The 57,671-nt window shown below is 39.7% G+C and carries 47 protein-coding genes (2 of these 47 running past the window's edge); 24 read left to right on the forward strand and 23 right to left on the reverse strand.

Annotated elements, in window-relative coordinates:
• Nucleotides 1-993, forward strand: partial view of an OmpP1/FadL family transporter gene (locus tag IAG46_RS06480; RefSeq protein WP_190809485.1) — the 3' portion only. Its footprint begins 507 nt before the window's first position; only the last 993 of its 1,500 coding nucleotides appear in the window; the start codon falls outside the window, past its left edge; the stop codon is at nt 991-993.
• 51 nt (nt 994-1,044) lie between these two features.
• Here IAG46_RS06480 and IAG46_RS06485 read toward each other — a convergent pair whose 3' ends face one another.
• Together IAG46_RS06485 and IAG46_RS06490 are read right to left on the reverse strand one after the other, a co-directional pair.
• Nucleotides 1,045-2,493, reverse strand: a complete 1,449-nt coding sequence (locus tag IAG46_RS06485; RefSeq protein WP_190809486.1) for a T9SS type B sorting domain-containing protein — start codon at nt 2,491-2,493, stop codon at nt 1,045-1,047.
• 111 nt (nt 2,494-2,604) lie between these two features.
• A complete protein-coding gene (locus IAG46_RS06490; RefSeq protein ID WP_190809487.1) occupies nt 2,605-4,407 on the reverse strand; it encodes a T9SS type B sorting domain-containing protein in 1,803 nt (600 codons plus the stop codon).
• A gap of 133 nt (nt 4,408-4,540) precedes the next feature.
• Between IAG46_RS06490 and folE the strand changes: the two genes are divergently transcribed.
• The 11 genes from folE to IAG46_RS06545 all read left to right on the forward strand — a co-directional run bounded on the left by folE (nt 4,541) and on the right by IAG46_RS06545 (nt 13,495).
• Entirely contained in the window at nt 4,541-5,221 is a 681-nt protein-coding gene (folE, locus tag IAG46_RS06495; protein ID WP_190809488.1) for a GTP cyclohydrolase I FolE, read from the forward strand.
• 14 nt (nt 5,222-5,235) lie between these two features.
• Entirely contained in the window at nt 5,236-6,720 is a 1,485-nt protein-coding gene (cysS, locus tag IAG46_RS06500; RefSeq protein WP_190809489.1) for a cysteine--tRNA ligase, read from the forward strand.
• Nucleotides 6,721-6,746: 26 nt separating this feature from the next.
• Nucleotides 6,747-6,974: a membrane protein insertion efficiency factor YidD gene (gene yidD / locus IAG46_RS06505; RefSeq protein ID WP_190809490.1), complete on the forward strand. Its 228-nt coding sequence runs from the start codon at nt 6,747-6,749 to the stop codon at nt 6,972-6,974.
• Between the two features lie 112 nt (nt 6,975-7,086).
• Nucleotides 7,087-8,022 (forward strand): prolipoprotein diacylglyceryl transferase, encoded by a 936-nt coding sequence (lgt, locus tag IAG46_RS06510; protein ID WP_190809491.1) that lies wholly within the window; start codon nt 7,087-7,089, stop codon nt 8,020-8,022.
• A gap of 10 nt (nt 8,023-8,032) precedes the next feature.
• Nucleotides 8,033-8,545: a DUF192 domain-containing protein gene (locus IAG46_RS06515; RefSeq protein WP_223826596.1), complete on the forward strand. Its 513-nt coding sequence runs from the start codon at nt 8,033-8,035 to the stop codon at nt 8,543-8,545.
• The gene (locus tag IAG46_RS06520) at nt 8,545-9,069 is read left to right on the forward strand and encodes a GNAT family N-acetyltransferase (RefSeq protein ID WP_190809492.1); all 525 of its coding nucleotides are present in this window, start codon (nt 8,545-8,547) and stop codon (nt 9,067-9,069) included. The genes IAG46_RS06515 and IAG46_RS06520 overlap by 1 nt, the downstream gene beginning before the upstream one ends.
• Before the next feature lie 33 nt (nt 9,070-9,102).
• Entirely contained in the window at nt 9,103-10,362 is a 1,260-nt protein-coding gene (locus IAG46_RS06525; RefSeq protein WP_190809493.1) for an ABC transporter ATP-binding protein, read from the forward strand.
• Nucleotides 10,349-10,861, forward strand: a complete 513-nt coding sequence (locus IAG46_RS06530) for a GNAT family N-acetyltransferase (protein ID WP_190809494.1) — start codon at nt 10,349-10,351, stop codon at nt 10,859-10,861. Before IAG46_RS06525 ends, IAG46_RS06530 begins: the two co-directional genes overlap by 14 nt.
• A 62-nt stretch (nt 10,862-10,923) precedes the next feature.
• On the forward strand, nt 10,924-12,393 hold the full coding sequence (locus tag IAG46_RS06535) for a pyridoxal-dependent decarboxylase (protein WP_190809495.1): 1,470 nt from the start codon (nt 10,924-10,926) through the stop codon (nt 12,391-12,393).
• Nucleotides 12,393-12,719: a hypothetical protein gene (locus IAG46_RS06540; protein ID WP_190809496.1), complete on the forward strand. Its 327-nt coding sequence runs from the start codon at nt 12,393-12,395 to the stop codon at nt 12,717-12,719. Before IAG46_RS06535 ends, IAG46_RS06540 begins: the two co-directional genes overlap by 1 nt.
• A gap of 11 nt (nt 12,720-12,730) precedes the next feature.
• Nucleotides 12,731-13,495 (forward strand): HEAT repeat domain-containing protein, encoded by a 765-nt coding sequence (locus tag IAG46_RS06545; protein WP_190809497.1) that lies wholly within the window; start codon nt 12,731-12,733, stop codon nt 13,493-13,495.
• Between the two features lie 48 nt (nt 13,496-13,543).
• Here IAG46_RS06545 and secDF read toward each other — a convergent pair whose 3' ends face one another.
• Both secDF and mdh read right to left on the reverse strand, forming a co-directional pair.
• Nucleotides 13,544-16,507, reverse strand: coding sequence for a protein translocase subunit SecDF (gene secDF / locus IAG46_RS06550; protein ID WP_190809498.1), 2,964 nt, complete (start codon nt 16,505-16,507; stop codon nt 13,544-13,546).
• Between the two features lie 140 nt (nt 16,508-16,647).
• The gene (gene mdh / locus IAG46_RS06555) at nt 16,648-17,574 is read right to left on the reverse strand and encodes a malate dehydrogenase (RefSeq protein ID WP_190809499.1); all 927 of its coding nucleotides are present in this window, start codon (nt 17,572-17,574) and stop codon (nt 16,648-16,650) included.
• A 247-nt stretch (nt 17,575-17,821) separates the two neighbouring features.
• Here mdh and IAG46_RS06560 point away from each other — a divergent pair, with 247 nt between their 5' ends.
• Nucleotides 17,822-18,196 carry a hypothetical protein gene (locus IAG46_RS06560; RefSeq protein ID WP_223826597.1) on the forward strand — a complete coding sequence of 125 codons (375 nt, stop codon included), beginning with the start codon at nt 17,822-17,824 and terminating at the stop codon, nt 18,194-18,196.
• Nucleotides 18,197-18,276: 80 nt separating this feature from the next.
• Here the strand turns inward: IAG46_RS06560 and IAG46_RS06565 are convergent, their stop codons facing one another.
• On the reverse strand, nt 18,277-19,287 hold the full coding sequence (locus IAG46_RS06565) for a DUF6588 family protein (protein ID WP_190809500.1): 1,011 nt from the start codon (nt 19,285-19,287) through the stop codon (nt 18,277-18,279).
• 250 nt (nt 19,288-19,537) lie between these two features.
• Here IAG46_RS06565 and IAG46_RS06570 point away from each other — a divergent pair, with 250 nt between their 5' ends.
• Nucleotides 19,538-22,114, forward strand: a complete 2,577-nt coding sequence (locus tag IAG46_RS06570; protein ID WP_190809501.1) for an alpha/beta fold hydrolase — start codon at nt 19,538-19,540, stop codon at nt 22,112-22,114.
• Between the two features lie 71 nt (nt 22,115-22,185).
• Here IAG46_RS06570 and gyrB read toward each other — a convergent pair whose 3' ends face one another.
• Complete coding sequence (gene gyrB / locus IAG46_RS06575) at nt 22,186-24,126, reverse strand: DNA topoisomerase (ATP-hydrolyzing) subunit B (RefSeq protein WP_190809502.1); 1,941 nt, start codon at nt 24,124-24,126, stop codon at nt 22,186-22,188.
• 252 nt (nt 24,127-24,378) lie between these two features.
• Nucleotides 24,379-26,049 carry an asparagine synthase B gene (gene asnB / locus IAG46_RS06580; RefSeq protein WP_190809503.1) on the reverse strand — a complete coding sequence of 557 codons (1,671 nt, stop codon included), beginning with the start codon at nt 26,047-26,049 and terminating at the stop codon, nt 24,379-24,381.
• Between the two features lie 241 nt (nt 26,050-26,290).
• On the opposite strand from asnB, the gene IAG46_RS06585 reads away from it, so the two are divergent.
• The gene (locus IAG46_RS06585) at nt 26,291-26,821 is read left to right on the forward strand and encodes a DUF2911 domain-containing protein (protein ID WP_190809504.1); all 531 of its coding nucleotides are present in this window, start codon (nt 26,291-26,293) and stop codon (nt 26,819-26,821) included.
• A gap of 44 nt (nt 26,822-26,865) precedes the next feature.
• On the opposite strand, the gene IAG46_RS06590 is transcribed toward IAG46_RS06585, so the two are convergent.
• Together IAG46_RS06590 and IAG46_RS06595 are read right to left on the reverse strand one after the other, a co-directional pair.
• Complete coding sequence (locus IAG46_RS06590) at nt 26,866-28,488, reverse strand: amidohydrolase (protein ID WP_190809505.1); 1,623 nt, start codon at nt 28,486-28,488, stop codon at nt 26,866-26,868.
• A gap of 48 nt (nt 28,489-28,536) precedes the next feature.
• On the reverse strand, nt 28,537-29,616 hold the full coding sequence (locus IAG46_RS06595; protein ID WP_190809506.1) for an OmpA family protein: 1,080 nt from the start codon (nt 29,614-29,616) through the stop codon (nt 28,537-28,539).
• A gap of 164 nt (nt 29,617-29,780) precedes the next feature.
• Here IAG46_RS06595 and IAG46_RS06600 point away from each other — a divergent pair, with 164 nt between their 5' ends.
• Nucleotides 29,781-30,104: a carboxypeptidase-like regulatory domain-containing protein gene (locus IAG46_RS06600; RefSeq protein WP_190809507.1), complete on the forward strand. Its 324-nt coding sequence runs from the start codon at nt 29,781-29,783 to the stop codon at nt 30,102-30,104.
• A 54-nt stretch (nt 30,105-30,158) separates the two neighbouring features.
• Here IAG46_RS06600 and IAG46_RS06605 read toward each other — a convergent pair whose 3' ends face one another.
• The 11 genes from IAG46_RS06605 to IAG46_RS06655 form a co-directional block, all read right to left on the reverse strand.
• Nucleotides 30,159-31,250, reverse strand: a complete 1,092-nt coding sequence (locus tag IAG46_RS06605) for an OmpA family protein (protein WP_190809508.1) — start codon at nt 31,248-31,250, stop codon at nt 30,159-30,161.
• Between the two features lie 226 nt (nt 31,251-31,476).
• Nucleotides 31,477-32,355, reverse strand: coding sequence for a hypothetical protein (locus IAG46_RS06610; protein WP_190809509.1), 879 nt, complete (start codon nt 32,353-32,355; stop codon nt 31,477-31,479).
• A gap of 31 nt (nt 32,356-32,386) precedes the next feature.
• Nucleotides 32,387-34,102, reverse strand: a complete 1,716-nt coding sequence (locus tag IAG46_RS06615; RefSeq protein WP_190809510.1) for a SusD/RagB family nutrient-binding outer membrane lipoprotein — start codon at nt 34,100-34,102, stop codon at nt 32,387-32,389.
• Nucleotides 34,103-34,121: 19 nt separating this feature from the next.
• Nucleotides 34,122-37,376: a SusC/RagA family TonB-linked outer membrane protein gene (locus IAG46_RS06620; protein ID WP_190809511.1), complete on the reverse strand. Its 3,255-nt coding sequence runs from the start codon at nt 37,374-37,376 to the stop codon at nt 34,122-34,124.
• 599 nt (nt 37,377-37,975) lie between these two features.
• Nucleotides 37,976-38,749, reverse strand: a complete 774-nt coding sequence (locus tag IAG46_RS06625; protein WP_190809512.1) for an AraC family transcriptional regulator — start codon at nt 38,747-38,749, stop codon at nt 37,976-37,978.
• Between the two features lie 420 nt (nt 38,750-39,169).
• Complete coding sequence (locus tag IAG46_RS06630; RefSeq protein WP_190809513.1) at nt 39,170-40,582, reverse strand: alpha/beta fold hydrolase; 1,413 nt, start codon at nt 40,580-40,582, stop codon at nt 39,170-39,172.
• A 15-nt stretch (nt 40,583-40,597) separates the two neighbouring features.
• On the reverse strand, nt 40,598-42,370 hold the full coding sequence (locus IAG46_RS06635; RefSeq protein ID WP_190809514.1) for an alpha/beta hydrolase: 1,773 nt from the start codon (nt 42,368-42,370) through the stop codon (nt 40,598-40,600).
• A 10-nt stretch (nt 42,371-42,380) separates the two neighbouring features.
• Complete coding sequence (locus tag IAG46_RS06640; RefSeq protein WP_190809515.1) at nt 42,381-43,622, reverse strand: VCBS repeat-containing protein; 1,242 nt, start codon at nt 43,620-43,622, stop codon at nt 42,381-42,383.
• A gap of 63 nt (nt 43,623-43,685) precedes the next feature.
• Nucleotides 43,686-44,486: an AraC family transcriptional regulator gene (locus IAG46_RS06645; protein WP_190809516.1), complete on the reverse strand. Its 801-nt coding sequence runs from the start codon at nt 44,484-44,486 to the stop codon at nt 43,686-43,688.
• A gap of 78 nt (nt 44,487-44,564) precedes the next feature.
• The gene (locus IAG46_RS06650; protein WP_190809517.1) at nt 44,565-46,316 is read right to left on the reverse strand and encodes a TonB-dependent receptor; all 1,752 of its coding nucleotides are present in this window, start codon (nt 46,314-46,316) and stop codon (nt 44,565-44,567) included.
• A gap of 15 nt (nt 46,317-46,331) precedes the next feature.
• On the reverse strand, nt 46,332-49,352 hold the full coding sequence (locus IAG46_RS06655; protein WP_190809518.1) for a tetratricopeptide repeat protein: 3,021 nt from the start codon (nt 49,350-49,352) through the stop codon (nt 46,332-46,334).
• A 134-nt stretch (nt 49,353-49,486) separates the two neighbouring features.
• Here IAG46_RS06655 and IAG46_RS06660 point away from each other — a divergent pair, with 134 nt between their 5' ends.
• The 3 genes from IAG46_RS06660 to ppgK all read left to right on the forward strand — a co-directional run bounded on the left by IAG46_RS06660 (nt 49,487) and on the right by ppgK (nt 51,456).
• Complete coding sequence (locus IAG46_RS06660) at nt 49,487-50,170, forward strand: cell division ATP-binding protein FtsE (RefSeq protein WP_190809519.1); 684 nt, start codon at nt 49,487-49,489, stop codon at nt 50,168-50,170.
• 2 nt (nt 50,171-50,172) lie between these two features.
• Nucleotides 50,173-50,604, forward strand: a complete 432-nt coding sequence (locus tag IAG46_RS06665) for a hypothetical protein (RefSeq protein ID WP_190809520.1) — start codon at nt 50,173-50,175, stop codon at nt 50,602-50,604.
• An 84-nt stretch (nt 50,605-50,688) separates the two neighbouring features.
• Complete coding sequence (ppgK, locus tag IAG46_RS06670; protein WP_190809521.1) at nt 50,689-51,456, forward strand: polyphosphate--glucose phosphotransferase; 768 nt, start codon at nt 50,689-50,691, stop codon at nt 51,454-51,456.
• Here the strand turns inward: ppgK and typA are convergent.
• Together typA and IAG46_RS06680 are read right to left on the reverse strand one after the other, a co-directional pair.
• Nucleotides 51,453-53,252: a translational GTPase TypA gene (gene typA / locus IAG46_RS06675; protein WP_190809522.1), complete on the reverse strand. Its 1,800-nt coding sequence runs from the start codon at nt 53,250-53,252 to the stop codon at nt 51,453-51,455. The genes ppgK and typA overlap by 4 nt on opposite strands.
• Nucleotides 53,253-53,348: 96 nt before the next feature.
• Nucleotides 53,349-53,906, reverse strand: a complete 558-nt coding sequence (locus tag IAG46_RS06680; protein WP_190809523.1) for a DUF3575 domain-containing protein — start codon at nt 53,904-53,906, stop codon at nt 53,349-53,351.
• Between the two features lie 71 nt (nt 53,907-53,977).
• On the opposite strand from IAG46_RS06680, the gene kdsA reads away from it, so the two are divergent.
• Nucleotides 53,978-54,796, forward strand: coding sequence for a 3-deoxy-8-phosphooctulonate synthase (gene kdsA, locus IAG46_RS06685; RefSeq protein WP_190809524.1), 819 nt, complete (start codon nt 53,978-53,980; stop codon nt 54,794-54,796).
• Between the two features lies 1 nt (nt 54,797).
• On the opposite strand, the gene IAG46_RS06690 is transcribed toward kdsA, so the two are convergent.
• Complete coding sequence (locus IAG46_RS06690; protein ID WP_190809525.1) at nt 54,798-55,163, reverse strand: DUF1801 domain-containing protein; 366 nt, start codon at nt 55,161-55,163, stop codon at nt 54,798-54,800.
• 20 nt (nt 55,164-55,183) lie between these two features.
• Between IAG46_RS06690 and IAG46_RS06695 the strand changes: the two genes are divergently transcribed.
• The 4 genes from IAG46_RS06695 to creD all read left to right on the forward strand — a co-directional run.
• A complete protein-coding gene (locus IAG46_RS06695) occupies nt 55,184-56,167 on the forward strand; it encodes a transglutaminase domain-containing protein (protein WP_190809526.1) in 984 nt (327 codons plus the stop codon).
• Between the two features lie 85 nt (nt 56,168-56,252).
• Complete coding sequence (locus tag IAG46_RS06700; RefSeq protein ID WP_190809527.1) at nt 56,253-56,858, forward strand: hypothetical protein; 606 nt, start codon at nt 56,253-56,255, stop codon at nt 56,856-56,858.
• Nucleotide 56,859: 1 nt separating this feature from the next.
• Nucleotides 56,860-57,156: a transcriptional regulator gene (locus IAG46_RS06705; RefSeq protein WP_190809528.1), complete on the forward strand. Its 297-nt coding sequence runs from the start codon at nt 56,860-56,862 to the stop codon at nt 57,154-57,156.
• A gap of 50 nt (nt 57,157-57,206) precedes the next feature.
• Nucleotides 57,207-57,671 carry the start of a cell envelope integrity protein CreD gene (gene creD, locus IAG46_RS06710; RefSeq protein ID WP_190809529.1) on the forward strand. It continues 885 nt past the right edge of the window, so 465 of the gene's 1,350 nt are visible here — the first part of the coding sequence; the start codon lies at nt 57,207-57,209; its stop codon lies beyond the right edge, outside the window.

A 57,671-nucleotide genomic window follows, 5' to 3' on the forward strand; every position in this document is an offset into this window, starting at 1 on the left:
GATGCCTATCTAAATATTGGCTCTGACCTTGGTTTTGGAGCTCAACAAGCATTTTTAGGTTTTCAAGCAGGAATTATCGAGCCAACAGATGATGTTGATGCCAACACCGCTTATTTTTCCAATGCCGAATACACCAGTGTAAACCAAAGATATATTCAAAGCACTTCAGGATACAACAGCAAGTTCACTGTGAACGTAGCCGGACAATATCAAGAAAATCTTTATTTAGGAGCTTCGCTTAACTTCCATTCTGTGTTATATGATAGGTTGACCCTATTGGATGAAGACGGTTACGATGTGAGTTCACCTGTGCAATCCACAACATTTGATAATTTTTTACACACTGAGGGGTATGGATTTTCATTCAGTTTAGGTGGAATAGCCAAATTGAACGACAATATTCGGGTTGGTGGTAGCTATCAATCCCCAACTTGGTATGAATTGACCGATGATGTGTCTCAACGAATTAATTCAACCTTGGCAGTATCGGATATTAATTTTATCAACTTTAGCATTGTAAATCTCTTTGAGGAATACCGCATAAAGGTTCCGGCCAAACTTACTGGTAGTGTAGCTGTTGTTTTTGGCAAAGATGGATTGTTGAGCTTTGATTATGGCCATCAAGATATGTCAGAAGCTGAATTACGCCCTACAACCGACCCTAATTTCACTTCAGAAAACGATTTTATAGCCAGTCAATTGGGCGTTGTGAATACGTACAGATTAGGTGGAGAACTTCGTATTGAAGAAGTAAGTTTGAGAGGTGGCTACAGATATGAGCAAAGTCCTTATGAAAATGGAGATATTATCGGTGACCTTAACGGATATTCTGGAGGTATCGGATATAATTTTGGAGGAAGCAGATTGGATTTGGCTTTCAGCAGAACAGAACAAGATGTAAATACCTTGTTGTTCGATTCAGGTATAAACAGTACTGCAATGATAAACCATATCAATACCAATATTACCTTAGGATATACCTTAAAATTTTAAGCTTAGATAATTTAGTGTGAAAGGGCCGGATTTATTCCGGTCTTTTTTTTATTATCGAACCAAAGAAAAGTGACGTCTTACAGATCGCGCTACAAAAACCCCATTGTCATCCCGTTCATAATCCAATCGGAACCAATAATCGGAAGAAGGTAACGCTCTTCCATTGAATGTACCATCCCAACCAAGGGTAGAGCCGTCCAATTGTTTTAACATCTTACCATAACGATCAAAAATGAAAACTGCAGGATTGGAGAGTGTCTCTATGCCCAACACATTCCAATTGTCGTGTACACCATCTCCGTTGGGAGTAAAGAACTTAGGATATCCAACCACAAGAAATTCGATGGGCTCAGTAGTCCCACAACCATTTTTATCATTAATAATTACAGTGTTGATTCCTGGGGGTACATCAAAAAATTGGGGGTCGTCTTGAAATTCCCCACCGTTTATGGCATATTCATAATCTCCATCGCCCAGTACTTCAATCTCAATGTTGTAGGGATCGGTTTGATCACTATTGACCAAATCATCTATGACAGTTACTTGATCTAATTGGGGAATACCGAAAAATGTAATCAGGATATCATCTGTAATTGTAGTAGCAAAAGTAGTTTCAATAGTCACCCGATATCTACCAGAATTTGGGCTAGTTACCGTTAATTCAGTTTGAGCCGGACCACTTGCCAATACGGTTTCATAGGTTCCATCGTCATCCGCATCCAATTCCCAGGTAATATTTGCAATGTTAGGACCTGCCGGTGAATTCAAAGCACTCAAAACAATATCCGGATCACCTTCGCATGCGATAATATCAAGACCCAAAAATTCATCCCGAAGCGTACAATCCAAAGCAGTATTCTGATCTGCATCGACGGAGGTACCGGTAAATGTCAAGGTAAAAGGTTCTGGGTCACCGTTGAAGTTGGTATTGTAATTATTTATAAACAAATAGTAGATCTCGCCTGCGATCACATCTATATATTCATCATAGGTGTTCTGACTACCTACTACAAATGGTGCCCCTACTCGGCCATCCACGGGATTAACGCCAATACCAGTAAAATTGGTGTCGTTCACTTCATAATTACAGCGAATGGGTTGTGCTGATCCATTGCCCACTAGGGTGCAAAAATTTTGTCCCGCTGTTTGGTCAAAGGGTCCATAAAGTGCAAAATCCAATTCAGAAGTGACTATTCCGGCTGGAATGACGGGTTGAGCTTCAATATCAAAACCGATCTGCCCATCTGTTCCCGCTCTAAAAACATACCAAGAAGTGTTGTTTTCAATATTTGCAGAGGCTACGCTTCCCTTTTCCAGGCAACCTGATTGCGTGATTACCATTGGATCAAAATCATCAATATCTCCACTTCCATCCGTGGCTGATATAATAGGTGCATCTGCACAAACTGGAATTGCTGTCCTACAATCCGCAGAATTTTGGGCGCTTGTTGCAAAAGGTATCAGAAACAAACAACATATAGCGCAAAATAGAGCTCTCATAGAATTTGGGGCTAAAGGTTATTCTGTGATAACTTTTATAACTCCCAAAAGACTCCTTTTAGTATTTTTTAACCGAAAAATTATACAGTTAATCGATAAAATACACTTTCACTATCGTCTCAATGAAAAATGGTTCTGAATGTATTTAGCAAAAACCCGGTTGCCACCGTTGTCCAAATAGGATAATTTGAACCAGTAATCCGTGGATGGCAATGGTTTGCCTTTGAAGCTTCCGTCCCACCCTGGACTGAATTCGGTTAATTGTGCAATTAGTTTTCCATAACGGTCATAAATAGTGACAATTGGTGAGTTCAAAGCCGAAAGTCCATCTATTTGCCAAGATTCATTGAGTACATCGCCATTGGGTGAAAAAATAGGTAAAAATCCGACCACAACAATATTCTCCGTTACCTCTCCACATCCAAATAAATCTCGCATGGTTATGGTATGCATTCCTCCAGCAACATCTTCAAATACATTGCTTGATTGATAGGCACCGTTATCGATTCGATATTCAAAATTACCTTGTGAATCTGTGAGAACGGTAACCTTGCTATTCGCTTGGAAATCCTCAACTTCCACATCGGTAATCATGGGAAGTTCAGACATATTCACTTGAACTGTTCTACTTGCTTCACAATTTAACCCACCAATGGAATTTGTTACGGTCAACGTATATTCACCAGCCTGTGTAACGTTAATGCTCGGGGTAAGTTCCCCTGAACTCCAAGCATAAGAATATGCAGGGTTGGGTGCGGTTTCACCTATGATGATACCGCTCGAATTTTCACACAGAGTTGTCTCATCAGCAAAAGTTAACTCAGGAGACACAACAGCATTGATGCTAAAACTTTCCGAAGCATCATAACAATCTGGATTCGTCAATGAGTAAATCCTTATAAAAATATTTTCTTGACCTGGATTCTTTAAAAATTGTTTCGATATGGGGTTTAATCCAGTCATCGCATCCGTTTGGGTGTGATGATAACTTACCATGAACTCGTCAGGGTTCTGCGCCCCCAATGCTTCGCTATCTTTTGTTTCCAAATCGAAAATCATTCCCGAAGTATGGCAGAACAGCTCATCAGAAACAACATTGGTGATTGGTATGGGATTAAAAACCGCCTGTACGTCGCTGATAATATTTCCTGTTGGCGTAATTACAACCACTCGGTATTGGGCAGAAGTTGTCACGTTCATCGTGGGATTAGTTTCTGCAGGAATCAGTTGAAAACCACTTCCCGTATCACTATACCACTCGTAAGCTGTAGCTCCCACCGTTGTTGCATCCAAATTCACCGTATCTCCTTCACAAGCTGCAATAGGTGCGCCCAAAAGATTGTTTATAATGGAACAGTCCAATGCATCTGTTGGGTTGGTCGTAAAAATATCACCTGTAAACTGGATTGAAAAACCAGAATTTACGTTGCTGAAATTATTGATGAACAGATAGTAATCCTCTCCCGCATTTACTTGAAGCCAATCTTCAAAATGTACGGAGTTCGCGTTCCCGGTTGGATCCTCACCCACTCCGATAAATGAGATGTTGTCGCTATTATCAAAGAAATTACAGCGAACAGGATCTCCCAAAGTATTACAATCGCTAGTCCTGTATAGTGCAAAATCCCAATCTTCACTGCTATCATGGCCAATATTGAAGCCTAATTCACCAGCAGCCATGGTTCGAAATCGATACCAGACCGAATTGGATTCTATAGAACCTGAAGTTGTCTGCTCCAAACACCCACTTGATGAGGCACCGTTGAAGTCATCCACGCCATATCCATTAGAACCACCATTGACCGGTGTGTTGTTACAAATAGGGATAGCACCACCACAATCGGGTGATACCTGTGAAAGGGCCACCTGGCTATAAAAAGCCATTATTAGGGTTGCTGCGACTAATCTCACCATAAACTATTGTAGGTTTGGGCATTATAAAAGTAAATCAGCCATTTCCTTAACAATAATTTATGTTGTCAAAGTATACATACCAGATGTTAAATAGTACATTAATGTATATCTTTGCTTCCTTGAAGAAACAGCAATGAAACTAGAGCAGGCTTTGGAAGAACAGTATGAGGAAAGAGGTGACGACCACGTTGGCTCTTCAACGGAAACCCCTATTAGGGATGATGCTTTTGTATTGAGCGATGAAGAAAAGATAGAAAGAATACAAAGTAGCGTTCGCGAAATTATGCTTACGCTAGGTCTTGATTTGGATGATGACAGTTTGAACGGAACTCCTAAAAGAGTTGCCAAAATGTTCGTCAATGAGATTTTTGGTGGCTTGCACCCAAAACGCAAACCAAAACCCTCAACATTCCAGAATAAATACAAATACGGCGAAATGCTGGTTGAAAAGAACATTACCGTTTATTCGACCTGTGAACATCATTTATTGCCTATCGTTGGCAAAGCACATATCGCCTATATCTCAGGAGGAACAGTGATTGGTCTCTCCAAAATGAACCGAATTGTGGATTACTACGCTAAACGCCCACAAGTCCAGGAACGATTGAACATACAGATTGTAAAAGAACTTCAAAAAGCTTTAGGCACTGAAGATGTAGCTTGTGTAATTGATGCAAAACACCTTTGTGTAAACTCCAGGGGAATCCGAGATGTAGATAGTAGCACTGTTACCGCCGAATATGGAGGCAAATTCAAGGATGAAGCTGTTAGAAGGGAATTTTTGGACTACATCAACCTAGATACTGAGTTTTAATCCTAAGCTTTTCAATGCAACTTTACAAAAACCACACCCTAAGAGTACACAATTCACTTACAGGAAAAAAAGAGGTTTTCAAACCCATAAATGAAGGCCATATTGGTATGTATGTCTGCGGACCTACGGTATATAGCAATGTGCACCTTGGAAATTGCCGTACGTTCATGTCTTTTGATATGATTTTCCGCTATTTCAAACATTTAGGGTTTAAAGTACGCTATGTTCGAAATATCACAGACGCTGGGCATTTGGAAAATGATGCGGATGAGGGCGAGGACAAAATCGCCAAAAAGGCCAAATTGGAACAAATTGAGCCCATGGAAGTAGTACAGCGGTATACCGTTGATTTTCATGAAACACTGCAAAAGTTCAATTTTTTACCCCCAAGCATTGAACCCACGGCTACGGGTCATATCATTGAACAAATTGAGATTATCAAAGAAATCATTGAAAATGGCTATGCTTATGAAGTAAATGGTTCGGTTTACTTTGACGTTCCCAAGTTCAATGAGAGTAATGACTATGGCAAACTCAGTGGAAGAAAACTTGAGGATATGATTGCCAACACCCGTGAGTTGACTGCACAGGGTGATAAAAAAAGTCCGCAAGATTTTGCCCTTTGGAAAAAAGCAGAGCCTCAACATATAATGAGATGGCCCTCACCTTGGGGAGATGGTTTCCCAGGATGGCATTTAGAGTGCACCGCCATGAGTACCAAATATTTAGGTGAAACTTTTGACATTCACGGAGGTGGAATGGATTTAAAATTTCCGCATCACGAATGTGAAATTGCACAATCCGAAGCGAGTACTGGAAAATCTCCTGTCAAATACTGGTTGCATACCAATATGTTGACCTTGAATGGAAAAAAAATGTCCAAATCCACAGGAAATAACATCTATCCTTCGGAAATGTTCACTGGCGAGAACGACATCATGAGCAAGGCATATTCCCCTGCCGTAGTTCGATTTTTTATGATGCAGGCGCACTATACCAGTATTTTGGATCTTAGTGATGATGCACTTCAGGCATCGGAAAAAGGATACTATCGATTAATGGATGCTCTGGAATGCGTTGATTCGCTAAAAACAGGAGCAACTTCAGATTTTGACTATAAAGCATGGCAGCAAAAGTGTTATGATGCCATGAATGATGATTTTAATACGCCCATCCTAATTGCACATCTTTTTGAGGCCGTAAAGCGCATCAACCTGATTAAGGAAGGAAAAGAAAGCATCATCAAAGAAGATAAATCCTTGTTACAGACTACGCTAAACAATTTTGTCCATGACATTTTGGGTGTGGAAAATCAAAAGACGACTAAAGATGATACCAGTGCGCTAAGCGGAGTAATGGAATTGTTGATTGAGTTGCGTAACGAGGCCCGAGCAAACAAGGATTTTGCAACCTCAGATAAAATTAGAGATGAACTTACCGCTTTGGGCATCCAACTTAAAGACGGCAAGGAAGGAACAACTTTCAGCACTAATCAGTAATCACAAAACCATACAGAACTAGGAGAATGACATTTAAGAAAATCCTTATTGCTCCCTTTGTTCTCTTGGTCAAACTGTACCAGCTTTTAATTTCACCGCTAACACCTGCAACCTGTCGTTATTCCCCAACCTGTTCCGCTTATACCTTAGAAGCATTAGAAAAGCATGGGCTTTTTAAAGGAGGGTGGCTATCCATAAAACGGATTTTTAGCTGTCATCCCTGGGGCGGTAAAGGGTATGATCCGGTTCCCTAAATAAGAACAGTAATTAAGTTCAAACACAAAGTTTACGCTTCAATATCTAAAATTATTATAATCCAACCATCTTACCGCTCAAAGTAATTATCTTAGACCAAAATTTTACTGGATGTACTTCTTAGGCTTTAATTGGAATCCCGACGGCACCTTGCTAAAACTGGGTTTTATTCAACTTAAATATTACAACCTTTTGTGGATTGCCGCTTTTTTGGTTGGCTGGGTTATCATAAAACGCATCTTTTTGAATGAAAAAAAGACCATCCAGCAAGTGGATTCGCTTTTCATTTATGGCCTTGTCTCTATTATGTTAGGAGCTCGGTTGGGACACGTGATATTTTACCAACCTGAGCTTTTCAGTCAAGACCCTTTATCCATTTTGCTGCCCATTAGGACAGTTCCAGAGTTTGAATTCACAGGATTTGCTGGTTTGGCTAGTCATGGCGCCACCATTGCCGCAATAGTCGGTGTCTGGCTGTATTGCAGAAAATGGAAGGACATTAAAATGTTATGGCTTCTTGATAAAATGGTAATTCCATCTGCCATTGGTGCCAGTTTTGTGCGTTTAGGTAATTTTTTCAATTCCGAAATCAATGGAAAAGAAGTTAAGGAGTCTTTTGCGTTTGCGGTTCGATTTATTCGAGATTCGGATGACATGCCCGCATCTAAAGCTATAGCACTGACAAAAGAAAAATCGGTGAGCGCTGCCTATAAAGCTATCGAAAACAAACCGGAATTTGCATCCATATTGGAATCCATCCCCTATCGTCATCCGGCCCAATTGTACGAGGCCATATGTTACTTTTTCGTGTTTATTCTATTGTACAAATTGTACTGGAAAACAGATAAAAAGAACAAAACCGGTTATCTCTTTGGCCTATTTATGGTTTGTTTGTGGACCGTACGTTTCGTTGTGGAATATTTCAAAAAGAGTCAAGGTGGTTTCGAAGAATCATTAGGATTTCTTTCAACAGGACAATGGCTTAGTATTCCCATGATCTTCGTTGGACTCTACTTTATGTTCAGGCCTTCACCCCAAAAACAATAAACAATTGTCAATGCTCAAATATCAATCGAAAATGCTTATGTCCATGAGGGTTTTGGTGCTTTTCTTTTCAAGCTTTTTTATCGTTTCAAGTTGTAAAACAGAATCTAAAAAGGAAATAAAAACAGAAAACATAGCCTTCACTAAAGAAGGCGAACTGATGGTTTCATCAGCTGAAAATAATTCGAAGTTGGCCCAATTCGATATTGAGATTGCAGAAACCGAATATGAGACACAAACTGGTTTGATGTATCGTGACACCATGGAAGAAAATCAGGGAATGCTGTTCATTTTTGATGATGTGGCAATGCATTCATTTTATATGAAGAACACCCATTTTGCGCTGGACATCATCTATATTGATGAAAACTTAAAGATTGCCAGTTTCCAAAAAAACGCAAAACCGTTTGACGAGACGGGATTGTCTTCAGGAATTCCAATAAAATATGTACTGGAAATCAATGCAGGGCTATCGGATAAAATGGGATTAACGGTCGGTGATAGTATTTCCTATAACAAACTGTAATGCCCAATTACCTTTTAGAAAACCAAACCACCGAACGATTACATTTCCGAAAAATCCTTACTTCGGATTTTGATGCCTGGCTTCCGTTTTATCTCGACCCAAAATCCACACAATTCTGGGATGGACTTCCATCAGATCCAGTTAAAGCTTGCACAGATCAGTTTGAACGTATTTTTGAAAGATATGAAGAAGGGTCTGGCGGTATGAACGCACTTATTCTAAAAGAAACAGGGCAATTGGTGGGAATCTGTGGTCTTTTGGTGCAAACAGTGGATGAAATTGAAGAATTGGAAATCGGTTACTCCGTTCTACCAAAATTCTGGCAGCAGGGTTTCGCCATTGAAGCCGCACAAAAATGCAGAACCTTTGCTTTTGACAACAATTTTGCCCCTTCTTTGATTTCCATAATTCATGTAGACAACATCCCTTCCCAAAAAGTGGCCAAAAAAAATGGTATGCATTTGGACAAAACAACCAATTACAAAGACAATCCTGTTCATATTTTTAGGGTAAATCAAGGATAATCTTAAATTTGAAATCCACAGCACTATATCTGGATGAACCCAACCAAAAACTACGCAATACTGATCGATAACAAATCCCAAGTCAAAAGTTTGGTTTCCGATGTATTGAATGGTTTTCCTATATCCGCATTTGAAAATTTAGAAGGTAAAAAGGGGTTGCTTTTTTCCAGGTCCGAGATTGAACGTTTTATGGATGAGGAAGAACGACATGACACCAAAATAATTACAAAAGCATCTTCCCAGTCCTTAAAATCCATGAGCAGCGGTGAGCAGAAAAAGGCATTGCTAAGATATCTTCTAGAACAAAAGCCTGAATTTTTGGTATTGGTTAATCCCTATGACAATCTGGATGTTGCCACTCAAGCCTATCTAAAAGAAAAGTTGATCTCTACTTCAAGTTCAATCCCTTTGATTCAAATAGTGAGTAGGTTGGATGACATTCTTCCTATCACTACCGATTTTTTTAAACTGGCGCAAAGTGAACTTTGCTCCTACTCCAGTGCCAGCGTATTTTGGGAAGAAAACACCAAAAAAATCAACCAGTTTACTGAAATCATTCCCCCGCCCATAGTGCCAATTACAGTTGATGGTACTGAACTGGTCAATTTCAATAATGTTTCAGTGAGTTTCGATGGGCGCCAAGTACTGGATGAAATCACTTGGACCATTAAAAAAGGAGAGTTTTGGCAACTTATTGGCCCCAATGGCAGTGGCAAAACCACTATGTTATCCATGATTACCGGTGACAGTCATAAAGGCTACGGGCAAAACCTTACCTTGTTTGGGCAAAAGAAAGGAAGTGGCGAAAGTGTTTGGGATTTGAAGGAAAAAATAGGGTATTTCACTCCCGCAATGACCGACAAATTCAATGGCTATCACACTTTGGAAAATATGGTGATTTCCGGAATTTATGATTCTGTCGGTCTTTATAACAAAGCGTCCGATCAGGCGCGGCTCTTGGCGCATTCCTGGGTAAAGCTTTTGCATTTGGAAGAGAAAAGAAACAAACAGTTTCTAAATCTTACCGCTGGTGAAAAACGGTTGGTCATGACCGCCAGGGCTATGATCAAACATCCACCTCTCCTCATTTTAGATGAGCCTACCGCTGGCCTGGACGATGAAAATGCGGCACTATTTGTTTCCTTGGTCAATAAAATTGCGCAGGAAAGCGACACCGCCATTGTTTTTGTATCACACAGAAAAGAAATTGGATTGGAACCCCATTTTAATTACATTTTGGAGATGAACCAGACGGGGTCCACCGGCAAAGCACAGCTACATGGAGATAATTAAGGCCTCCCATTCCAACGCGGTCATTGTCGCTCTGTTGGCAAGGATAACCTTCACAGAAACTTTTGGACATTATTTCCGGGACAAAACCGATTTGGAAAACTATTTGAGTCTCACCTTCAACGTGCAAAAACTAAAAAATAGCCTGACCAAACCCAACAATGTGTATTGGCTGGCATTTATCGATGGTCTTCCCGTGGGATATGCAAAACTTAAATTAAAATCCCCTTCCCCACTTATCAAAGAGCAAGATGTCTGTCAACTTCAAAAGATTTATGTGCTAAAAGATTTTCTATCCAAAAAAGTTGGGTTGACACTACAAAACGTTCTTCTTGAAGAAGCTAAAAGCAAAGCTTCAAAAATCTGGCTTTCCGTACTCAAAGAAAATTTGCGCGCCATTCGATTTTATGAAAAAAATGGATTTAAGAAAATAGGCGACCACGATTTTCAAATTGGAAAGGAGCATTTTGAGTTTCAGGCTATGTCCAAATCCCTGCTATAGCATAAAATTGCAAATACACTTATCTTTATATTTCCCTACCCAAAAAGGTTAACGATAATATTATGGACAGTAATTCCCTAGATTTTTCACTAAACGATTACAAAGCGCTTTTGGATAAAAGCAATGAGCTAGTCTTGCGCCAATTTGAAAATATCCATGAACGAAAAGGATACCATGACCATCCTCAATCTGCAGTGGAACAATGGTTTAACGAAGAACTGCCTGAACATGGCATGGATGCTTCAAAATTATTGGATGAAATTGAAGAAAAAGTACTGAACACTGCAACGGGTAATCTAGGGCCACATATGTACGCTTATGTAATGTCAGGTGGCAATCAAATTTCCATCATCGCCGAAAAATTGGCCACTACCATCAATCAAAATCAGACCAAATGGCATTTGGGGCCAGCTATGAATGAAATCGAGAAGCGGGTTATTAAATGGACAGCACAAATGCTCGGATTTACACCTGAAGCGGGGGGTGTATTGGTCAGTGGAGGGTCTGCCGCCAACCTAACTGGGATTACAGTTGGCAGGAACATTTTCTTTGAGAAAGAAGGCATTCGCGAAAAAGGTCTTTTTGGGCAAAAACCTTTTGTTGTTTATGCCTCCGAAGAAGTTCACAATTGTGTAGACAAAAGTGTGGAGTTGCTGGGTATTGGCAGTGATTATTTAAGAAAAATAAAAACTAACGATGTTTTCCAAATAGATTTGGAGTCTTTGGAGCAAGAAATAAAGCAAGATATATTCAACGGACTGAGGCCATTTTGCATCATTGGAAATGCCGGCACTGTAAATACCGGAGCCATCGATGATTTAGATGCACTGGCGAATTTGGCTGAAAAATATGAGTTATGGTATCATGTTGATGGTGCCTATGGAGCTTTGGCTGCGGTGTTGGATGATTTAAAGTCAGAATACAAAGGAATGGAACGAGCAGATTCCATCGCTCTCGATTTTCATAAATGGTTATACCAACCTTTTGAAGCTGGTTGCACTTTGGTAAGAAATTGGGATAATCTTCGCAGAACGTATTACAAAAAAGCCGCATATCTGGATACGGAACTGGCCAACGATGGACATCGATTGGAGTTTAATGAGCATTATTTTCAGTTATCACGAAATGCCAAAGCATTCAAGGTCTGGATGAGTATAAAGGCCTACGGCATGCAACAGTTTAAAACCATGATCCAAAAAGATATTGATCTTACCCAATATCTGAACGAACAGGTTCGAAAGTCAGAGGATTTTGAATTGGTAGCCGATTCAAAGTTGGCCGTTTCCTGTTTTAGATACGTGGGCATGATGACCAACAAACAAGAAGTCGTAGAGTTCAATCATAAACTTATGCCTGAACTTGAGAAAGATGGACGTGTATTTATTATGGGCACCACACTTAAAGGTGACTATGCCATTCGTGCTTGTTTGATCAACCATAGAAAGACTTCAGAAACCATTGACTATTTATTGGATGCAATTCGCGATGTAGCCAAGAAAGTAGAAACCAAAACATTGAAACTCGAGCACTAATGGACAGGAAGGTTATTATAAAAATATATGACAAATTGGTGGCCAATAACCCCAATTTTGAGCGTAAGGGAAAGACCATGCCCTACACTTCGGCAAACGGCTATATGTTTTCCCTGATCAACAAAGATGATGAGTTGGGCGTTCGACTTTCAAAGGAGACTACCGCAGAGTTTGATAAAGCCTTCGGCGCAAAACCTTTTAAATCCCACGGAGCAACAATGCGAGAATATGTGTTGATTCCTGAATCCTTGTTTACAGATCTGGAAACGCTAGGAACCTATCTTCAAAAGGGGTTTGAGTATGTGATGTCTTTACCTCCAAAGTAATCCAATTCCGAATGGGTTTTTACAATTTATCAAAGGAAGATAGGAATAAACTGGTTCGGCTAATTGAGTTGAACATACTACATAATCTTCAAAAAGGACAACAAGAAAATATTTTCAAATATTTTGCCGACGAGGATACCTACATCAGGAAAGCAGGCTATTTAGCCATCGGTAGAATCTACAAAACGAATGCGGTTCCAATATCAACTATTATTTCCCAACTTGGAAGACTTCTTGTCTCGGAGCATGAAAAAGTTAGACAAACTGCCGTCAATGCAGCGGGTGAATTGGGAAAAACAGATTTTGACGCTGTGGTCCATTTTTTTGACACCGGGTTATTTGATGAACATCATTCCGTTAGAAATGCAGTTATCGGGTCTATTAAAAAGATGGGAGAGAAAAATCCAAAACCGGTGTTGACCTGGGCCAAGAAATATTTACACCATCCTGACAAAGAGGTGAGGCGGGAAATTTGCCATGGAATTGAACTCAGAGGTCGGAAGTATCCTCAAGATATCCTCCCATTGCTTAAAGAACTGGAGCATGACCCAACTGCCCGGGTAAAAAATACTTTGATTCATGTGTTAGGTCAAATTGCATACAAAAAAGAATGCTTAGCAACTGTGGTTGAAGCCTTGAACAAATGGGGAAACAAAGAATTGGTAGAAAAAGCGTTGCATGAAATTGTGGATGTACACGAACGCTACAAAAATTTTGCAGCACTTACGCAATCGCAAGCGATAGCATATATTGACAACAACTATAAGGGAAAATAAAAAGGCCACTCTAAAGAGTGGCCTTTTTATATATAAATCTTATTGATATTATTCTATGGAAGAAGTAATCTTCTTTTTTAATGCATCGAACATAATTGGAGTTGCGATGAAGACCGAAGAATACGTACCAACCAATACCCCTACGATCATTGCGAACATAAACCCTCTCAAACTTTCTCCACCAAAAACAAAGATGGCCAAAAGTACGATCAATGTGGTCAAGGAGGTGTTCAATGTACGACTCAAAGTGCTATTCAAGGCTTGATTGATATTTTTACCATTTTTCCAGCCTTTTAGGTTTACAATTTCACGAATACGGTCGAAGACAACCACGGTATCGTTCAAAGAATAACCAATTACCGTTAATATTGCTGCAATAAACGCTTGATCAATTTCCATGTTGAAAGGCATAAAACTACCTGTCAAAGAGAAGATGCCCAATACGATCATCACATCGTGGAATACAGCTATTACTGCTCCCAGTGAAAACTGCCATCTTCTAAATCGTAATAAGATGTATAGAAAAACAACTGCCAATGAACCAATAATGGCCAAAAACGCATTATTCTTAATATCATCCGCAATGGTCGGTCCGACTTTTACGGATTGTAATATTCCGATTGATTTTTCGGAAGCACCTACTGTAAAGTCCTCAAAAGAAGTACCATCTGGCAAGTACTTTTGAAGCGACGTATATAGTTTATCCTGAATTTCGTTATCTACTTCAATACCTTCAACATCTACCTTGTATGGAGTAGTTACTTTTATCTGATTGGCCTCGCCAAATGTTTTTACATTGGTTCCGCTACCAAAGACCGTATTTAATTCAGATGCGATTTCTGAAGGGTTGACGGCTTTTTCAAATCGGATTTGATACGAACGTCCTCCAACAAAGTCAACACCTTGTTGCAAACCAGTGGTCATCAATGAGAAAATACCAACTCCAACCAAAATAAAGGAAACGATATAAGCTATCTTACGTTTGCCCAAGAAGTTGATGCTCATGTTGGTGAACAAATTCTTTGTGAGTCCGGTTGAGAAATCCAGACTTCTTCCTTTTTTGGAAACGTACCAGTCTACCAACAAGCGTGTGATAAAGATTGCAGTAAACAAGGAGGTAACAATACCTATTAAAAGGGTGGTTGCAAATCCTTTAATTGGTCCAGAACCAAAAATGAAAAGGATAATCGCCGTAAGTCCGGTTGTAATATTCGCATCCAAAATGGAAGACAATGCATTGCTGAAACCATCGGCAACAGCTTGTGCTTTTCCTTTACCACGAGCCAATTCTTCCTTAATACGTTCAAATATCAGTACGTTCGCATCTACCGACATACCAATGGTCAATACGATACCAGCAATACCAGGTAATGTCAATACCGCTCCAAGACTTGTCAACACTCCAAAAATCAAAAGGATGTTTAATACCAAGGCGATATCTGCAAAGATTCCGGCTTTTCCATAGTAGAACACCATCCAAACCAAAACAAATCCCATGGCGATCAAAAACGACATAAAACCACTATCGATAGCTTCTTGACCCAATGATGGGCCAACAACTTCTGACTGAATGATCTCTGCAGAAGCAGGAAGTTTACCAGCTCTCAATACATTGGCAATATCTTTGGTTTCATTTACGGTAAAAGTTCCTGTAATCTCAGAACGTCCACCAGAAATAGGTCCGGATGAAACGCCTGGGGCCGTATATACTTTGTTATCCAAAACAATGGCAATACCAGTTTGGTTGTTGAAAGCATCACCTGTCAATTTTTCCCATTCTTTGGCGCCTCTGGTATTCATAGTCATGCTTACCGCCGGCTTGTTATACTGGTCAAAAGTGTCTTGTGCATCGGAAACAACATCTCCACTGATTCGTGGCGTGTTGTCCCTAGTGGATTTTAAAGCAAAGAGTTCAACAACTTCAGAGTCTTTGGCAGGTCTTTCCCATAAGAACTTGGTGAACTGAACATCGTTTGGCAACAGTCTTTTGATTTCACGCATTCTCAAATAGCCGCCAATTTCTGCGGTATCTGATACCAATGCCCTTGCAATGGCATGACTACCGGGATTGGCAGGAATCAATTTGCTCAATAAAGGATTAACCTGAGGGGTCAAATCCAGCGAATCTTGTGCAACATCAGAAAGCAAAGAATCTATTTCAGACTCTGGCTTTGATATTTCTTCCACTTCCTCAACAGGTTCTAAAATCTCTTTTAACCTTTCATTGGCGCTTACAAAAAAGGCGCCTAATCCTTGGTTGTTTTGGGAATAGGTTTCCCAGAACTCCAATTGGGCAGTACTTGACAAAAGCTCTTGTGCTCTTGCAATATCCCTTGCTCCTGGCAATTCAACTAAAATACGTCCTGAATTTCCTTCTCTTTGGATGTTTGGCTGGGTTACCCCAAAACCATCAATACGCTCACGGAGTACTTCAAATGCGGAAACGATGGACTCATCAATTTTTCTTCGGATGATAGGTTTTACCTCATCATCGGTCATTTGAAAATTGACCACATCGCTTAATCCTTTGTTCGCAAATATATCGGGAGAAGCTAATTTAGTATCTCCTTTTATATTATCAAAAGCTTCAAAGAATAGCTCTATGTATGTGTTATCGCTATTTTTGGATGCGTCGTCAGCATCGGATAGTGCTTTATTGAATACCGGATTTTTAGTATTGTTCGCCAAACCTTTCAAGATGTCCTTGACAGAAATCTGAAGAGTAACGTTAATACCACCTTTAAGGTCCAATCCCTTGTTCAACTCTTTTTTCTTCGCATCATCATAGCTGGTATACCCTAGAACAGGATTGGTACCAATGGAATCCAAATATGATGCTTCTAAAGCCTCGCGCTTTGCCACATAATCTTCTTCAGCTTCTGTAATTTGGCTAATAGCATAGGTTTCAGCATCTTTTTCCAACTTGCTTGCTATGAAAGTATAGGAAAGTTGATAAATGCTCACCAGACCAAAAAGAAGCGCAAAAAGCTTTATAAGTCCTTTATTTTGCATTGATTATTAAATTTTTAGAAGTTTTTATAAACAGCGTGCAAATATATCATTTCCGACAAGATTTGCCAATAGAAATTGATGGAATTGCAAATGGGCAGTCGCCTGCCCATTGATTTTAAATTCTTATTCAGCCTTAAAGATTAGAGCTGAAGTAATCCATTGGTTTTCTTAACACCTTCTGCACTTTCTTGCATTTTGGCTTTTTCGGCATCACTTAAATCGATTTCAACAATCTTTTCGATACCATTTCTTCCTAAAAGAACGGGAACACCTATACAAATATCATCAAGACCATATTCACCTTCCAAGAAAGTGGAGCAAGGGAACATTTTCTTTTGGTCACAAGCAATGGCTTGAACCAATCCAGAAACGGCAGCTCCTGGGGCATACCAAGCGCTGGTTCCCAAAAGTCCAGTTAATGTGGCACCTCCTACTTTGGTTTCTTGAACTACCCAATCCATTTTATCTTTTGAAAGAAATTCAGATACCTTGACACTGTTTCTGGTAGCATGATTTATCAACGGAACCATCCCTTTATCACTATGGCCTCCGATTACCATTCCATCAACATCAGAAATTGGTGCTTCAAGTGCTTCTGCCAATCGGTATTTAAAACGGGCACTATCTAAAGCGCCGCCCATACCTATAATTCTATGTTTTGGCAAACCTGTAGTCTTATGTACCAAATAGGTCATCGTGTCCATTGGGTTACTTACCACAATCAAAATAGCATTTGGCGAATGTTCCAATAGACTGGATGATACTGTTTTTACTATACCAGCGTTGATCCCAATAAGTTCTTCACGGGTCATACCAGGTTTACGTGGAATACCAGAAGTAATTACGGCAATATCGCTACCTGCAGTCTTAGAGTAATCGCTTGTACTTCCAGTAATTTTGGTGTCAAATCCATTTAAGGAAGCGGTTTGCATCAAATCCATTGCCTTACCTTCGGCATATCCTTCTTTTATATCCAACAAAACAACTTCTGACGCAAAATTTTTCATTGCAATATACTCAGCACAGCTAGCTCCCACTGCTCCTGCTCCAACTACGGTAACTTTCATTTTTATCTGTTTTTATTTTAATCGGTCAAAAATAAGGCATTTAGGTCAGAAAAAAACTGACTTTTACCCATTTTAGGCTATAGGTTTTTTCTGATACACTTATAGGTAAAATAGTTCGTATGTTAACAAAGGTTGCAGTTCAACGAAGAATTCAGCGAATTGCATGCCATACGTCGAATTTGTGACAATACTTCAGGATGAATCTTCGTTCTAATTATCCCAAATTTATGATTAACCTACTTAGACTATGAAAAAGCTATTTTCATTGTTGTCCATTATTTGCATTATTGCAATAAGCAACTGTAGCAGCATTCCTGAAAACAACGATCCCATTTTAGGCACCTGGGTTAAAAATTCCTCTATCGCGGATGAGAGCGTCAATAGAAGCTCAACCACCAGAGAAGAATGGATATTTAACGATGTATATTTAGGAAGGTATCAAACCTATACCAATTCAAACCTTACGTATTATACCGATTTTAGATGGTCCGAAGAAAATGGCAGATATTCCATTACATTCGGAGACGAACAAGTTACTGATGTAATCGTAAGTTTAAAAGAAAGCAATGACCCTGAGGTCCTAGCCCTGGAAAACGGTTCAGTCTTCGCCACCAGGGAATAATCGTGGAAGACGTACATATATGAAAATAGTAGGCCCCAACTTTCGTTGGGGCCTACTTTATTTAGGTTGGTTATTATTTCTTATCTAAACCCGAAGTTTACACCAAAGGTAAATGTGCTAAATTCAGCTATGTTGTAGTCCGCATTGATTCTGAAGAAACCAAGCTTTAGTTTCGTACCAACATTTGCGGAAACTCCACTGACCTTATTACTGATCATAAATGGGTCGTTGTAAACAATAGCGGTTCCGGCGGTAGCTACTTCATATCTACCTAGAATATCGGTATCAGCTTTTCCGGTGATGTAATTCAATCCACCATAAAAATTGATCACAGGTAAACGCGTAGATACTACAGCAGCAAAGTTCCAAGAACTGAACTTGGCATCAATTCGCTGGTTTTCTCCAGAAATAACCCCTGTACTTGTAAAATCATACTCTCCACTAAGGTTGGTGTATCCGATTACCGCGGATATTGCTACGGGAAGTAATTTATCGGCAGGAAGGTGCTTGGTAAAATCGTGCTGTATTCCAAAACCGTAAAGTCCTATGGATACATCATCTGTATTGATTTTAGGCAAAAACCTTGCTTTGACCTCTGTTCCTTTAATTAAACCCACACTCGCCTGAATATATCCTGAAGGGACAAAATTCAAATCCTCTGAGGATAAACCCGAAGGCAATTCAAAAGTGGTACTTACTTGTTGACCTTCAATTGTAGCATTTATGGCTACATCCACTCCTTCAATATCACCCAAAGCCGTAGCTACTTCTTTAGAGCTGCTGCCATCTACAAACGTAAGGTTTTCATAATCGGCGGTATTTAGGGTAAAAGCCTTTTTATCGGATTTATTTTTGAAACCTGTTATGTTTCCTACAATAGAAATTTCAAATCCGGCCAAGGGTTTGGCATCGGCAGAGTTATACCATCCATTTGAAATACTGTAAATACCTGCCTCCGTAACTGGAGCAAGCCAATTAGTGGTAAATTGTTCCGCATCATTTAGGCCCGCAGCCAAAAGATCATTCAAATTGGATTGTGCCATTCCAAACGAAAAACTGCACATCGCAAGTAAAAGGCTTATTCTTCTCATTTTGTAAAATTTTTCTTAAAACTATAAAACTCCCTATGCCGTAACCAGTTTTTGTTGTGAAATGCTGTTATATATGCATTTAGCCAACTTTCTTTGTGGGCAATTCGCTTGTAAACCATATAATTATAGGTGTTGTTTATAACGCTTTGTTTGCACATCTTCGTTATCCGTCGATTCTAGGCTATGGGTAAGCTATTCTTTTTGCCCTAAAAGAGGTAAAATATTTACTTTCACTTTAAATCATCAATTCATGCGTCAATCCCATATTTATCAGTTTCTCGTAGTGCTAATTACTTTTATTGGAACTCTCAACACCTCAGCCCAAAAACGTCAAGGAAATATTGTCGAATATTTTGGTAAGGAGAAGGTTGATAAGGTAAGCGAAGGGAAGGTAGTTCATGTGTTCAAAGATGCCTTATACCTGACCTCCAAGAGAAGTGCCCTAAATTCCATTTCGTTTCCCACAGATAGGGTTTTCAAGGACTTTTTGATGAGTGATAAAACAGTTTCTGAAGGAGAAATTGGTAGTATTGATGACGCTGGCAAAACACATCGTTGGACTAAAATCCAGGTAGATAGCACCAATACCTTTAATGATTCCAAACTCAGGGGTTCCTATGTATACCTCAGTTATCGCTCATCAACTGCCAAAACCGTTCTTTTTGAAGCTTCGGGACATACCCAGGCCATAATAAATGGATATCCCCATGAAGGCGATTATTACGATTTTGGTTATAGTTTGATCCCTATCAAACTAAAAAAAGGGATTAACATTTTCGTACTCAAATCCGGGAGGTTTCCCAGGGTACGTGCGCGTCTAATTCAACCCAAAGCTCCTGTGCTCTTTACAACTAGGGATATGACACTGCCTGATTTACTTGTTGAGGAAAATATTGGCTACAAAGGAGCTATTCGGGTAATCAACGCATCTGAAAATTGGGTTAAAGACCACAAAATTCAGCTTACCCATAAGGGAAAAGAATCAATTACCGTAATTCCTTCCATACCCCCAATGAGTGTTAGAAAAGTGGCTTTTGAGATCCCTTCGATTCCAGGGAACTCGGAAACTTCCGAATCAAAACTGCATTTGACCTTGCAAAATAGCTCAAATTCTACCCTAGACACCCAAGGGGTTGACATTCAGATAAAATCCAAATACAGCAAGCACAAACGTACTTTTATTAGTCAAATAGATAATAGCGTGCAATATTTTAGTGTTGCTCCTTCATCTACCAAGGATTTGGAAAAGGGAGCGCTGTTTTTATCTGTGCACGGAGCATCGGTAGAAGCGGTTAACCAAGCCAACGCCTATAAACAAAAGGACTGGGGACATGTTGTTGCGCCTACCAACCGAAGACCGTTTGGTTTTGCATGGGAAGATTGGGGCCGATTGGATGCTTTAGAGGTATTGGCTGAAGGGAAAAGAATCTATCAACCAAACCCTCAAAAAATTTATTTGACCGGACATTCCATGGGCGGACACGGCACTTGGTATTTGGGAGCAACCTACCCGGATAAATTTGCGGCTATCGCCCCTTGTGCAGGCTACCCAGACCTTTTGGGGTATAGAGATAGTTTTGTTAAACGTGCGCTTAAGGCAAGTAAAGAGGAGCTAAAGCGATGGGGCATTACTCCTGAACGTTTAAAAGAAATGCAAAGGAAGCCTCAATTGACCGACATGGACCACATGATTTTACGAGCTGGGAATCCAAGTCGTACCTTAAAGTTGAAACGCAATTACCTACAACACGGTATTTATGTGCTTCATGGCGAAAAAGACAATGTGGTACCGACTTTTATTGCTCGGGAGATGCGAGAAGTATTGGGCAAATTTCATTCCGACTTTACCTATTATGAATATCCGGGAGGAACCCATTGGTATGGCGACCACAGTATGGATTGGCCTCCGATTTTTGAGCTTTTTAAGAACAGGACTATCAAAACAGATTCTGTAATCAATACAATGGAATTTTACACGGCTTCCCCTGGGGTTTCGGCCAAATCACATTTTATTACCATACATCAGCAGAAAAAGCCCTTCGAAATCAGTTCGGTTGACTTTTCAAAAGAGACTAATGCATCCATTACAACCGATAATGTGTCTGTAATTGGATTGGATTTGGAAGCTATGCATCTCAAATCAGACACTTTAAAAATTGATGGGACTCCATTAAAAATACCATCCAAAAAAACTGCCTATTACAAAAAGACAGGAGATACATGGCAACCAACAGTCAAGCCTTCTTCAAATGAAAAAGGACCTCATCGCAATGGTGGTTTTAAAGATGCATTCAACAACCAAATGGTCTTTGTTTATGCCACCGGAGGGAACAGCACTGAAAATGACTGGTATTACAACAAGGCCCGTTTGGATGCAGAAACTTTTTATTATCGAGCCAACGGTTCCGTAGAAATGGTTCCAGATGTCGAATTCAATCCCAAAAAATATCAGGACAGGAATATTGTGGTCTACGGAAACAAAAGCAACAATGCTGCATGGAAAATGCTTTTAAATGATTTTCCTATCCAAGTCGAGGATAATCGTGTAACATTGGCCCAAAAAGAGGTAAATGGAAATCAATGGGGATTGTATTTTATCGCTCCCAGAAAGGATAGCGAAACAACAAGCATTGGTGTGGTTACCGCTACGGGAATTAATGGAATGAAAGCCATTTATAGTAATCATTATCTATTGAATGGCACTTCTTATCCAGATTTATTGCTTTTTAGCAATGACATTATGGAATACGGCACGGACGCCGTTAAATGTGCTGGATTCTTTGGAAACGACTGGTCTATTGAAAACGGTGATTTTCAATGGAGATAAGAACTTTTAGCTTTTAGAAACAAAAAATCCCAGGTAAGCCTGGGATTTTTACTGTAAATATTACTAACCTTTTATGCATCAATATTGGCATAAACGGCATTTTTCTCAATAAACTCTCTTCTTGGTGGTACTTCGTCACCCATAAGCATAGAGAAAATACGATCAGATTCCGTAGCATTATCAATGGTAACCTGTCTTAAGGTTCTGAATTCTGGGTTCATGGTAGTATCCCACAATTGCTCGGCATTCATTTCACCAAGACCTTTATAGCGCTGGATTCCTGCACCACCTTTCATGGATTCTACAATTTCATCCCGTTCTTCATCGTTCCATGCATATCTTTTCTTTGATCCCTTTTTCACCAAATATAATGGCGGAGTTGCAATATATACGTGACCTCCTTCAATGAGTTCGCGCATGTATCTAAAGAAGAAGGTAAGAATCAAGGTTTCAATATGGCTACCATCCACATCCGCATCACACATAATCACAACTTTATGGTATCGCAGTTTTTCAAGATTCAAAGCTTTGCTATCTTCTTCGGTTCCGATAGTAACCCCAAGTGCGGTATAAATGTTCTTGATTTCTTCATTTTCAAAAACTTTATGTTGCATGGCCTTTTCGACATTCAATATCTTACCACGTAGCGGTAATATTGCCTGAAATTTTCTATCTCTTCCCTGTTTGGCTGTTCCTCCTGCGGAGTCACCCTCTACCAAGAACACTTCGCAATTAGCCGGGTCCTGATCTGAACAGTCTGATAATTTTCCTGGAAGACCTCCAATACTCATTACCGTTTTACGTTGGACCATTTCTCTAGCTTTCGCAGCTGCATGTCTTGCTGTAGCCGCCAAAACCACTTTTTGGACTATTACTTTTGCATCGTCTGGATGTTCTTCCAGATAATCGGTCAGCATTTCTGAAACTGCCTGACTTACCGCACTAGTCACCTCTCTATTACCTAGTTTAGTTTTAGTCTGACCCTCAAACTGAGGTTCTGCAACCTTAACCGAAACAATTGCTGTTAATCCTTCCCTAAAATCATCACCAGCAACCTCAAATTTTAGTTTATCAAGCATTCCAGAACTATCTGCATACTTTTTTAAAGTAGAAGTCAATCCTCTTCTAAAACCTGACAAATGGGTTCCTCCTTCGTGAGTGTTGATATTGTTCACGTAAGAGTGAAGGTTTTCTGTAAATCCTGTATTGTAGACCATAGCCACTTCTACAGGAATTCCATTTTTTTCGCCCTCCATTGCAATTACACTTTGGATAAGCGGTTCACGATTGCTATCTAAAAACTTGATAAATTCTTTTAATCCTTCTTCGGAATGAAAAGTTTCTGAAATGAACTCACCCTTTTCATCTTTATTTCTTTTATCGGTCAGTGAAATAGTAACTCCCTTATTCAAATAGGAAAGTTCACGCATTCTATTGGCCAAGGTATCGTAACTGTATTCGATGGTTTGGGTAAATATGGTATCATCGGGCATAAAAGTGACCTCTGTGCCCGTTTCCTTGCTCTCTCCAATACTTTTTACAGGATAAAGGGTTTTACCTCTTTCATACTCTTGTTCCCATATTTTTCCTTCCCTAAAGACTGTAGCTTTTAAATGTACGGACAAGGCGTTAACCACAGAGACACCAACACCATGAAGACCCCCAGAAACTTTATAGGAATCCTTATCAAACTTACCACCGGCTCCAATTTTCGTCATGACCACCTCCAAGGCGGAAACTCCTTCTTTTTTATGAAGGTCGATTGGGATTCCCCTACCGTTATCTTTTGTAGTTATGGAATTATCTTCGTTGATGATAACTTCAATAGTATCACAGTAACCTCCCATTGCTTCATCAATGGAATTGTCCACCACCTCATACACCAAATGATGGAGTCCGCGGGTACCAACATCTCCAATATACATGGATGGTCGCATACGTACGTGTTCCATTCCCTCAAGAGCCTGGATACTATCTGCTGAATATTGATTTTTTTTAGCCTCTTCGCTCATATATTCTCTTTATTTGCCTTGAAATTTTCAAATCCTACAAATATAAGGAATACCCAATGAAATTAGGTGCTTGAGGGTATTTGAACACCTTAAGTTATCAACAAGTAAATGTGGAAAAACATTCACCTTTTTTTAGTCCAAAAAAGTGATGTTTTGAATAGAAAAAGCCTCTTTGGTAAGAGGCTTTTCCGACTAACTCAAATAAAACAAAACTGCAAGTATCTCTACTGCATGCGGTATATAACGGTTTGGTTATTTCACATATGCATCTTCATGAACATTGGCCACGGCCCGTCCTGAAGGATCATTCATGTTTTTGAATGCTTCGTCCCACTCTAAGGCAATTTTAGTGCTACAGGCTACTGAAGGCTCTTGTGGAACACTCATAGCTGCCGCATCTGAAGGAAAATGCCCTTCAAAAATGGAACGGTAATAATATTCTTCTTTGGTATTTGGTGTCTGAATTGGAAATTTAAAGTGTGCATTGGCCAATTGCTCATCGCTCACCTCGATTTCCACCAATGCTTTCAAGGTATCTATCCAACTATACCCAACACCGTCTGAGAACTGCTCTTTTTGCCTCCAAGCAACACTTTCGGGCAAATAATCTTCAAACGCTTTACGCACCACCCATTTTTCCATGCGTTCTCCATTGATCATTTTATCTTTTGGATTGATGCGCATCGCAACATCCATAAATTCTTTGTCCAGAAACGGTACACGGCCTTCAATGCCCCATGCTGCTAAGGATTTGTTGGCGCGAAGGCAATCGTACATATGCAATTTGTCCAATTTTCTTACGGTTTCTTCATGAAAGTCTTTTGGACTTGGTGCTTTATGGAAATATAGGTACCCTCCAAACAACTCATCGGCTCCTTCACCGGACAATACCATTTTAATGCCCATGGATTTAATCACTCTTGCCATCAAATACATCGGTGTGGAAGCTCTAATCGTAGTAACATCATAGGTTTCCAAGTTGTATATGACATCTTTTATCGCATCCAAACCTTCTTGTATAGTAAATTTTATTTCGTGGTGAATAGTCCCTATGTGAGCGGCCACTTTTTGGGCAGCAGCCAGGTCCGGAGACCCTTCCAAGCCTACAGAAAAGGAATGTAATTGCGGCCACCAAGCCTCCTTGGTGTCACCCGATTCAATTCGCATTTGGGAATATTTTTTTGCAACGGCCGAAGTGACCGAAGAATCCAATCCACCAGATAATAGCACTCCGTATGGAACATCGGACATCAACTGGCGGTGAACGGCGGCTTCAAGGGCATCCTTTATTTCTTGGATACTGGTCTCGTTCTCCTTTACGGCTTCGTACTCCATCCAATCTCTTTTATACCACTTTTTGAACTCCCCATCGGAGCTAAGCAAGTAGTGTCCCGGAGGAAACAGCTCTATTTTAGAACATACCCCTTCCAAAGCTTTGAGTTCGGAAGCCACATAAAAGGTTCCGTTTTTATCCCAACCAATATAAAGCGGAATGATTCCCATGTGATCTCTGGCAATGAAATATTCATCTTTCACGCTGTCGTAAATGGCAAAACCAAAAATTCCGTTCAGATCATCAACAAAGTTGACACCTTTTTCTTGGTATAAAGCCAAAATAACTTCGCAATCAGATTGTGTCTGGAAGGCATATTTTCCCTCAAATTGCTTTCTTAACTCTCTATGGTTGTAGATTTCACCGTTGGCTGCCAAAACAAGTTTTCTATCTTCGCTGAACAAGGGTTGTTTTCCAGATGCTGGATCAACAATTGCCAATCTTTCATGGGCCATGATAGCCTTATCATCTGAATATATTCCACTCCAGTCCGGACCACGGTGTCTTACTTTTTTTGACATTTCCAAAAGTTGAGGTCTCAACTTCTCCGCACTTTCCTTTATATCAAACGCGCATACAATTCCGCACATATCTTTATTTTTATAACAATTTCAATACAAATATTGTTTTATAATTTCATTTATTAAACATACATAGCATTATTGGTTATCATATGAAACTATTTATAATGAAAAAGAACATTACTGAAATAAAAATTGATCTAGAGAACAGATTATCGAACACATTGAAAGGTTTGTTAAATTTTAACGTCTCTTTATTAATAGATCATTTAAATACACCCTAGTTTTGGGCTCAACTAAAATCATCATCATGAAAAAAATATTCTTACTTACTTTTTTAACCTTAGGATTGGCATTTTCTACGGAAGCAACAGCTCAAAAATTCAGTGGTTTGGACAAGAGTCCTGCTGATATTGCGACATTCCCAGCAAGCTATCGGGTTTCTGACAAGTCTGCCCGTGTAATTTATAGCAGACCTCAACTAAAGGGTCGTAGTTTATCAGAACTTGCCCCAGCGGGTAAGGTTTGGAGAACTGGTGCCAATGAAGCGGCTGAAATTACCTTTTACAAGGATGCCACCGTGGGTGGAAAATCAGTTAAAGCAGGTACCTATTCCTTGTTTACCATTCCTGGAGAGAGTGAATGGACCGTAATACTGAACAACAATCTGAACCAATGGGGAGCTTATTCTTATGATAGCGCTGCTGATGTGGCAAGGGTTACTGCAAAAGCCAGTACTGATGGCGATTCTTTGGAAGCATTTTCCATTACTTTTGCCGACGATGGCGACATGGTTATGGGTTGGGGAACCACTAGGGTTTCGTTATCCATCTCTTTTTAATAAAAAGTTTGACAACTGATAAAAAGGGCCTTAAAGGCCCTTTTTTATTTTACTTGTTTTCCATTCATAAAAACCTGTTCTGCTTGCAAGTTTGGAATATCGTCAACTGGGACAGTCATTATATCATCACTTAAAATGATGAAATCTGCCAACTTCCCAGCTTCAATACTTCCTTTTTCATTTTCCTCAAAATTGGAGTAGGCAGCCCAAATGGTCATTCCTTTTAAGGTTTCTTCACGGGATAGGGCATCTTGCATTTGAAAACCGTCTTCGGGGAATTTTTCCAAATCCTGCCTGGCCACAGCAGCATAGAAGGTTAGAAAAGGACTTACACGCTCGACTGGAAAATCAGTACCTAAAGCCACCATTCCAGCTTTGTTCAGCAGTTTTTTAAACGCATAGGCTCCTTTAACGCGGTCAGCGCCTAGCCGATCTTCGGCCCAATACATATCGCTAGTGGCATGGGTGGGTTGTATCGATGGGATTATCCCGTTTTTGAAATAATCAAAGTCCTGCTCAGAAATTACTTGGGCATGTTCAACCTTCCATCTCCTATCTTTTTTACCTTCCAAAGCTTTTTTATAGGCTCTGAGCACAACAATATTGGCAGAATCACCAATGGCATGGGTATTCATCTGGTAATCTGAAGCAGCAATCCGCTCAGCTAACGCCTCAATTTGATCAACTGGTGTTACCATGGCTCCATAATGTCCATCCTTATCGGAATATGGAGCTCTTAAAGCCGCTCCCCTAGATCCCAAAGCACCATCACCATAGACTTTTACCGAACGCACATTTAGCTTATCTGTTTTTACAATGCCCTTATCCAAGAAATAATCCAGATTCTGTTTGGTGTTGCTCACCATTGCATATACTCGAATGGATAAATCGCCTGTTTGTTGGAGGCTATCGATTAATTCAATGGTTGATTTTTGCAATCCGGCGTCGTTTACCGTGGTCAATCCGTATTGGAAACACAGCTTTTCTGCATCTTTAAGCGCCCTTATTTGGGTAGCTCTATTTGGCTTGGGAATAACCGCATCGACCATTCTCATGGGATTATCCACCAAAATCCCGGTTGGCTTCCCATTTATCTTATGGATTTCACCACCATCAATTGATGTTTCGGAAGTAATTCCTGCTAAATCCAGCGCTTTTTGATTAGCCAAGTAGGCGTGGCCATCCACTCTTCGAAGCGCTACCGGAATATTGGGAAATAATTCATCCAATCTATTTTTGGTTGGAAATTCTTTGACCTCCCAATCGTTTTGGTCCCATCCTCTGCCCAATATAAAATTGGAAGGTTGTTTTTTCTGAAATTCGACAACTCGCTCCAACACTTCTTCAAAACTTTCGGTCCCCACCAAATCCACAACTTGCTGATTCATCCCCAACCCATAAAAATGACAATGGGCATCAATCAAGCCAGGGACAATGGTCTTTCCGTCCGCGTCAATTTGATTTTCAGAAGTAAAACGTTTGTTTATCGCCTCTTTTTCACCTACTGCTATAAATTTTCCATCTTTAACGGCCAAGGAGTTGGCTATAGCGAACTCATCGTCAACTGTGTAGATATTAGCATTATGAACGATTAAATCGACATTCTCGGCAGAATCGCAAGCAACCAATAGGAATATCAATGAAATACAAGGAAGAAGCTTTTTCATTTTTTTGAGTTTCCCCAAAAATAGAAAATGCTATGAAGAAACTTAAGTTTATTTATTGTTTGGTTCGGTCATTACAAACTCAACTCGGCCATCTTCAAAATTCTTGGTATGAATTTTACCATTTCGAAGGGGTTTGGTATCTCCAACACCTTCCCAAACAATGCGTTTGTCGTCTATCCCCAATTTCTTTAAATGAAGTGCAACGGCCCTAGCTCGTAGTGATGATATAAACTTGCTATATTCTGGGCTTCCTGTATCTGAGTGCCCAGTAATTTTCATCTGTACCTCGGCATTTTCCTTAAGGAATTTGAATATTTTATTAATACTGGCCATTGCTTTGGCATCCAAGTTGTATCCTTTTGGTTCGAACGGATTACGTTCAAGAACATAGATTTTATCCTTGTCGTAGTTTACCCTTGGCAGCTCTTCAAGATTAAAATTATCCACATAATAATAAGAGAAATCACTGGACAAAGCTGGTTCTTCGTTTTTCAACAACTGGGTGTTGGCATTGGATCTAAAATTGCCCAATATGATATGACTTTCAAAACCCTTTGCATCAAATTCAGCTGTAAGTGTAACCCAACCCTCTGTTTCTGACATAGAGTTATCAGCTTTCAATTCTACTTCATAAAATTGAATATTCTCCTGTAAGTCCAATCTAGAACTGGACAAAACTGAACTATTAGGAACCTTAACCTTGTTATTTGTGAGTATGATTGACATATTTTTCAGGGCCAATGTAGAGGTTTCGGCCAGACTCACTTGTAGCGAAATTTTATAAGGATGCTTTTCTCTAAGTGTCTTGGCAGTATTTAATTGAACATACTCCCTATAATTGTTCAAAGCATAAAAGTAAAGACCTGCATAACCAGAACCTTCTGTAGCTTTTTGCTCTCCCTTAAAATTAGATGGAACACCAAAATCTTCCGAACCACATTGGTTATAGTAATCGCCCGAGCTTGATGTAGGTAATGAAACATCATCGAGTAAAACATCTAAACCAACAATGTTGGAGGGACAGGAATTGTAGTTTTCAAACCCTGCATTTAAAATCAAGTTTTGAGCAGGTAGTGCTGTACACACCAATAGACTGAAGCTGAATAAAAATAAAATACGGAAACCCATTTTTAACTTTGTTTGTAGGTTCCCGTACTTGGTTATTAACGCATGTTTTGGATTTATATTGCAAGATTCGCTGTTTGGCAGCTTTAATAACTCGCTCCCTGGATTACTGTTTTTTCATACTAAATTTGGATAAAAAGCGTTACTATAGTCCAAATCTTGCTATAATGCGCATAGTAACCATTATGCTCATATTGTCCTTTGTTCCCTATTTTGGTATTAGTCAAAATACCATTTCGGGAAAGATTGTCGATGAACTCGGACTTCCGGTTTATTTGGCAACTATTGAAATACATAACACCGAGGATATCACCCATACAGATTTTGACGGCTTCTTTTCTCTTAAAAGTGAAAAAGGGTTTCATTGGAAAATAGAAATTAAATCCAAAGGCTATAAAACCGAATCTTTCTTTGTATTAAGTGGAGGGAGCACAGGGGAAATTGTTCTGGAATATGATGCAGAAATGAAAAAATTATTGGAGGGACAATAGTGTTACTTTCCAAAAATTGAATGAGAATTTTTCTTGTGGCATTTAGATAGTCACCTATTCATCATCCACGAACTCGGTCATTACAAACTCTACTCGACGATTTTTTCTTCTAGCCTTATCGGTCAGAGTACTGTCCAACGGTATTTTGTTCCCAAAACCATCTGAAGTAATCCTGTCTCTTTTAAGCCCTAACCTTATTAGATAGCTTGCAACGCTCTTTGCCCTTTGTTTAGAAAGCACATCATTGTATTTCTCAGAACCAAGGTCATCAGTATGCCCATTGATGGCAACTTTTAGATTCGGGTGCTTCTTTAGATGCTCATATACATCTTTTAAGCTTTGTTTTGCTTTTGGCTGTAGTTCAAAACGATCAAAATCAAAGTTTACATGATTCAACACATAATTTTGATTTGGCTTATACTCAGGCCCTAAATAGATAAGCGAGATATCATCGATATAATAATAGGAGTAACCGTCACCTTTGGTCTTTCCATTGCCAAAACCCAAATAATGGGTGCCTCCGTTGCTTTTGAAATTTCCTAGAATAAGCGTTTTTTCGAACCCCCTAGCCACAAAGTCCAAGCTAAGCTGTATCCATTCCTTCTTCTCGTTATAAAATCCAGATGCTGAAAACTGTTTGGCATGGGAAACTTTTATGCTCTGAGAGGTTAAAATGGCATTAGAAAGTTGCCTTTTGGTATGAACAGAAAGTTGTTTTTCCGAAAATACTGCACCAAAATCCATAACCGCACCATCTGACTTTTCGGATAGGCTCAACACAAGGCTCAAACGATATCTATGGCCCTTTTGCAGGGTTTCCGAAAGTTGTGTTTGTATGTATTCGCGATAATCCTTGGGTGCAAAAAGGTATAATCCGGCGTAGGCCTGGCCTTCATAGGCTTCTTGTTTTCCTTTAAAATTCATAGGAATACCCAGTTTGGTCTTGCTGCAACGATTAAAGTAGTCCGTTGTGCCAAGGGTCGGTGCGTTCCAGAATTCAACATCCCCATTTAAATTGCTCATTTTTACAGGGCAATCCACGTAATCTTCAAAGCCACCATTTTGAACAAGGTTTTGTGCATTCGCAAGTTTAAGAGCGAGTGCAAAAAAAAGTGAGGTTGATATGTAAATGAATCGTAATCGCATGATTTCCAATCCAATTGGGACAGTCGTTCTGATATAAAATATTAGAGTGACATTCCATATTTAACGATTTTCTGAACATATTATTGCGTTTTTACTTACAAAGTAGCGCCTCATATAAATTCGAAGTGCTGGTTCAAAATCGAATGCTATCAGATTTCATAGCTTATAAAAAAATAAGGAGCCACCATAAATGGTGGCTCCTTCCTCGCTATTCAAAAAAGGGATACTACAAATTATCCAAACAGTAATCGAGTAATTCAACCCCCACTGGTGGGCTTGGCTCTAGATCTATAACCTCATTTCCATTGGCCGATGTTATTTGTGCGGTTACTTCCTCATCAAAATCACCTGCGGAAAAAATTATAGATATCACCGATGTTCCGGCTGGAACATCAAAGGTGAAACTGGCTGCTGCACCATCATTGAAGGTAAAGGTTGTGGTTTCGCCATCAATGGTAACCGCTAAGCTGGCATTGTTCCATCCATCTCCAAAGGAGTCTTGCATTTCAATGGACCATTCCCCAGCTGTGGGCACAGTAGGTGGACAAACAATGTTCGCCCTGTAGTTATACGGCGACGAAAAGAAAGACCCTCCACTTACATTACCTGTTGCATCAACATCGGTAAAGGATCTACCATCGGTCAAGTTTACCACCAATCGAATATTAATTTGATCGCCCCCACTCACGGAATCCGAATCGTTGGGAACTCCCAGTGCATTTAACGCTTCTCCATATCCAATAGAAAAAGTTGTCCTGGGAAGGCCATTTGGACCGGAAGTAAAAGTAGAACCCTCTATGGTCGTCAATTTGGTTTCTACTGCCGTGGTTGTTCCGTTTTGTTCCGTGTTATCCACAAAATTGAGAAACACTTCTATATCGGATAGTAAGGTACCGTCGGTGATATCTTGATATTCCGCCGTGATTGTCCACTGTGACTCCGAATTGAAAATATCAAAGGAATTTGGGTCAATCGTTATAGTTCGAATTACCGCTCCTCTTGTGGTATCTACCACAACTTGATTGGAGATCTTATCATCCTCGCTGCACGAAGAAATCACAAGTACACCCATAAGGAACATCATGTGCTTTTTAAAACTTTTCATAAACTTCAATTTTACGTTCATTGGATTTTTGTTAATTCGCCACAGGAGCGCTCGCATTATTATCCCAAAAAACTGTTTGTGTTTGATCTGGTTTTTGAGAAATGTTGGAGTTGTTGTTTACGGCATTGGATGGATAGTACATAGACCTAACAAATACACCTGGGTCTGGTTCCAAATTTGGTTTTAAGGTGGTAGGATAACCCGTTCTTCTGTAAAAGTTATAGGGTTCAACTCCATTGCCAAAATGAGCAATCCAGTATTGTTCGGCTATTATGTTCCATTGCCCAGCAACGTCCGCGGCATCGAAATTGTTGGAAACACTAGCTCTATAGCCTGCAACATCTGCAGGGGTTGGTACGAATGAAATGTCTGCGCCAGCTTCCCTTCCGTTTAAAAAGTTCTGCACTTTTGCCACTGACTTATCCAAACCTGCCAACATAAAATTCCTGGCACCAAGCATATCTCCACCCATCATGGCGACCTCTGCTCGCATGAAATCAACTCCAAATGCGGTCAACAGATTGGTAATTCCATTTCCACCTGAACCGGCGGTGGCGTTTATTCCTGAAAAGGCATTGTCATCAAACTTTCCACCAGCGGGATATGTTCCATATATGGCTCGCAACAATCCATCAGGCGGAATACCATCGGCATCGCCATGATCTCTGCCCCAATAACCATTATCCAACCAGCAGAAGGAAAATCCACCGTTAATGTAATGCTGTGGTGGTGCTTCGAGTGAGCAGTTCAACAATTCCTCATCTGGATCAATCTCTGCTCCTGGAACAAACTGGGTCTGTCTATAGAAGTAATACCTGATTCTAGGGTCTCCGGTAACACTCATTGTGTTCATCAACCAATTGGACATATATTCTGCTCCTCCACCTGCGGTGTAATTCAATCCATATCTTGGATGTCTTGTATCGGGCTGAGAAGCACTGGCTGCCGGCCAATTGTACTGAAAATCGTCAGCAGTATCTTGAATATAGTTTCCACTGGAAACAATTGTATTGAAACTTGCAATGGCATTGGGGTCAACCAATCTTCGCTGCAAGTAAATCTTCATTTTTAGCGTATTGCATGCTCTAATCCATTTATCATAATCATTGTTATAGAAGAAATCTACGGGTTCGGTGGTCGCTTCAGAATTGAAATTGGCGATTGCACTATCCAATAATAAAAGCATTGCATCATAGATTTCGGCACCCGAATCCAATTTTGCGTTAAAATTACCCTCGGTACCTTGAAATATCTCGGAATAAGGGACATCTCCAAAGAAATCTACCATACTGACCATGAGATATGCTTCCACGAATTGTGCTATTGCAATATGATGGGTTTGACCTGCCTCCTCGGATAAAGGCTCTGCGGTTCTTATATCAGCCATAATGCCTCTATAAGCATTATCCCATTCATCTGTCATATCGCTAGCTTGGTAAACACTGGCATAGTTTCTACCACTCATATTTACTATTCTGGTAAGCTCCATTCCCAATTCATTGAAACCATCACCAGTAGTATTTCCGCCACCAACAAAATTGTCGTTGACATCAAAATCTGCCGTACCCTCATATTGCCTTACGAAATCTTCCTGAATCGAACTCAGGAAAAAATCAACACTGGCCTGGTCAGGCGTCAAAAAATTTGGGTCAGCGGTGATATCAAGTTCTGTCGTTTCACATGAGTGAAGCGCGAACAAGGCTATGGCCAAAATAACACCGGCAAAATATCTGTTTATTGTTTTCATTTTTTTCATAGTTATTTGCTTAGAAAGATGCTTTTAAACTGAATCCATATCTTCTAGAGCTGGGCCCGTTGATAAAATCAAACCCAAAACCGTTTCCGACCCCAGTACCAGAAGTATTTGGGTCGAAATTGGCCCCCTTAGGTGTATTTACAGCTCTAAACCATAGGTTTTGACCTGAAACTGTAAAGCTTAGCGCACCGAATGGAGTATTGTCCAAAAACTTTTTTGGCACCGTATAAGACAGCGATGCTTCTTGCAGTCTAATTGTAGTCGCATCATACACTTGTAATTCGCTAGGTCCACCAAGTTGATTGCTAAACCAAAAAGTTGAGTTATTTATCTGCAAATTGTTGGGGTTTCCATTGCTATCAACTCCAGGAAGAATATAAGTATCTTCTCTATTGATGGTCTCAGGAATTAAACCTCTTCCCACTAAAGTGGATATTGTAGATGAATAAATATCTCCTCCCTGGGTATAGTTCCATTGAAAGCCGAGGGTGAAGTTTTTGTAGGAGACACTATTTCTAAGGTTGGCCACCCAATCTGGGTTTGGATCACCTATGATTCCATTGGTGGGGTCGGTCACATGAAGTCCATCCGCACCAACTACAAAATTTCCATTATCATCCCGCAGAATTCTTGTTCCAAAAAACACCCCTAATGGCTGATCTTGTATGGCTGCGTTCCCAAGGTTTGAGAAACCCGAATACACCACTTGATCTGTATCCAGCCCCAAATCCGTAACGGTTGTCTCATAAGCGGTAAAGTTTAGGTTAGAATTCCAACTAAACCCTCCTTCCTCTTTTTCTCTGAACCACTTCACTCCGAGATCGACTTCAACACCTTCTGATTCTATCTCTCCTATATTGGTGGCTGTAATGGTAAAACCACTGGTAGGATCCAAGGGTCTATCCAGTATAAGATCGTTCGTGTTTCTCTTGTATACGGATGCGTCTAGGGTAATCCTGTTATTCCACCATCTGGATTCAAATCCTACTTCAATCTCTTCCAAAGTCTCCGGCTTTAAATCAGGATTTCCTAACCGAACACCAGTGGTGTTGGTAACAAGGTTGGTTCCTGACCCATCTTGCGCATCTTGCGTGTCTAAAAACAATGTACTCGCAATGGGAAAAGCAGAAGATTCGAAATTTGCAGAGACACCTATTCCTCCCCTTAATTTTAAGTAATTAAGTACGTTCTCTGATTTTAACCCATCAATAGCCGTTGTTGGAATAAAGGAAACACTGGCGCTGGGATAGAATTGTGAACGATTGTCCTTGGCAAAATTTGATACCCAATCATTTCTTCCGGCCAAGGTGAGATAAATCATATTGTCATAATCAAAATCGGCCTGGGCATAAAAACCAACCAAATTTCTCTCTGAGAACAGTTGAATTTCATTTTGGTTCAAGAAATTGAAATGTCTTAAGATTCCAAAAACCTGTTGACCATCACTGGATACCCCATTTTGATCAAAAATTTCTCTTCTTGAAGTTGCTCCAATGTTAAAGGTTGAACCTATTTTCTCAGTGATATCATAATCGCCATTGAGCACAATATTATGGTCCCAGATGGTATTGGTGTTGTTCCAAGTTTCGTAGACCCCACTTGCCAATCTAATGTCTCCACTATTACTGTTGATTCCACCTTTATTTTGGAAGTTGGCGTTGTTTTCACTGTAAATATCCAATCCAGCCCTATAAATCAGATTTAGGTTATCATTGATGTCATATTGCAATGATGCTTGTCCAAATACACGGTTGGTCTCCTGTTGGGTTTCCGCGTTGGCCACAGTCCAAAGCGGGTGTTGTATTGTATTATCTTGTCTATAATAAACACTACCACCAGTAATAGGATTTTCAAAAGGCAATCCTTGTATATCGATGCTTCGAGGTGTAAACCATAAATCGCCAAAAATCGAAGACCCGGTTCCCGTTGCTCCATTACCCTGGCTCAATGCTACCGGAGGGGACACAAACTTGGTTCTTGCAAAATTTAAGGTTGCGCTTGCCGTGAACCCGTTGCTCAATTGAGCTCGCCCACCAACGGATAAATTGTTACGGGTTACACTATTGTTTGGTGTAAATCCATTATCCTTTAGGTGTCCGTAATTGGCATTATAGGTTATTTTTCCATTTTCTGATGCACCTCTGATGTTAACTGAGGTATTGGTAACGGTACCTGTTTTAAAGAAATTTTTTACGCTATCATATGGCCTCCAATCGTAACGAACACCTTGAAATTCGGGAAACGCTTGTGGGATTCCTGTTGCTGGATTGGCAGTTGAAAAAGGGTGCGCCAAGGTTCCTTGATCATCTATGGCCGCTTGATTGCCCCAACCTGCAGCTCCTTCTCTTGAAAAACTTGGTCCCCAGTTGCTAAAAAACCATCCGAAGGATTGATCAAACCCATTTCCAAATTCGTTTTGATAATCTGGTAAGGAAGCTATTTCGTTGAAGAAAATGGAAGAGTTTATGGTAATTTCCGTTTTCTTTGGCCCTATGCTTCCAGATGCCCCAGCTTTTGTGGTGATCAATATTACACCATTTCTACCCTGCGACCCATAAAGCGTAGCAGCTGCGAGTCCTTTTAGGACATTCACGCTTTCAATATTGTTCGGGTCAAGGTCTAAAAACCTACTGGATCCATTGTTTCCGTTCACAAAATCGTTTCGGTCACCTCCTCTTCCTTGTGAATTGGTGTCAGTACTAAAAGGCACCCCATCAACAATGAAAAGTGCTTGGTTACTAGAGCTAAAAGTGGTTTGCCCCCTAATAATCACGTTTGTACCTGACCCTGACAATCCACTTTGGTTTGTAATTTGAACCCCAGAGGCTTTTCCTTGTAACACCCTAGCTACATCACCTTCCGGTCTCTGTTCAATATCCTCGCTACCTACTTCGGTAACTGCATATCCCAAGGCTTGTTTTTCCCTTTTAATACCAAGAGCCGTAACCACAACCTCTTCCAGGGCCTGGGCGTCTTCTTGCATTTGAACGCTAATGGTATTTAAAGCACCCACGTTTCTTCTTGCTTCTCTTTGTCCGATATAGCTAAACACCAATACCTGTCCAACGCTGGCATTAATGGAATAGTTACCTTCAAAATCGGTTTGGGTTCCCGTGGAGGTTCCATCAACTACAATATTGACCCCTGGCAGAGGTATCCCGGTTTGGTCCGTGACCGTACCGGTAATTGTTTTTTCTTGGGACCGGACAGATGCCAAACAAAATAGCACCAGAACCAATGCACCAAACATTTTTTTTACTTTCATAGATAAAAAGTTTTGTTAGTAAATAATGAGTTAGTGCAACTGAGAAAGGAGGACGGGAAAGAATCGAAGGCTAATTCAAATATTCCAAAATGAGAACAAAACCTAATGGTCATCTCTTTTTTTGGTAAGACCTCTCACCGTCCCACCTTTACAATTGCGGAGTAAAAAAACCCATTAAACCTTGTAGAAATGTCCTGATTTCCGAGTCCGGACTATTTTTTTGCGCATTGAGTGCCCAACGCCGCCCAAATCGAAAATTTAAGATGACCTTTTCGTCTTCGGAAAAGTGCATATCATAACAAAAAATGTATATTAAAACCTCTTAATCTGGGAAAACAAAGCTCTTTTTAGGGGAAGAATCGAGTGTTGGAATCATTGAAGAGGGTTTCATTGCTAGAATGTTATTATTGACCTTGGATTGCAAACCATCCTTTATTCCTGGTCAGAAAACGAGACTATTTAAACCCGCGAAGTATTATCTTTTAAATAGGGTAACGAATTAAGTAGTTATAATGGACTTGACTTCCAAATATGGAAAGAGTTAACATCCTTCCTAAAACAAAGTTTGGGAGCAACAGTATTCCTATAAAAACTGAGACCTAATTATAAGCGGTTACTGCGCTTGTAGTACTAATGTACTTTTTGGGCGTAAGCCCGGTTTCTTTTTTGAATAATTCGTAGAATGCTGATTTGGAATTAAATCCACTTGAATACATTACCTCCAGTACGGTTAGATTGGCTTGTTCCACCTCTTCGAGCAATTTTTTGGCATGTTCTATCCGATAGTGGTTAATGAGCTCAAAAAAAGTTTTGTTGAATCCACGACTAATAATTTCGGAGAGTTTTTTACCATGGAGTCCCATTTCACTTGCTAAAGCGTCGATTCGTAATTCAGGATTTAGGTACACCTGATCGTTTACCAATTTGTTCAACAATTTCTTTTTATACGCGGATACATCCTTTTCTGAAAAAGAGGAGTTTTTGTATTTGGAAAATCGATAACCAAAATAGTTGAGCCCTACTATATAAAATGTAATGATCAAAAAGCCAACCGGGACATAGTCAATGTCAAATGGAATTTTGTCAAGTACCTGTGGAAACCTGTAAATCAAGTCGGTGACGAACAGAATCAGTAGTGCCCAAAATAGGAACCTATCTATTTTGGTTTTAATGTGTTTTACGGACAGCACCAAATAATAGGGAATCAACAATTGATAGGAAATCCCGTCCACAAGTTTAAAGGTCTTGAAAAAATGCAGCCATCCGTTCCATTCTTCAACTCTTATATACCGTTCAACGTATAAAGCTATGAACAAAACTATAGCCAGTCCTGGAATCAGGATGTGGGATATTTTTTTTATTCTATCTGCCATAGAAAACAATAAAAAAGCGCCTACAACCAACAAGATTGGTCTTTGCAGGTGCAAAAATTTGATGGTACTTGGCAAATAATTCTCCCAATAGAATATGTTCCAAAAACAAATAATGGTTGTCATTGAAATAATCAGAAGTGCCCTGGACCTACTTTTCCTGTCTTTGTTTTTGAAGAAAAGCAGAAAACCTAAAAAAACTCCCTGGAAACTCATGCATAAAAGTGCAATGTTAAAGGTCTCCACCATACTGTACCATTTAGGTAACCACTAGGGTCATTACAACCAGTTTTGATATATAGTAAAAGGCGGCGAACTAATCTTTTTCATAGCTAAAAAGAAAATCACCAAAAATTCCTTAATTCAATTTTGGATCAAGGTAAAAAGGTTATGTCTCAAAAATTGAGAAAATCTTGCGAATTTTTAACCTTCTGGTGAATCCAATGCGCGTTGTTTTTCCATCCATTCCATGGTTTTTTTAGCAATATTTACATGGTAATTTTCCCGAATGTATCTCACATATTCGTTTGACAATATTAAACGCGCACCTTCCTTTTTAGATTTCACCCTGGCAAAAACATGGTCCGCCTCCGGTATTTCCATAAATGTACCTGCCCCTTCTTTGATCTCATTTACCGTTGCTACAATATCCTTAGCAGGTTCAACGCTTATACCTTGATGGTCTGATGATCCATACATTGCCAAAACATTGGTATTGACCTTGGCCCATGTCTTGGCATTGTTAATCTTGTTTAGGCCGCTAAAGAAACTGTAATGTCTTCCAAAAAAATAATCGCCCTCATTATAATTGAATGCATTTAGTTCTTGCTCTAACAAAATTTTATTTGCCGGATCTTTACGGATTTCCTCAGGAGATTTTTCCTCAATAAGCCATTGATAAAGCAACGGAATTGAGTTGCGCACCATGGCATCTATCTGCTCTTTGGTTTCAACACCAAAATGAACAGGCACCGTTCTGAAATTATCCAGAAAATATTCGAACCAAGTTTTATATACGGGTGCATACACAATTACACCTTTTGGGGTATAATCTTGGGCCAAAAGCGGAGCGGTAACACTGCCCATGGAATGGCCAAAAAGGAAAAGCTCGGATTTATTGACAAATGGCAATGCAATAAAATCCTTGTAGGCAGCCTTATGAATGGCTAGCTCCTCAGCATAGTTTAAATCCCTGCAATGTTTTTCTCCCTCACTATCCCCCATACTAGGTCTTTCAACCCGGTAAACGGTATAACCTGCCTTTGCGAAATCATCTATTAGCAACTTTAAGGGTTCGGTAGGGACAGCCCAAAAATCTTGAGAGCCACAATAAATGCCCTGAAGAAAAAATATGGCTGGAGAGGTTTCCACATGTAAAGGTTTATGAATAATGGTTCTCAATAATCCGAAATCAGTTTGAATACTCCTGTAAAGTACCTCGACGCCTTCCGAAGCCAACTCTTTGGGTTTGCCCAAAGCTTTGCCTTTTACCTTTTTTGCTCTGCCGTTTCTTACAATATTGATTTTTATAGGGTTTCCTTCCCGAAGTTCCCTTGCAATTGAAAACACTTGTGATCTATTCATTATTTCCGTGTCATTTATGGATGTGATCACGTCACCCTCAACCAGTTTTAGCGCATCGGAAGTGGAGTTGGGAATTACCCGGGATATTAAAACTCCTTTGGACAATGATAAATTGTTGATTTCAGCAATAGAATCATTCAAAGTAACCACGCCAATTCCCAAAGACGCTTTTCTGGGCAATTCTTGACCGATTCCTAACTGATAAGCAAAAAATATAAGGAGCAATGGGGTTATTTTCTGTAATGCTTTCATAGTTGAAAATTGTATTTAAGATTTTAAAGAAAGGAAGGCTTCAATTGCAGCAAAATAGTCCTTTGGCGCATCCAACCACCCGTAGTGCGCGCAATTTTTCAAAAGCTTTAAAGTTGAATTGGGAAAAATTGTATGTGCGTATTCAGCATATTTGGGATGCACAATATCATTGTCCCCATGAAGTATTAATACGGGTTTGGTGAAAAGTTTCATTTTGCTAGATAGATCATAGGGGTTTTTTCTTAAATCCGCCCATATCAAACCATTTATGTCCGAATAAAACTGTGATCTAAATGCGAGACCTTTAAAAACTGCATTTTTGTTTTCCTTATTAAAAAGATAGCCAGGAGCTAGTGCTTTATGACGTTGTTTGGTTTGTAAATCCACATTCTTGATGTTTGAAGCATCGGCTAACAAATCTTGATCATAGTCGCTTAATCCAGCGTTGAGTCTTTGATTGACATCGTCCAAAAAGTCCAGGTTCATTCCTCCGGAATGGGACAAAATCATGCATTTTACATTTTGTGGATATTTGGCCGCATAAGCCATCGCATACATTCCACCAAACGATTGACCAAATAGGCTTATTTGATCATACCCCAGATGTTTTCGTAGATCTTCCATGTCCTCCACCATCAAATCCAAGGTCATGGTTTCTTTGTTGATTTTTGGCATTTTGGAAAATCCGGTACCACGCTGATCAAATAGGATGACTTGATGGTTCTTGGAAAATTTTTTGGCCAACCCTTTGAAATTATGGCTCGAAAATCCAGGTCCGCCATTCAACACAAACAGCGGTTCTCCTTCTCCAAAGAGCTGATATGCCAACTTAACATCTTGTTTCTTTAAAAAGGAATGATCAACCTTATTTTTATTAATATAATTGACAATCAATTTACGATTGGAACTTGTTTCTGACTTTGAAAGATCGTCCAACAATTCACTATGATCCATATCACGGACATGATAAAACTCCATGCGGTCATAATCCGATTTTATAGCAGCTTCCTCCAATAATTTAGTATAGTCATAAGTGCCACGTTCAGAAATTACCAGCATAGGAATCCACTGATTTTCGATATATGTGGTTGGAGATGCTTTTTGGAAATCGTCGACCGTTTTACCAAAAACGGCTTGTACATGTTTTTCGGCCATATCCTTTCCGTTATAGCGAAGGTGACTTTCATGATAGGCAGCTATATCATATGCTCCGGCTATGGGAATAGCCCCCCTAATGTTCCTAACGGACCTCCCTTCATTGGAAAGATAGGTTGGATCCATGGCCAAAAGTGCAGCTAAATGTCCACCAGCCGAATATCCGCTCACAAAAATTGAGTTTTGATCATATCCATATTTTGTAGCATGATCGTACACCCAAGCAAAGGCACGAGCAACATCCTTTATGTGTTCTGGGTGTTGAACCCCATCGTTAAAACGTGGATCTTTCCAAATTCCGGGGCTTAAACGGTAACTTATTGCCGCCACGGCCACCCCTTCGCTAGCAAATTTCCGGGCTAGATCGGTTTCAAATTTTCTTCCTCCAAATGCCCATGCCCCTCCATGAATCCACAATAGCATCGGTGGATTCTCAATCCCTTCGGGAACAAATAGATTTAGTTTATGTTTTATGGAATCAGCCTCTTTCCCCGAGTAATAGGATACATCGAAATATTCCCTTACAACAGACTTTTCTTCTTCTTTTTGAAAACCAGAGCAGCTGCCATGAAAGAAAAAACCAATAACAAGAGCCAACAACATTATTGGCATTCCTTTTAATTGTATCCTCATAAAATTTTAATCATTTGTTTCTGTACAGTAAAATATCTGGCCCCCTAAAGTTGCTGATGTACACATCCTTGCGTCCATCTTCATTAAAATCCCCAAAAAGAAAATCGAAGGTAAAGCAGTCCATTTCAGGAAAAAAAACACTGGTTTGGTCATGGAAAATGCCATTCCCATCATTTATTAATACCATTAGTTGTTGTCCATTTCTACCATTCCCGTTGATTAAATCAACATATCCATCATCATCAATATCATAGAATTTGGCACCGACGGTTAGAAAGTCGCTTTTTGGCAATGCAGTTGAAGTAATTTCAGTAAAAAAACCCTTGCCATCATTTAACAACAGTCTATTTTGAGGGTTTCCAAATCCTCTAAAATTGACATTGGCAAAGAAAATATCCAAATCGCCATCATTATCAATATCTGCCAATTCAACTTCCCTGGTTTGATCATTGACCCATGGCAATCTTTTTTCCGATTCGTCCTTGAAAAACCCCTTACCATAATTGATCAAGATTCGATTATAATCCTCGTTGGCTTCAATAATGTCCAAATCACCATCTCCATCGATATCCTTTAACCCAAGATCTTGGGTAATGGCTTTGTTTTCGGGTAATCGCAAGGCTGTTTCATCCATAAAATGCCCTTGGTTATAGTTCACCAACACGTAATTTTGCCCCTGGTTACCTATAAAAAGGTCGACATAGCCATCTTTGTTAATATCCGCAGTTTCCACAACATTGGAAATACCATCGACGGGCAATGCACTGCTATTGTCCTCAAAATATCCCCCTCCCTTGTTTGTGAAATACTCATTTTTCCGATCATCTTCGCACACAAAAATGAAATCAATATCCCCATCTTGGTCAAAATCGGCCATTGCAATGTCTTCCGAATCTTTGATTGTATTGGGAAAACGCTTGTCGCTCTCATCCATCAGCACTCCGTTTCCTTGATTGATAAGCACTACATTGCGTTCAAATTCCATGGCCAAAACCACATCTAACAAATCATCACCGTTGATATCATACACTTCGCCATCCATGGAATTGCCAAGAACATTTTTGCTCATTAATTGCGTATCCCCTGCCCTTACAAAAACGGTGGCAGTATCTTGAACAATCGTTATTGATTGATCTTGATGTCGATTATTTACAAGGGATTTTTTTTCGGTAGTCGCAATCAGTATAAAGCCCAAGAATAGGTAAGCAGGCCAGGTATGTATTTTCCTTAAAATCGATTTAGTCCGAAACATACTGCCAAAATAATCCTAGAATCAATTTGGCTGGTGGAAAATCTTGCGAATTTCGGTTTTGGTCTACTTTCTTAAACATTTTTTAAGATATCGGACATCCTCAAATCCGCAATAACCAGCAATATCGGTAATCGCATATCCTTCGCTGATCATTTTTCTGGCTTTTTGAATTCGAAGTTCAATTACATATTGATTTGGGGATTTTCCGTAGAAGGTCTTGAATTTCTTCTGAAAATGAAACGGGGACAAGCAGGCTTGCATTGCTATTTGTGCTAAACTCAGCTTGTAGTTAAAATTGTTTTCGATGTAGGTTCGGCCTTTTTCGACCTTTTCCCACAATTGTAGTTTTGTACTGTTCTTTTTTGCATCGATACCCCATAGTCTTTTTGAGTTCTCAACAAAAAAAGGAGAGGCAGCATCTAGAACGGCTTCCAAGTATTCATCTGTAGAATCAGTTAAAAGTTTCTCTTGTGGACAATTTATGGATTGGGTTGAAAAAAGGTTTTGCAATGACATGGGGAAACTTGGAACAAGCGCCTTTTGACCTTGTTCTGAGGTAAATCTTTCTTCAAAAGTATCCTTTGAAAAATAAACGCATACTCCTTTTGCGAAGGAATCATCATTTACCAAAGTTTTTAATTCCTTTTCCGGCGGAATCAACAAAAACTGTCCTTGTTCCACTGTTTTTTTTTCACCATCAATAACATATTGCTCAGTTCCCTGAATCACCATTTTAAAGGAATAGTCTTGTGTAAAACTCAGGGATTTATATTTATTAAGGTCAGAGCAGTAAACTTTGCCGTCAATCTTTTTTCCAAGGAATTTATTGACATTGCCTTCTTGCACAATTATCTCTGGTCTCATAGCAAGCTTTATTTCGCCTAGGAAAAGATAGAGATTATCCCTGTGCTTAAGTAGGGGTTTAGGAAAACTTTAAGTTATCTAAAAATCGAATTTATAGGCCACCCCAGCAAGCGCCTGAAAACCTTGAACTCTAAAATTGGCCCATCTTTGATAATCGTTATTGGCGATATTGGACGCTTTAACAAAAATGGATAGTTGGTCATTGAAACGGTAACCTAAATGTGCATTGGCATCAAAAAAACCATCCAATGTTACTATGGTCGCAGGAAATTCTGAAGGCAATGCATTTTGAACAGCCTGAGCGACCAAATCATCACGTTCTCCCACATAAAATAAGTTGGCCCCTATATACCATTGCTTATCAATTTGGTAATCCATGAATAGCGACCCCTTTATCGAAGGTAGGTTCCAAGCGGGATTGTCTGTTTCTGTATCGTAATCGTAGAATTCAGCATTGATTCCCAAAGTAAAATTTCGGTTTACATCAATATTGAGTTCTCCAAAAATGCCCAAAGTCTTTACATCATCATAAAAAACTTGGAACGAATTGCCGTAGTTATATCCTTTTTCATCCATTCTGAAAAGGTTTTGCGGATTCAAGAAAAACAAGGGTTTTCTATTTTCAGCGGTATACGAACCTTTAATGTTGTATCCCACATTGGAGAACAACTGTCCTTTTAATCCCAAATAACCTTCATATTGCTGATCGGTAGGTTGAATATCCAATGTTGGCGATACGTAGGGATTGTCATCAACAAAATCGTGATACGAATTTTGTTTGAGTTCACCTTCTATTCCACCGTAAGCAATCACATTTTCATCAAGTAAACGGTACGAAGCGGTCACGGCCGGATAAATGTAGAAATTGCTATCGCTGTTTTCCATATCCATTCCATAAACAAAATTTGCACCTAAATTTAGGGTAAGATCGTCCCGCAAAACCAAAAGGCTTGGATTAATACCAACCTGAAACTGACTATAATTGATTTCGTCAGTATTTGTGGTATTGTTGAGCGATGCATTGGTAAAGTTACCACTCACATAATCCAATTTCGTATTAATGGTTACCAATTCCTCAGTAATAGGAAGTTCAATGGTTGGTGCAACTACCACTCTGTTCTCTCCAGAATCTACCGCATCCCAGAACCTTCGCAATAAAATGTTCCCTTTTTTGAAGAAAGAATCTTCCAGGTTTAAATGCGCTTTAGCTTCTGCATTGAAATAATTCTGTTGTCCATCTATGCCGGCAATAATTGTATCATCGAAGGCACCATTTTCTATCCCATACCAATTGTACAACTGATGTTGCAATCCAACACTGGCTCCCCAATCCATATATCTATCTTTCTTGGCATAGGATGCATCCAATTTGGTGTTATAAAAATCGGCTTCCAAAGGTGTAGTCTCTATTGCACCTCGCGAAGAATGATGACTCAGGCCAAAATCGAGCAAGCTTTCACCCCTTCTAAATTCCCTGCTGGTATACAAATCGACCAGGGCATTATTATAATTCCCTAAACCTATTGAAGCATACGAATTATACAGTGTTGGCGGTGGTGTTTTCTTTACGCGTGACGCTTTTCCCTTTGCCGGGGTGAAAGTAGATGCCACGGGTACCGAAAAAATACTATAGTCCACTTTCTTCTTTTGCAGTACGATGGAATCGTTGAGCGTTGGGGTAGATTTTATCTTGAAGGCATCTGAAACGGTGGGGGAATACGGTTTTACAACAGTAACCGTTTCAGTGCCTATATCGTCGGTTTCTTGTGCTAAACCAACTCCCCAAAGGCCCAAAAAAAGTATTGAAAATATATAATTGAACTTGTGCATGCTGTGTCTCGTTTTTTAATTGCCGTTGGGGTCTACTGATGAATTGCTCTTCGCTTCTCTAGATTTGATAATGGAAAGTTCTCCACGGGCTTCCGCCACAATATCGTCAAACTCCGAAAAGTTGGAAATCACACTTTCCAAGATATAGGTTGCCTGAAAGGCGTCTCCCAAGGCATAGAAATTTTTGGCCATAATGATCAATCCCTTACCACCCCATTCTTTATAACCGGAATAATCTTTTGCCAATTTTTGAACTGCGGTGTTCGAAGCTTCAAAATCTTGGTCTTGATTTTTGAAATAGGCATCGTAATACCAAGCTTCTGCGGCCAATTCGCCGGTTGCTATTTTCTTCACCTCTTTATAAGCGGTTTTTGCCAAGGTTTCATCATTTGTGGAAATGGCCGACCGGGCAATCATTATTTGGGCATCGCTCTTGATACGATTATCAATTTTTGGAGCCTTCAACACTTTTTCGGCATAAGCTATAGTCTTATTATAGTTATCCTGTCCGTAATAGCCCTTCATCAGATTGGATTGGGCAAAAGTTCGGTTTTGGGAAATTTCTGCAGTGGTTTCCAACCTTTCCAAATAGGGAATAGCACTTTGATAGTCCTGTCTGCCCACATAAATTTCACAAACACGGGTAAGTGCCTGCTCGCCATATTCTCCTCCACTATCCGAAACAACTTTGTATTTATCAAGTGCCCTGTCTTTTTGGTCTTTGCCAAAATAAATCTGCGCTAGATTAAAATTGACCTTGATTGCATGAACTCCGTTGGGAAATTGTTTCAGGTAATCTTCATACCCCCTGACCGCAGCATCGGTCTTTCCTTCAATATATTTTCTGTCTGCTGATTCAAAACTGGCGTTTTCCAATTCGGAATCGGTGACCTCCACAAAATCAAGATTTCGGACCCAAGCAGCGTATTCGCTTACCCTACCTTCATCTACATACACCAATTTGGCAGTGGCTACAGCCTGTTTGGCCTCTTGGGTATTCGGATATTTGTTTACCACCTCTTTTAACCTAGACAATGCTTGCCCATTTCGATTGGCATTATAATGCACTAAGCCTTGCCGAAGCATAGCTCTGGGAGCGAATTTACTTCTACTATATTCTTCAATGAGTCGATCATAGGTTTGCAAGCCCAAACTTTCATTATCCGCTTTGACATAGGAATTGCCCAGTTCAAAAAGTGCATCATCACGAAGCGAGGACTTCGGATATCGTGTTAGAAATTGGTTCAACCCATCAATTTTGGTGGAACGTTTTCCTAAAAACCCATCGCAAAGTGTTTTTTGAAATGCCGCATAATCCCGTTCCGGGCCATTCATTTTTGAGGATTCGTGATACGCTTTTTTGGCCAGATTGTATTTGCTGGTCACAAAGTAACCGTCTCCTAATCGGACGTAGCTGTCATTCAGAATTTCGGAATTATCGGTGTTTGAATCAATCACTCTTTTAAAATGAGCTGTAGCATTAGCATAGTCTTTCAACTTGAAATAACAGTATCCCAAATTATAATTGAGATTCTGGTATTCCGGTAAATTTTTAGCTGCGTTATTGCGTTGAAATTCACCAAAACCTTCCAAAGCCTCATCAAAACGATTCAAACGATATGCCGATTCAGCCTTCCAATACAATGCCTTTGCTTCAAAGGATGAATTTTCAGCACTCTTCAATGATTTGGAAAAGCGCTCAAAAGCCGGTTCGTATTCACCTTCTATAAAGAGTTCCACTCCTCTATAGAAAGCTACTTTTTGATAGGTTTCTTTGCTGGCATAGCCCTTGTTTTTCTCTAAAAGCTCCATGGCTCCCTCAAAATTCCGGGATGTGATGTAAGAATCCACCAGTAACTCCTGTATTTCCTGCTGATGCTTATCTTTTGGATACTTTTCCAAATAAGTGGTCATCACTTGCGGAACAGGCTCGTAGGCATTTCCAATTTCGTAACTCAAACGCGCATAGTTCAGCAGGGCGTCTTTCTGAATTTCGGCACTGAAATCCATTTGAGATGCATTTCGAAAGGCATTCAACGCTTCCGGTTTTTTGTCCAATTTCAGATAGCATTCCGCCAAATGGTAATATGCATTTTGGGACACACTATTGGTACCCCCAATAATTTTATTGAAGTATTGTATTGCACCTTCATAATCACCCTGCTTGTAGTGGCTATATCCGGTAAGGTAGTAATCCGTATTGCTTAGTCTCCCCCTTTTACCTCTATACTTTTTTAGATAGGGAATTGCTGCATCATATTGTTCAAGATTGAAATAACTTTCACCAATGATCTTATTAAGTTCGGATACCTCCCTTCGGTCGGATTTGGGTAATTGCTTTTTGGCCATCGCAATGGCTTCTTCAAAATTGCCCAATTTAAAATTGAGGTCCGCCTGATAATACGACAGTTTCTCGTTCAACAATTCAGGGTCGGTAATTTGGTCGAACCTGGCACTTGCCTCATCATAATCATCTTGTTCATATGCGATATATCCCAAATAATACTTGGCTTGCGAACCATACTTTTGGGAATTGCTAACCCTACTTAAGTAGCGTTCTGCATCTTTGGGCCTTTTGGAGGCATAAAGCGCGTATCCGTTGTTGAAATCAAAGCGTTCTTTGTCGTTGTTGGACATAGCGGATTCATCAACCTTTTTGTACCATTTTAGTGAATACGGATACTTTCCTGTTTCAAAATAATAATCGGCAACATCCAAAAAAGCAGAATTTCGTTTTGTGGAAGTTGGATAACGTTCCACAAATTCTTCCATCATCTTATCGGCACCACGTTGATTTAATCGTATGGCCGCATTGGCCGCGTAGTAGGCACTGTTGGCCTCCGTTTCATAATCTTTTGTGGTGGACCTTACATTTTCAAAAATGGTTTGGGCCGCCTGATACTGCTGATTGTTATACAACGCCAGAGCATCCTGAAAAGCCTTGTTTTCATGTGAATAAATCTTGGTTTCCTGAGCTGTACAGATGTGAATGATTCCCAGAACCATTGGGAAAAGAAGGAGGTTTTTTCGATTCATAGTGTTCTACGCTGTTCTCGATTGACTGTTACCATAACGTCAAAATTTGGGCCAAAGTATATTTTAAGGATTTTCAAAAGGTATCGAAGCTTATATTTTAGAACTTAGTACCTTTATTTTTTCATTACAAAAATATGTCTGAAACGATATTAAAATTGCAAGATGTTGCTGTTTTTCAAAAAGAGAACCTGATTTTGAACAATATTTCCCTGGAAGTCAAAAAAGGGGAATTTGTCTATGTCATTGGCAAGACGGGAAGTGGCAAAAGTAGTTTTATGAAAACACTTTACGCTGATATTCCATTGAGACAGGGCACCGGAAGTATCGTGGATTTTGATTTGAAAAATTTACAAGAAAAAGATATTCCGTTTCTGCGGAGAAAATTGGGCATTGTATTCCAAGATTTTAAACTGCTTCCCGATCGTAATGTGAACAACAACCTTAGGTTTGTGCTCAGGGCCACCGGATGGACCGATACTGGAAAAATGGACACCAAAATTGAAGAGGTTTTGGACAAGGTGGGCATGAAAACCAAAGGTTTTAAATTTCCCCATGAACTTTCAGGAGGGGAACAACAACGTATTGCCATTGCCCGCGCTCTTTTGAACGACCCCGAACTGATTCTTGCAGATGAACCTACTGGAAATCTAGACCCACAGACCAGTGTAGAGGTGATGAAGGTTCTGCAAGACATTAACCAAAGTGGACGCACCATCATTATGGCAACCCATGACTACGCCCTCATCTTAAAATATCCCCATAAAACCTTAAAATGTGATGGAAGTAAAGTTTTTGAAGTGATCCAAAAAGCGATGTAGCCATGATTTTAAAAAAACAAGATTGCGGTAAGGAAAAAAAAACGAGTCCGATCATCGGGCTATTCCTGTTTATTGTTTCCATTTTTCTGATGTTGGTAACTGGACCTTTAGGTTTCGTCTTTGGTGTTTTCCACCAGCTTTTCACCAAAGGTTTTAAAGGTATTGGTGAGTTTGCCCTTAAAATGGCCGTTTCGGTCGATCAGTTGGGAAATGTGATCATGCAGCATCTGTTCAACGTACTTTGGGTTAAAAAAGGTGGATATCCCTTCGGAAACAGGGATGAAACCATTTCAAGTGCCCTGGGAAAGAACAAACAGCTGGACACTCTAACCGTTTTTGGTAAAATTATCGATAAGATTCTGGACACAATCGACCCCAACCACACGCTTAGTTCCATAGATTACTTTGTACAGCCTTCACAGGAAAATAGTTGAAAACTATTGGATATTGCAAAATTGAACACTTTTTGACCGCCAAAAGTTTTTTGTTTCTTTGCCAAAATTAAATTGTCCCTTTATATGGAAATTCTCGGTATAGATGTCGGCGGATCAGGCATTAAGGGTGCCTTGGTGAACGCCGAAACCGGAGAGATGTTGACGGAACGACATCGGATACCCACCCCAAGTTCAAGAAAGCCAGCAGATATGGCGCAAGTGGTAAAACAAATTGTTGATCATTTCAATTATGAAGGCCCTGTAGGTTGCGGATTCCCCACGATTGTAAAAAATGGCGTCTGTCAATCAGCAGGAAATCTTCATCCCAGTTGGGTCGATGTCAATATTGATGAGCTTTTTACCGAGGTAACAGGTCGTGAATTTACCGTATTGAACGATGCCGATGCTGCCGGATATGCTTCCATGAACTACGGAATCGGAAAAGGAAAGCAAGGATTGGTTATTATGATCACCATCGGAACGGGCCTTGGGAGTGGTGCGTTCTACAATGGAATCCTATTGCCCAATTTCGAATTGGGACAGATTCCCTATAAAAAATATAGCAAAATAGAACAATGGGCAGCCGCCTCTGCCAAGGAAAGGGAAAATCTTACCTATGAAAAATGGGGCAAACGCTTCAACAAATTCTTAAAATATGTTGAACTGATCATCTCTCCAGATTTAATTATTGTGGGTGGGGGCACCTCCAAAAAATGGAAAGAGTTCAATCACCTGATCACCATTGAAACTGATGTGGTAAAAGCAGAACTAATGAACAACGCAGGGATAATTGGTCCGGCAGTTGCATGTTTACGCGAAAAGCATCACGGTCATTTAACCAAAAAAGGCTAATCTATTTTATTTCGTTTTCTGTCTACTTCCTTAAGGAAGATTTTGCGCAGCCTAATATGGCTTGGAGTCACTTCAACGTATTCGTCCTTTTGAATGTATTCCAATGCCTCTTCCAATGAAAACTTAATGGCCGGTACAATTTTAGCCTTGTCATCGGCCCCTGAGGATCGTACGTTGGACAATTTTTTGGTTTTGGTCACATTCACGGTCATATCATCTCCACGAGAATTTTCACCAATAACCTGTCCTTCATAAATATCCTCTCCCGGGTCAATGAAGAATTTCCCTCTTTCCTGCAACTTGTCAATAGAATACGGAATCGCTGTTCCATTTTCCATAGAGACCAAGGAACCATTTATACGTTGGGCAATATCTCCTTTTAGGGGCTGATACTCCAAAAATCGGTGAGCCATAATTGCTTCCCCTGCTGTAGCGGTCAACAATTGGTTTCGTAAACCGATAATCCCTCTGGAAGGAATCATAAACTCACATAACATTCTCGAGCCTTTGGCTTCCATACTGGTCATCTCTCCCTTTCGGATTGAAACCATTTCAACAGCCTTGCCGGAAACTTCTTCTGGCAAATCGATGGTCAAATGCTCAACAGGCTCACATTTTACCCCGTCAATCTCTTTGATAATTACCTGAGGTTGCCCAATCTGAAGTTCATAACCTTCCCTTCTCATGGTTTCGATCAATACGGAAAGGTGCAGTACGCCACGGCCAAATACCATAAATTTATCGGCACTATTGGTTTCCTCAACACGTAGTGCCAAGTTTTTCTCCAATTCCTTTTCCAAGCGCTCTTTAATGTGTCTTGAGGTCACAAATTTTCCGTCTTTTCCAAAGAATGGACTATCGTTAATGGTAAAGAGCATGCTCATAGTAGGTTCGTCAATGGCAATGGTCTTCAGTTTTTCAGGATTTTCAAAATCCGCCACCGTATCCCCGATTTCGAATCCTTCTACCCCAACGATGGCACAGATGTCACCTGCAATAACCTCATCAACTTTCTTTCGTCCAAGCCCATCAAAGGTAAAAAGCTCTTTTACTTTTGATTTTACAATGCTTCCATCTCTTTTTACCAAGGAAATCTGCTGCCCTTCCTTTAAGGTTCCCCGTTGCAACCTTCCAATGGCAATACGACCGGTAAAGGAAGAGAAGTCCAAAGAGGTAATCAACATTTGTGTAGACCCTTGTTCAGGTTTAAATTCAGGAACATGATCAATAACCATGTCCAACAAAGGCTCAATATTATCGGTTGGTTTTTGCCAATCTTCGCTCATCCAGTTCTGTTTGGCAGAGCCATAAACAGTTGGAAAGTCCAACTGCCATTCTTCGGCGCCCAATTCGAACATCAAATCGAATACTTTTTCGTGTACTTCTTCTGGAGTACAGTTCTCCTTGTCAACTTTGTTGATGACCACACAAGGCTTTAATCCCAAATCAATTGCTTTTTGCAATACAAATCGAGTTTGTGGCATTGGGCCTTCAAAAGCATCAACCAATAACAATACGCCATCGGCCATGTTTAAAACCCGCTCCACTTCGCCACCAAAATCGGCGTGACCAGGGGTATCGATGATATTGATCTTGGTATCCTTATAAACCACGGAAACATTTTTGGAAACAATGGTTATTCCGCGTTCCCGCTCTAGATCGTTATTATCCAAAATAAGGTCGCCCTTGTTCTCATTATCGCGAAATAAACGGCAATGGTACATGATCTTGTCAACCAAAGTGGTTTTACCGTGGTCAACGTGGGCAATGATGGCAATATTCTTAATTTTGGACATAACCTGATTTTTAAGCCCGCAAAGATACTGCGATTTCTTTACTTGAGCACACTGCTAAAGTTATTTTTATCTTATTGATTTTGAGAAGGTTTGGGTTTATCTACCCACGCACCATCGCTTTTCACTAATTATCCAACCAATGCTCAAGTTTGCAACGGGATAAACACCGCCTTTAAAAGGGCCGATATAATATCCGGCTCCCGCATCTATGGAAAAACTCAGACCGGAATTGAAGCTTCGCTGTATACCATATACAACCCCTCCGTAACCATGAATTCCATCGACAATGGTATTTTCAACTATACGCTCCTCAGGAGAAAACACAGCAATAGTTGGTGCAAGATAATTTCCGGAATTACCATAAATAGATCTCCCTCTTCGGTCTCTTCCGTTAAAGTTGTGGTAGTAACGGTTTTGAACGGTTATTGCGGGAAAGAAATCATAATTCTCAATAGGTCGCTCACTTGCGGGCTCCAATGCGAATTGCCAAGCTACCCTAAAATCTAGCGTACTGTTAACTCCAAGCCCCATTTCATATTCAAGTCCAGGGTTGACCAGATTGATTTTAATCTGTCTTACTTCACAATTTCTACCAAATTGAGAAGAAACAACAGTACTACACAAGGCAAACACTAAAAGAAATATTCTGTGCATTGTAGGTTAATTTGGTACTATTAGAACATATACTTTCTAAAAAAAGTATTTTTGCCCAAAATATCTGTTAGATGCAATTAGACGTAATTCCTCGGTTAAAACATACAAATGGCGATAATTTTTTCTTGTTGGCGGGTCCTTGTGCCATCGAAGGCGAGGAAATGGCCCTCAAAATTGCCGAAAAAGTAGTTTCCATTACCGATAAATTACAGATTCCTTATGTCTTCAAAGGGAGTTTTAAAAAGGCAAATCGAAGTAGAATTGATTCTTTTACCGGAATTGGGGATGAAAAAGCACTGAAAATCCTGAGAAAGGTTTCAGAAACATTTGATGTTCCGACGGTAACTGATATACACGAAATATCTGATGCGATAAAAGCAGCGGAATATGTCGACGTACTCCAGATACCCGCTTTTTTGGTTCGTCAGACCGATTTGGTGGTTGAAGCTGCCAAAACCGGAAAGGTCGTCAACCTTAAAAAAGGACAATTTATGAGCCCTGAAAGTATGCAACACGCGGTAAAAAAAGTAACAGATTCAGGAAATGATCAAGCTTGGATTACCGATCGTGGGACTATGTTTGGCTATCAAGATATGGTTGTAGATTTTAGGGGAATTCCCACCATGAAACAATATGCACCGGTAGTTTTGGACGTTACACATTCATTACAGCAACCCAATCAATCCTCGGGAGTAACAGGTGGCAGGCCTGCTTTAATCGGGATCATGGCCCGCGCCGGAATAGCCGCTGGGGTAGATGGTCTTTTTATGGAGGCCCATTTCGACCCAAAAAACGCCAAAAGTGATGGCGCCAATATGCTTGATCTAAGTTTGTTGGAAAAGTTGTTAACGGATTTGACTGCAATAAGAAAGACCATCAATACTTTATAATCTATTTCCAAAATCCTTTATGGTTGATGCGCTGTGCATCTAGCAATACAGCGCTTAAAACTTTCACATCAATTTCTTCCAGATTTGAATATCTAAGTGATTTCATCACCTTTCGCCCTTCGGTCACCATTTTATCCAGATGAACGGTCAAATGGGCTGCACTCCAAAACCCTACATCCACATAAGCTTTCTTTTTGGATACGTTTAAATAGCAAAAAGGCTTCCCATCCAAATAATAAAATGGAATCCTGTATTTGTATTTCAATTCAAGCTTAGGTACGGTGGACTCAATATGCACTTGTAATTGTAGCAACATACTTTTAAAAGGCTCTGGTTGGTCCAAAATATAGCTTTCAGCAGGATTCATATCTTTATAAGATGCTTTCCATGTCCAAAATAGTATTTTCTTTTTTTATTCTTGTTTCAGCTTTTACCATGGCCCAAGAATACGGCCATGTGGACAAAAAGGTGAAAAAATATCCTTATTATAATCATATTGACCATCTAGCTCACCGCATACAAAACGATTTTGGCTCAGACATGGAAAGGGTTCGGGCAGCATTTGTTTGGTTGACCCATAACATTACCTATGGAAAAACCATGGATGAGTTTTTTGAACCTAAAATAACCATCATTTACTACTCCGAAAGAGGTAAGGAAAGACAGATCAAAAAAGCACAGGACAACAAAATAAACCAAGCTTTTAAAAATAAAAGAGGCGTTTGCTATGATTATTCCATGATGATGAAAAATCTGGTGGACCATTTTGGTTTGGAGTCCAAAATAGTGCGCGGAATTGTGAAAGAGGACATAAGAGATGTAAGGGGTGAAAAATTGTATAAAAACCATGCTTGGAATGCCATCAAAATAAATAACGAATGGAGATTGATGGATCCTACATGGGCAACAGGGTATTGGGACGAATCGACTAAGCTTTTTGTACGCGATTTTAATGATCGTTATTTTGACGCAAATCCGGAGGAGTTTATAAAAGACCATTTTCCGGCCCAAGAAGAATGGCAATTATTGAAAGAACCAGTTGCCTTGAACACTTTTTATACCGCTCCTATTTTCTTACCGGGGTATTTTGAAAATAATATTGAACTGTCCAAAGAAACAAGCGGTTTACTTACTCAAACTGAAAATTTCGAACTTATTTTCGCTTTTGAGAAATTTCCCCATAGCACCCAACTTAACTACAGTATCGATTCAAATAGCTCAACCGGAAGGATCCGCAATATTGGTGTAAGAAAAAAGGGCAAGCAACTGTATATATCAAAACTTAGACTTAACAGTGCATTGAAGGAAGGCCAAAAAATTACGTTGTACATCAACAGAAATCCCATTTTAGAATTCAAAATGGACGACTAACAATTTCAACCCTTTAACTAAAAATCAGAAGAATATTTTTGTGTTATAAAATTTATATTAACTTTGAATTTCAAAGTACTTTAAAATGGAATCAAAAAAATATTTAGAAGATATCACCGAAATCAAAGATTTAATGAGCCGATCATCCCGGTTTATCTCTTTGAGTGGACTTTCTGGAATACTTGCCGGTGTATACGCCATTACCGGCGCTATAGTAGCTTATATATTCCTTTTGCCAAAGGGCGATTATGTGGTCTTACATAGCTGGAACTTCAAAATGATTGTTGGTGTACTTTTCGCGGTCGCAGTTCTAAGTATGGTTACTGCTTATCTCTTAAGTAGTAAAAAAGCCAAAAAGAACAATGAAAAGGTATGGGACGAAACCACCAAACGACTTTTGATCAATTTTTTGATTCCCTTGGTTACCGGAGGCATTTATATCCTCATTAAATTGAACAGTCAACATTATGGGCTTACTGCATCTTTAATGCTGATTTTTTATGGTTTGGCACTGGTTAATGCTTCCAAATACACCATTGGTAATGTAAAATATCTCGGTTATGTTCAAATTGTTCTCGGTTTGATATGTGCCGCCTTTCCAGGATATGGATTTTGGTTTTGGATCTTAGGTTTTGGTTTACTGCATGTCATTTATGGAAGTTTGATCTATTTTAAAGAGGAAAAAGCTTAACATGGGGCTTATCGACAACATAAACAAATTATTTGACCACCGTATTCGGCTGGGCATCATGTCCATTCTTATGGTAAATGATGAAGTAGATTTTAATAGATTCAAGGAATTGTTGAACGTCACGGATGGAAATCTGGCCAGTCATACCAAAACATTGGAAAAAGCGGAATATATAAAGATTGAAAAGTCATTTATAGGCAAAAAACCCAATACCCGATACTCGGCCACCAAATTGGGCAAATTATCATTCAAAAAACATATTGAAGCATTGGAACAGATCATTAAAAATCAAACATAAATTTTTTTATTAATTCACTTTGTATTTCAAAGTACTTTAAGACAGGTAAAATGACAACAAAAAAACAGAAAATAGGAAACTGGTTTAAAAATTCAATCTCCGCCAAAATGCTAACCGTGGGATTCTTAATGCTTATTCTCCTCATCCCCCTTGGGTTTGTAAAAGACCTGATTCGGGAAAGAGGCTTCAGACAGACCGAGGTAATAGAGGAAATCAACACCAAATGGGGCAACCAAGTGGTCCTTAATGGCCCCATTCTAAAAGTCCCTTACCACGTTTATGTTGAGGAAAAGGTGTTTGACGAAAAAACAAAGACCTTTTTAACCTCCCAAAAACCCGAAAGGCACACCGCGTATTTTTTTCCTTGGGAACTCAACATAAACTCCCAAGTACAGACAAAACCTTTGGAACGTGGCATTTACGAATCCGTGGTCTTTTCCTCTGAAAACGAAATCAAGGGAAAATTTGCCCAACTCGACTTTTCCACTAAAGAAATCAAGGAAGAAAATATCCTT

The sequence above is a fragment of the Flagellimonas sp. S3867 genome (assembly GCF_014698935.1).
Lineage (GTDB): Bacteria > Bacteroidota > Bacteroidia > Flavobacteriales > Flavobacteriaceae > Flagellimonas.

What these genes read in the sequence shown, in the direction of transcription:
- IAG46_RS06485 (WP_190809486.1), bottom strand. Translation starts at nt 2,493, where the DNA reads ATGAGAGCTCTATTTTGCGCTATATGTTGTTTGTTTCTGATACCTTTT.
- IAG46_RS06490 (WP_190809487.1), bottom strand. Translation starts at nt 4,407, where the DNA reads ATGGTGAGATTAGTCGCAGCAACCCTAATAATGGCTTTTTATAGCCAG.
- folE (WP_190809488.1), top strand. Translation starts at nt 4,541, where the DNA reads ATGAAACTAGAGCAGGCTTTGGAAGAACAGTATGAGGAAAGAGGTGAC.
- cysS (WP_190809489.1), top strand. Translation starts at nt 5,236, where the DNA reads ATGCAACTTTACAAAAACCACACCCTAAGAGTACACAATTCACTTACA.
- yidD (WP_190809490.1), top strand. Translation starts at nt 6,747, where the DNA reads ATGACATTTAAGAAAATCCTTATTGCTCCCTTTGTTCTCTTGGTCAAA.
- lgt (WP_190809491.1), top strand. Translation starts at nt 7,087, where the DNA reads ATGTACTTCTTAGGCTTTAATTGGAATCCCGACGGCACCTTGCTAAAA.
- IAG46_RS06515 (WP_223826596.1), top strand. Translation starts at nt 8,033, where the DNA reads ATGCTCAAATATCAATCGAAAATGCTTATGTCCATGAGGGTTTTGGTG.
- IAG46_RS06520 (WP_190809492.1), top strand. Translation starts at nt 8,545, where the DNA reads ATGCCCAATTACCTTTTAGAAAACCAAACCACCGAACGATTACATTTC.
- IAG46_RS06525 (WP_190809493.1), top strand. Translation starts at nt 9,103, where the DNA reads ATGAACCCAACCAAAAACTACGCAATACTGATCGATAACAAATCCCAA.
- IAG46_RS06530 (WP_190809494.1), top strand. Translation starts at nt 10,349, where the DNA reads ATGGAGATAATTAAGGCCTCCCATTCCAACGCGGTCATTGTCGCTCTG.
- IAG46_RS06535 (WP_190809495.1), top strand. Translation starts at nt 10,924, where the DNA reads ATGGACAGTAATTCCCTAGATTTTTCACTAAACGATTACAAAGCGCTT.
- IAG46_RS06540 (WP_190809496.1), top strand. Translation starts at nt 12,393, where the DNA reads ATGGACAGGAAGGTTATTATAAAAATATATGACAAATTGGTGGCCAAT.
- IAG46_RS06545 (WP_190809497.1), top strand. Translation starts at nt 12,731, where the DNA reads ATGGGTTTTTACAATTTATCAAAGGAAGATAGGAATAAACTGGTTCGG.
- secDF (WP_190809498.1), bottom strand. Translation starts at nt 16,507, where the DNA reads ATGCAAAATAAAGGACTTATAAAGCTTTTTGCGCTTCTTTTTGGTCTG.
- mdh (WP_190809499.1), bottom strand. Translation starts at nt 17,574, where the DNA reads ATGAAAGTTACCGTAGTTGGAGCAGGAGCAGTGGGAGCTAGCTGTGCT.
- IAG46_RS06560 (WP_223826597.1), top strand. Translation starts at nt 17,822, where the DNA reads ATGAAAAAGCTATTTTCATTGTTGTCCATTATTTGCATTATTGCAATA.
- IAG46_RS06565 (WP_190809500.1), bottom strand. Translation starts at nt 19,287, where the DNA reads ATGAGAAGAATAAGCCTTTTACTTGCGATGTGCAGTTTTTCGTTTGGA.
- IAG46_RS06570 (WP_190809501.1), top strand. Translation starts at nt 19,538, where the DNA reads ATGCGTCAATCCCATATTTATCAGTTTCTCGTAGTGCTAATTACTTTT.
- gyrB (WP_190809502.1), bottom strand. Translation starts at nt 24,126, where the DNA reads ATGAGCGAAGAGGCTAAAAAAAATCAATATTCAGCAGATAGTATCCAG.
- asnB (WP_190809503.1), bottom strand. Translation starts at nt 26,049, where the DNA reads ATGTGCGGAATTGTATGCGCGTTTGATATAAAGGAAAGTGCGGAGAAG.
- IAG46_RS06585 (WP_190809504.1), top strand. Translation starts at nt 26,291, where the DNA reads ATGAAAAAAATATTCTTACTTACTTTTTTAACCTTAGGATTGGCATTT.
- IAG46_RS06590 (WP_190809505.1), bottom strand. Translation starts at nt 28,488, where the DNA reads ATGAAAAAGCTTCTTCCTTGTATTTCATTGATATTCCTATTGGTTGCT.
- IAG46_RS06595 (WP_190809506.1), bottom strand. Translation starts at nt 29,616, where the DNA reads ATGGGTTTCCGTATTTTATTTTTATTCAGCTTCAGTCTATTGGTGTGT.
- IAG46_RS06600 (WP_190809507.1), top strand. Translation starts at nt 29,781, where the DNA reads ATGCGCATAGTAACCATTATGCTCATATTGTCCTTTGTTCCCTATTTT.
- IAG46_RS06605 (WP_190809508.1), bottom strand. Translation starts at nt 31,250, where the DNA reads ATGCGATTACGATTCATTTACATATCAACCTCACTTTTTTTTGCACTC.
- IAG46_RS06610 (WP_190809509.1), bottom strand. Translation starts at nt 32,355, where the DNA reads ATGAAAAGTTTTAAAAAGCACATGATGTTCCTTATGGGTGTACTTGTG.
- IAG46_RS06615 (WP_190809510.1), bottom strand. Translation starts at nt 34,102, where the DNA reads ATGAAAACAATAAACAGATATTTTGCCGGTGTTATTTTGGCCATAGCC.
- IAG46_RS06620 (WP_190809511.1), bottom strand. Translation starts at nt 37,376, where the DNA reads ATGAAAGTAAAAAAAATGTTTGGTGCATTGGTTCTGGTGCTATTTTGT.
- IAG46_RS06625 (WP_190809512.1), bottom strand. Translation starts at nt 38,749, where the DNA reads ATGGCAGATAGAATAAAAAAAATATCCCACATCCTGATTCCAGGACTG.
- IAG46_RS06630 (WP_190809513.1), bottom strand. Translation starts at nt 40,582, where the DNA reads ATGAAAGCATTACAGAAAATAACCCCATTGCTCCTTATATTTTTTGCT.
- IAG46_RS06635 (WP_190809514.1), bottom strand. Translation starts at nt 42,370, where the DNA reads ATGAGGATACAATTAAAAGGAATGCCAATAATGTTGTTGGCTCTTGTT.
- IAG46_RS06640 (WP_190809515.1), bottom strand. Translation starts at nt 43,622, where the DNA reads ATGTTTCGGACTAAATCGATTTTAAGGAAAATACATACCTGGCCTGCT.
- IAG46_RS06645 (WP_190809516.1), bottom strand. Translation starts at nt 44,486, where the DNA reads ATGAGACCAGAGATAATTGTGCAAGAAGGCAATGTCAATAAATTCCTT.
- IAG46_RS06650 (WP_190809517.1), bottom strand. Translation starts at nt 46,316, where the DNA reads ATGCACAAGTTCAATTATATATTTTCAATACTTTTTTTGGGCCTTTGG.
- IAG46_RS06655 (WP_190809518.1), bottom strand. Translation starts at nt 49,352, where the DNA reads ATGAATCGAAAAAACCTCCTTCTTTTCCCAATGGTTCTGGGAATCATT.
- IAG46_RS06660 (WP_190809519.1), top strand. Translation starts at nt 49,487, where the DNA reads ATGTCTGAAACGATATTAAAATTGCAAGATGTTGCTGTTTTTCAAAAA.
- IAG46_RS06665 (WP_190809520.1), top strand. Translation starts at nt 50,173, where the DNA reads ATGATTTTAAAAAAACAAGATTGCGGTAAGGAAAAAAAAACGAGTCCG.
- ppgK (WP_190809521.1), top strand. Translation starts at nt 50,689, where the DNA reads ATGGAAATTCTCGGTATAGATGTCGGCGGATCAGGCATTAAGGGTGCC.
- typA (WP_190809522.1), bottom strand. Translation starts at nt 53,252, where the DNA reads ATGTCCAAAATTAAGAATATTGCCATCATTGCCCACGTTGACCACGGT.
- IAG46_RS06680 (WP_190809523.1), bottom strand. Translation starts at nt 53,906, where the DNA reads ATGCACAGAATATTTCTTTTAGTGTTTGCCTTGTGTAGTACTGTTGTT.
- kdsA (WP_190809524.1), top strand. Translation starts at nt 53,978, where the DNA reads ATGCAATTAGACGTAATTCCTCGGTTAAAACATACAAATGGCGATAAT.
- IAG46_RS06690 (WP_190809525.1), bottom strand. Translation starts at nt 55,163, where the DNA reads ATGAATCCTGCTGAAAGCTATATTTTGGACCAACCAGAGCCTTTTAAA.
- IAG46_RS06695 (WP_190809526.1), top strand. Translation starts at nt 55,184, where the DNA reads ATGTCCAAAATAGTATTTTCTTTTTTTATTCTTGTTTCAGCTTTTACC.
- IAG46_RS06700 (WP_190809527.1), top strand. Translation starts at nt 56,253, where the DNA reads ATGGAATCAAAAAAATATTTAGAAGATATCACCGAAATCAAAGATTTA.
- IAG46_RS06705 (WP_190809528.1), top strand. Translation starts at nt 56,860, where the DNA reads ATGGGGCTTATCGACAACATAAACAAATTATTTGACCACCGTATTCGG.